The following is a 41,852-nucleotide window of genomic DNA, read 5'->3' as shown; positions in this document are numbered from 1 at the left end:
AGTAGCGAATCAGGTTGCTACAATCGAGGAGAGCAAACAACAAGCAGATGTTCTCGCTTGTAGTCAAGTGTTAGCGGGTTTGAGATTTGACAAAAAGTTAATCAAACAACTGTTGAGGAAAGAGACGATGCGCGAGTCAGTGATTTATCAGGAAATTCATGAAGAAGGTTTGCTCGAAGGAATTCAGCGAGGTGTACAACGGGAGGCATCTTTAGTCATTCGTCTCTTGACGCGACGAGTGGGGGAACTTTCTCCAGAATTGGAAGCACAGATTCAGTCTTTGTCTGTGGAAACTCTGGAAGATTTAGGGGAAGCGCTACTCGATTTTACGGGAGTTGAGGATTTAGTGTCTTGGTTGGCAGAGTGCCAATCTTAATCCCCCTGCCCTTAGACTTCTTCCATTAAAATAGAGAACGCAGTCCCCCTTGATACCCTAGCGTGCAAATTACTTTTCTTGGAACTAGCTCCGGTGTCCCCACCCGATCGCGAAATGTTTCGGCGATCGCCCTTCGTCTGACCCAAAAATCTGAACTCTGGCTCTTTGACTGCGGAGAAGCAACTCAGCACCAATTCCAACGCAGTGACCTCAAAGTGAGCCAACTTCGGCGCATCTTTATCACCCACATGCACGGCGATCACATCTTTGGCCTGATGGGTTTACTCGCCAGTTGTGGGTTAGCCGGAAGTATGGAACAAATCGATATTTATGGCCCCCCCAAACTCAATGAATACCTCCAAGGATGTATCCGCTATTCCCAAACCCACTTTTCCTACCCCGTTAAAGTCCATACCGTAGAACCCGGCCTAATCTATGAAGATGCCGAATATCGCGTCATCTGCAACCCCCTAAAACATCGAGTTCCCGCCTTTGGCTATCGCGTACAAGAAAAAGACCGTCCCGGACGCTTCGATGTCGATCGCGCTCAAGCCTTGGGTATTCCCCCCGGCCCCCTCTATGGCAAACTCAAAAAAGGAGAATGGATTACCCTAACCGACGGGCGCAAAATCCACGGCGCTAAACTCTGCGGCCCCACTCAAGTGGGTCGAAGTTTTGTCTATTGCACTGATACCATCTTTTGTGAAGGAGCAGTAGACCTAGCCCAAAGTGCCGACTTGCTCGTACATGAGTCTACCTTTGCCCATCAAGATGCCCAACTGGCCTACGATCGCCTCCATTCTACCTCCACCATGGCCGCTCAAGTCGCCCTAGCCGCCCAAGTCAAGCAACTGATGCTCACCCATTTTAGTCCCCGGTATGCCCCAGGTAACGCCCTACAACTGGAAGACTTATTAACTGAAGCAAGGGCAATTTTCCCCCAAACCGATATGGCCCACGATTTTCTCACCTATGAAATTGCTCGCCAGGCATCCAATCATTAAAAATAATAAAGATATCACAGAAAAAGTACAAATATCCCTCACAATAGGAGAATGAAGGAAAAAGCTAAAGTATTTATACTTAATCAACGTTATTACGACCCTGTACCGATAGGATAAAAGGTGTAGATTATGATGCCAACTCTGCAATACTCAATTACCATGATTAAAGATGAAGCCCGTCACTTAGTAGATGTGGGTTCTGTCGAGAGATTACAACCGATTTACAGTTTGTGCCGTTATATTCCCAGTCGAGAATGGGAATCTGTAGAATTAGAATTAGAGCGCCACGGATATTTACTGCGCGATCGCATCATTGATTTACTCGGCAGAGAAGACTGGAGAGAAGACTAACCTCCTCTGCTATTGAGCATATAACCCTCAGACTCTCCCGAATAACTCGAGAGAGTCTCTTCATACTCAAAAAACTATAAACTTGTACTGCCAGCAGAAGGCTTAGGCTCTTCTGCTGCTATTTTTGTTTCTTCCTCTAGTTTAGGTGCAGGAGGAGGGGGTGGGGGAGCATCCGGGAAAATTTCCTCGTAGACCTTGATATACTGATCTGCCGAAAGATCCCAACTATAATTTTGGCGCATCCCTCGCTGTTGTAATTTTTTCCAATATTCCTTATATCGGAACCCTTCTAGAGCCTTAATCATACAGCTAAACAGATCCAGAGGTTCATAGCGATCGAAGCAATACCCCGTTCCCAACTCTCTCATGGGATCGTGGAAGCTCACCGTATCCACCAAACCCCCAGTACGGCGCACAATGGGAACACAACCATAGCGCATAGCCAACATTTGGCTAATACCACAAGGCTCAAACCGAGAAGGCATCAAGAACGCATCACATCCCGCATAAATACGGCGAGCCAGAGCATCATTATAGAGCAACTGTACCGAAACCCGTCCCCGATAGCGGGAAGCCAACTCCCACATTTGCGTTTCATAATAGCGATCGCCCGTTCCCAACAACACAAACTGGGCATCCGTATACGCCATAAACCGATCCAGAATTTGCAGCGCCAGATCGATCCCCTTCTGTTCCACCAACCGGGTAACCATCCCCACCAAAAACGCGCCCTTATTCACCTCCAAACCAATTTCTTCCTGTAAAGAGACCTTATTGATTGGGCGTTTATCCAATGTCTCTGCATTAAAATTCTGATACAGATATCTGTCCGTTTGCGGATTATAACTCTCCGTATCAATACCATTCAAAATACCGATACTCTTACCACTCACATAAGAGAGTAAACCCTCTAAATTTTCCCCATATTCTGAGGTTTTAATCTGTTCTGCATAGGTCGGCGAAACCGTCGTCACCTTATTGGCAAATTGCACGGCTGCCGCCATAGTATTATGGCCTTCCATATACCAAGGACACCAAGTAATCTGGTCTAAATACCAACGCCAAGGCCCTTGATAGGCCAAATTATGAATCGTAAACACCGTATTAATATCCGGTGTTTCATTCAACCATACCGGTAGCATTCCTGAGTGCCAATCATGGCAATGGACAATACTTGGTCGCCAAAAATTCCAAGCAAACTCCGCCGCCGCATTTGCAAATAAAGTAAACCTCCATCCTTCATCGTCGCCAAAATAGACATTGCGCCCCGAAAAAGAAGGATGGCCAAACAAATAGAGCGGCACATCTGATTTCGGCAAAAAAGCCTGATAAATTTCAAAATCTTGGAACATTGCTGTTCCTTTCCAAATCGGTTCTTCCGGGATATCTATTTTATCCGGCAAAAAACCATAATAGGGCATGAAAACCCGCACATCATGACCCTTTTTTCGTAAGACTTTGGGCAGGGCACCAACGACATCACCCATACCACCCACTTTCGCCAATGGTGCTGCTTCTGCGGCAACAAATAAAATTTTCATGTTTGCGTTCACTTATGTAACATCTTGTCAAGGGGACGTGAAATAAGAGTAATTCTGAGATAGACTTACCCAATCTAGAGTACCGCAGGCTGTGACCAAAACCAATGGGGCATGGGCAATAGGGAATAGCTCTTTACCTTTTGCATGAGTACCTTTTGCCTTCCCCTCCCCACTATCCACAAATTTCCCTTACACTATTGACGATTGAGGGTCACTTAGGGAAAGATAAGTAACCAGAATCTATCCTTAAGTGGCTAGACCCTCATTTAACCAGGGTTTGCATACGGTTTATATTCATCAGTGTCTAAGGCGATCGCGTGAGGAGAGCAATGAAAAAGTATCATTTTGGACTAAGTGGGGCCCTGATCGGAAGTGCCGCCGTAATTCTATCGAACTCTGCGGCTTGGGCAGCTCCGACCCGAATCAACAACGTCTCCCTCAACCCCACCAGTGGAGGAATTGAAGTCGTATTAGACACAACTGAAGGCGATCGCCCCCAAGTCTTTGCCGTCCCTAGCGGCAACCAATGGGTCGCCAACATCTCCAACATGCAGCTCAACCTCCCTAGCGGCGAATTCATGCAAGCCAACCCCGCACCCGGCATTGCCTCCGTTAGCGTCAACTCCGTAGACAACAACAGCATCCGCGTCACCGTCACCGGCAACCAAGGCAGCCTCAGCGGCCGCATCAGCATTCAAGACGGCTCTAACTTCATTCTCTCCCTCAAGCAAGAAACCCCCCAACCCAGCGCCAATACCGCCCCCAACCCCCCCGCCCCCCGACCCATCGCCCAAAGCCCCCCTCAACAGATGGCCCAGGGCGCTCCCTACAACAACGTCCCCCTGCCCAGCCTGCAAAACGGCATCCCCAGCCTACCCCCCGGAACCGGTGTCGCCCCTCCCTTCCGGCAAAGAGCCATCGCCCCTCCCCTCGGCGACATCTCCGTATCCACCATCGACGCATCCGGGCGCACCATTAACCTCGGCTCCTCCGAAAACGTGCCCCGTCTCGTTCTCCGGGATGCCCCCGTGCGTGACGTTCTCGCCCTCCTAGCGCGAGTTGCGGGCATGAACCTCGCCTTCACCGACGGCGCGGGCGACATTCCCGAAGGGCAAGCGGGAGCAGCGACTTCCGTTGCCGGGCGGACGATTTCCCTAGACATCGAAAATGAACCCGTGCAAAACGTTTTTAATAGCGTCTTGCAACTGAGCGGAATGCAAGCCAACCGCGTCGGGCGCACCATCTTTGTGGGCACTAGCCTGCCCCTAGAATCCAGTCCCGTCATTACCCGCACCCTCCGCCTCAACCAAGCCGAAGCCGAAAGCTCCGCCACCCTCCTCGCCTCCCAAGGAGCAGACTATCAACGAGTCCTCACCGAAACCCGACGCATCGTTGAAGGCACAGGAGTAGACCGACGGGAAACAGAAGAAACCAATACCAGTATTCAAAACCTCACCGTCGAAGCAGCCAATGGCCCCCTCCTCCTGCGCGGTCTCTCCGTCATTGCCGATGAACGCCTTAACTCCATTACCCTGGTGGGTGACCCGCGCAAAGTAGAAATTGCTACTGGTCTGCTCTCCCAACAAGATCTCCGTCGCCGCCAAGTCTCCGTTAACGTCAAAGTGATTGACATTAACCTAAACGCTGAAGAATTTTCCAACAGTAGTTTTTCCTTCGGTTCTGGAGACTCCTTCTTCGTCGTTGATGGGGGGCGAGGCATCGCCAACTTTGGGCGCTTAACCCCACCTTCAGCCGATCAAGCCCGTAATAACCAGTTTGGTCGTCCCATTGCCGGTAACCCCCTTTCAGGCGTACAGCCCTTTGTTAACCCCAATGGAACCCAACTGGTGCGCGACCCGGCCACCGGCCAACTGGTTCCCGTGGGGCAAAACCAACCCGGTTCCGTCTTCTCCCCTGGTGGCTTACCCACCACTCCCGGAGTGGCTGGCTTTGACCCAACTGCCCCCGGTATTCCCGGTGCTGCGGGTCGTCAAGTTTCTCCCTCTTCTGGAACGCCTCCTCTGTATTATGACCGCAATGGCATTCCCCGCACCTTAAATGAACTCAGCCCCAATGGGGGGGCCTTCCAACCCCTATTGGATAGTGGCAATAACTTGATTGAGGCCGCTAGTCCCCCCCAAGCCGACCGGTATTTTGATGCCAATGGACAACCCAGACTATTAAGTGAGCTGCAACTGGGCGGGGGACAAATCCCAGCCCTGACGACTCCCAACGGGGCTTTGATTCAGGCTGGACCAGGAGCACCTCGATTCTTTGATGAAACAGGTCAACCGAGACTCTTTAATGAACTCACGGTTGGTGGGGGTCAGTTTAATCCTCTACGCAGTCCTGATGGAAATATTGTTACTGATGCTGGTACTGGAGCAGAATATTTCTTAGATTCTACAGGTACACCTCGCCTGCTGAGTGAATTAAATGTCCCTGGTGTTTCTAATGGAACATTTGAACCATTGCCAAATGCTGGCGGTGGACTAACTCCAGCAGGCAATTTATCTCCAGTGTTTTTTGATGTCAGTGGAGTTCCTAGAAACTTTAATGAATTGACTATTGGTGGAGGAGTCTTTCAACCTCTTCTGAATCCGGAAGGGCTAGTCGAAGTTACCCAAGGTGACGCAGCTCCTCGATTCTTCGATACCACAGGCACACCTCGTTTATTCACTGAATTAACTCCAGGTGGTGGACAATTTCAACCCCTAACCAATGGCCAAGATTTAATTGATGCTGATTTAGCCGTGGCTCCTCAATTCTTCGATGCCCAAGGTATCCCCCGGTTAATCACCGACCTGGTTCCAGGAGGTGGAACGATTCCCGCCCTCCGTAACCCTGTCGGTGAACTCATTTCCGCCGCTACCGGAGCAGCCGTTAATGGCTTACCTGCCATTGTGGGTCAAGCGGCGCAACTTGCCTACCAACTGCCGCAAGTCTTCCAATATCCCCGACAGTTCCTCGCTCAACTAGAAGCAAATATTGTTGAAGGCAACGCCAAGATACTCACTGACCCCACCCTCACTATTCAAGAGGGTGAAACCTCAACCATTAACCTCACAGACCGCATCCCCGTTAACGTGGAACAAGAAACCACCGTTAACGCCAATAGCACTACCACCACCATTAACACCGAGTTTGATGATGTGGGGTTATTGATGCCGATTACGGTCGATCGCATTGATGATAATGGGTTTATTACCATGACCCTTAATCCGCGTATATCGACTCCCACAGATACTTACAGCATCATTGTGGATGGTTTTGTACAAGAGGTGGCCCTAGTTTCTCAGCGTGAGCTAAGTTCCGGTAAAATCCGCCTGCGCGATGGTCAAACTCTCTTAATTGCTGGGGTTATCCAAGACCAAGAGCGGGAAATTGTTTCCAAACTTCCCATTCTTGGAGACCTGCCCATCATCGGTCGCATGTTCCGCCGTACTGATAGAGAATCGGAGCGTGCAGAAGTGGTGATTGTGGTTACCCCCAACATCATCCAAGATGTGGACGATGCTAACTGGGGATATGGCTACGCCCCCAGCCCCAATGTGCAGCAACAACTGCGGAACCGAGGCTTCCGCTATCCCAACCGGTAAAGCCCTCTCCCTAAATCCCTCTCCCAGAGGAGAGGGACTTGAACCCCCATCTCCCGTGGGAGAAGGGGGCAGGGGGAAGAGGGCACAATAACCGGATTTGCCCTCTCCCTAAATCCCTCTCCCAGAGGAGAGGGACTTGAACCCCCGTTTCCCGTGGGAGAAGGGGGCAGGGGGAAGAGGGCACAATCTCCCCCAGGTAAAGCCCTCTCCCTAAATCCCTCTCCCACGGGAGAGGGACTTGAACCCCCGTCTCCCCTGGGAGAAGGGGGCAGGGGGAAGAGGGCACAATCTCCCCCAGGTAAAGCCCTCTCCCTAAATCCCTCTCCCACAGGAGAGGGACTTGAACCCCCGTCTCCCGTGGGAGAAGGGGGCAGGGGGAAGAGGGCACAATCTCCCAATACCCAACCATGAACCAACCCACAGTCATCGGCATCGATATCGGCGGAACTGGCATCAAACTGGGCCGGTTTCGTAAGGATGGCAGTTGCCAAAATACCCTCACCCTCCCGACTCCCCAACCGGCAACCCCGGAAGCGGTTATTAGCGCCCTACTGCCTGCCCTGGCGGAACTTGACCCCGACGAGAGCGCCCTCGCCCTGGGAGTCGGTGTCCCTGGCCCCGTAGACCAAACGGGTAAAATTTCGCGCATCGCTATCAACCTCTCCAACTGGAAAGACGTGCCCCTAGCTGCCTGGTTAGAAGCGAAAACCGGCAAGCCTGTCATCCTGGCCAACGACGCAAACTGCGCTGGAATGGGGGAATCCTGGATCGGAGCCGGCCGCCATTTCCAAGATATGATCTTGCTCACCCTGGGAACGGGAGTCGGTGGAGCTATCATTATTAATGGTAAATTATTTACCGGTCGCCAGGGCACTGCCGGAGAACTGGGTCTGATCACGATTGACCTCTATGGCCATCCCTGCAACAGTGGTAACCGAGGCTCCCTGGAACAACAGGTTTCTATTCCCGCCGTTCGCCGCTTTGGCCATCTCGACCCGGAAGAACTCGGTCACCTAGCTGAAACCGGCAACCGACAAGCCCTAGAATTTTGGCAAAACTATGGTCATCGTTTAGGAGCAGGTTTGGCGAATTTAATCTATGTTTTAACCCCAGAAGCGATTATACTAGGCGGTGGCATTAGTCAAAGCGCCGCCTATTTCCTGCCAGCAACCCTAGAGGAAATCGAACAGCGCGTGTTACCCACTTCCCGCGAAGGACTCCAGGTTTTGGTGGCCGAGTTGGGCAATCAAGCGGGTATGGTGGGGGCGGCTAAGTTGGCGTGGGAATGTTTGAGTAATGAGTCATGGGTAATGGGTAATGGGTAATGGGTAATGGGTAATGAGTCATGAGTCATGAGTCATGAGTAATGGGTAATGGGTAATGGGTAATGAGTAATGGGTAATAATGGGTAATAATGGGTTAACAAGCGAGCAAGATGCTCGCACTCTCCCTATCTCCCTATCCTCCCTATCCCCCTATTCCCCTATCCCCCTATTCTCTTGCCTAAACAACGACTCGATCTTTTACTGGTAGAACGGTCTCTGTGTGACTCTCGACAACTGGCCCAGCGCTTGATTCGGGCGGGTGAGGTGATGGTGAATCAGGTGGTGATGGATAAACCGGGGACGTTGATTTCTACAGAGGCGACGATAACGGTAAAGGAGCGATCGCCTTTTGTCTCTAGAGGCGGTGAAAAATTAGCCCATGCTCTTGAGCATTTTGACTTAACTGTTGCGGGTCGAATTGCCCTAGATGGAGGCATTTCTACCGGAGGTTTTACGGATTGTTTGCTGCAAAATGGGGTAAAACAGGTTTATGGGGTGGATGTAGGTTATGGTCAAGTGGATTGGCGCATCCGCACGGATTCTAGGGTGATTTTAAGAGAACGAACGAATTTACGCTATTTGAGTGCTGAAGCGCTATATAATGGGGAGGAACCCGCAAATTTAGCGGTTGTTGATGTCTCGTTTATTTCATTAACCAAGGTCTTACCCGCACTATGGGCGCTATTAGCTCCTCCCAGGGAGTTAGTCGCGTTAGTGAAACCTCAGTTTGAGGTGGGGCGATCGCGGGTGGGTAAAAAGGGAGTCGTCCGCGATCCCAAAGACCATAGCCAGGCGATCGCTACGGTTTATGAAAGCGCGGATAGTCTAGGATGGTCTTATCGTGGCTTAAGCCATTCTCCCATTACCGGGCCAGCCGGTAATATTGAATATCTGCTGTGGTTAGAGATGCCTCTAGGCGATCGCGATCGCTGGGGGAGTCTCGATTTGTCTACAATCGATCAATGCACCCTAGCGGCAAAAGAGTCTTTCTGACTTCTAATATCAAATCCGGTAAATGGGTATACAGCAGTTTTCGCTGCTATGCGGTACATTTCGATCCCCCCAACCCCCCTTAAAAAGTGGGACTTTTACTGCCCCCCTTTTTAAGGGGGATTTTCCGCAAGCGGACATGAAAGGGGGATCTTTTCCGACTGTACCTCATTACCGCGCGAAGCGCTGTAACTAGCGGGCAAGATGCCCGCATTCCTAAAACCTTTAATATTAAGGAGTGGGAGCGTCTCGCTCCCTAGCTCCTTAATTAGGCTCCCTAGCTCCTTAATTAGGGATATAACATTTGAATTTTGGCTTTTAACTTTTGACTTTTGAACCCCACTCCCATGGATCGGTTGAAACTTATTTTTCGCATTGTCCTCTACATCCTGATCATTCCTTTAGTGGTCAGTTTAGTCGTCTTAAGCAAATTACTATTTATTTTTCTGGCCGATCACCATTTATATTCTTTACCGATTATTGGCGATATTTTTCGCATGTTAGACTTGAGCGAACTGTCTAACTTAATCTCGTTTGCCATTTTGGGCTTAGGGTTTGGACTCTCTACGGTGTTTTTGCCCCCTCGTATTCGCAAGCAAGTCAGCCTTGTCCTCCTCATTCCCACTGTTCCCTTTATTCTTAGCATTCCTACAGTAGTGCGCTATAATAACTGGCTGAATGATATTGCCGAAAATACCCAGTTGTCCTCTGGGGAAATTGTGCAAAAAACCGACGAATTTCTAGAAGAGAAAACCGGAAAGACTGGCAGGTTAGGCTTTTATCTCTATACCGCTAAATTCCCGATTCTCCCCACTCAATTGGATCGCCTGAATCAGTTAGAAGCCGAGGACAACCGCTTAAAATCCATGTTATCCACCTTCTTAAACGATGGCGGCAGCGATGCCCAGAATTATCGCGCCCAATGGCTCGATTGGGTATTTGCCTTTCAAGGCTGGTTGTTGCGAGTCGTCTATGGAGCGATCGCGATCGTCACTACCCTAATCCATTTCCAAGAAGGGACTCAGCAACTGGAACGGTTTTTTAGTCGTAAACCGTCAAAACAGCAAAAGAGTCGTGGGAAAGAATAGGCAGTAGGCAATAGGCAATAGGCAATGGTTTTACCCATTGTTCATTGTTCATTGTTCATTATTCATTCCCTCCCCTTCAGTCGAGCCAGGGTTGATGGACGGAAGGGCGATATACGCGGCGTTTCGGTGGGCGAGGAGGAACGGGAGTCGAGGGAGGGATCTGTTGTACGGTTTGATCTTGAATTTTGGGTTGATGGGGTTCTCCTTGCCAAACCTTGAGGGTTTTATCGGCACTCCCACTGACGATAAATTGACCATCAGCACTCCAAGCAACGCTATTGACGCAATTTTGATGACCGTCTAGGGTCGTTAATAGGGTAGCGGTTTCCACTTGCCAAAGTTTCAGGGTGCGATCGTCACTGCCACTAACCAAAAATTTCCCATCTGGACTAAAGGCGAGCGATCGCACATAATCTTGATGTCCTTCAAAAATTTGCATGGTTTTTCCCGTCTCGAAATCCCACAGTTTCACCAAATTATCCCAACCCCCACTGGCTAACCATTGTCCATCGGGACTAAAAGCCAAAGCATTGACAATATTTAACCGGGAAGCCAAATCCCCCAGAGTTGCAAACTCTACCTCTTTTCCTAAGTGCCACAGCTTAATACTATTATCATCGCTGCCACTGGCAATAATCCGCCCATTGGGGCTAAAACTGACGGCTCGCACGGAGGCTAAATGACCGGTTAGGGTATAGATCGCTTCTCCATAGCGAGCATCTTTAGGGTCGAGCTGCCAAATCTTTACCGTGCGGTCTTTACTGGCACTCGCTAACAGAGTAGCTTGGGGATTCCAGGCGATCGCATTAATCGCCTCTCCATAACGGCGATCGTCTCCTGTATGGCTCTCTCCCAATTGTGGCCCCCATTCCCCCCGTTGTAAATCCCACACATAGATCGCGCGATCGTCCCCCCCACTGGCTAAAAACCGACCATTGGGGCTAAACGCCACCGTATTCACATACAAAGCATGACGGTTGAGGCTTCCCTGATGCTCTCCCGTCACCACATCCCAGAAGCGAATCGTTTGGTCTTCCGAGCCACTGGCGATTACCCTAGAATTGGGATGTATATCAACAGCGCCCACCCATTGCCTATGACCACTGAGGGTATGCACGCAGCACCATTCAGATGATGAAGGGGTTGAAGGGAATTGAGACGCTAACGGGGAAACAGCCGGTTGTATGGTTGTTGTTGGGGGATTCACCGCCCGATCGAGAGTGGGTAAATCTTGCAAATCCTTGAGAACCTCTTGAGCAGAATGATAGCGGTGATTAATCGCATCGGCGATGAGGCGATCGATAATATCTGCTAGGGATTTACTAATCGGATTATCTGCCAAAGACTGCCGCCAAATCCAGGTATCCTCATGAATATCAAATAACTCAAAGGGCGACTTTCCCGTCAGCATATGCAGACAAGTCACCCCTAAACTATAGAGATCGCTAGAAAAAACCGCCCGTCCCCTTCCTTGTTCTGGGGCTAAATATTCCGGTGTGCCAATGGTGGTTCCGGTTTTCAGTAAAGCCGTTGAGGTGGCATATTTCGCCGCCCCAAAATCCACTAAAACCAGTTGCCCATTTTCGCGCAAAAGAATATTTTCCGGTTTAATATCTCGATGAATCACATGATGGTGATGGATAAAATCTAAAACCGGAAGCAGATTATAAAGTAACTCGCGGATTTGCTTCTCATTAAATCGCCCAGTTTGCTCCAGCACTTGGCTTAAATTTTGCCCATCAATAAATTCTTGTACCAGATATTGGCGAGAATCTTGGCTAAAGTGGGCGTATAAAGCCGGAATTTGGGCATGTTCTCCCAGATCGTCTAAGCGTACTGCCTCTTGTTCAAATAATTGGGTTGCCTTTTGCACATTATTGGTTCCCTGGGCTTGGGGAAAGAATTGCTTGATCACACAATAGGGGTGAGAGGGTTTATCGCGATCGATGCCCAAAAATGTGCGGCCAAACCCCCCTTGACCAATACATTTGAGTGCTTTATACCGGTCTTTGAGCAACAGGGTACTGCGACAGCTTTGACAAAAGGCATTGCCGTCAGAATTTTTGGGTTGCTTGCAGTCCGGGTTGAGGCAATATCTCATAGCATGGGTTGGGCAGGACACATTGATCTATCTTACGGTGAATAGGGGAATGGGGGAGTGGGGAAGTGGGGGACGCGGAGAATGGGATAATTTTATTGAAATTATATCTTTAGACATATGTTTTTTATTATTACTTATAGTTCACTGATTACCCATTACCCATTACCCATTACCAGCTTATGTATGATTTAGTGATTAAAGGGGGACGTTTTCCGGGGGGCGATCGCCTAGATCTGGCGATTTCCGGTAACCAGATCGCCGCGATCGCCCCAGAAATCAAGGCTCCCAGTCAAGAGGAACTCTGGGTTACTGATAAGCTTATCAGTCCTCCCTTTGTTGAGTCCCATATTCATCTAGATTCTGCCCTAACTGCGGGCGATCCCCGGTGGAATGAGAGCGGAACCCTGTTTGAAGGGATTGCCATTTGGGGCGATCGCAAGCAATCCTTACAGTATGAGGAAGTCCAGGAACGAGCCTTAAAAGCCCTCAAACAACAAGCAGCACAAGGAGTCCTTTGGGTACGCACCCATGTAGACGTAAGCGAACCCAATCTCATTGCCTTAAAAGCCTTATTAGACTTGCGAGAGCAGGTAAAAGACTCCATCGCGCTCCAAGTCGTCGCCTTTCCCCAAGACGGAATTTATGGGCAACCCCAAAACGAACAGCTTTTAGAAACCGCCTTGCAACTGGGTGCAGATGCGGTTGGAGGCATTCCCCACTACGAATTGACCCGCGAAGATGGGGTAAAATCAGTGCATCGCATCTTTGAACTCGCTCAACAATACCATAAATTAATCGACATTCACTGCGATGAAATCGACGACGATCAATCCCGATTTTTAGAAGTGGTGGCTGCTTGTGCCGTTCGTAGCGGACTCGGTTCCCAAGTGACAGCCAGTCATACGACAGCTTTCGGCTCCTATAATGATGCCTATGCTTTTAAGCTGATGGGCTTGCTCAAACGGGCAAACATTAACTTTATTGCCAATCCTTTAATCAATATTACCCTGCAAGGACGCACCGATACCTATCCCAAACGGCGCGGCATTACCCGTGTGAAAGAATTATGGCAAAATGGCTTAAATGTTTCCCTCGGCCATGACTGTATCCAAGACCCTTGGTATAGTCTGGGAACTGGCAATATGTTAGAAGTTGCTCATATGGCGGTTCATGTTTGTCAGATGACGGGGCTGGCAGAAATTAAGGCTTGCTACGATATGGTGACGACGGGAGGCGCAAAAACCCTAAATGTATCTGATTGGTATGGTCTAGAAGTGGGTAAACCCGCCAATATTATTATTCTTGATGCCGAGAGTCCCTATCATGCCATTCGCCGACGAGCAACGGTGGAGGTTGTAATTTCTCAGGGGAAAGTGTTGGTGCGGACGGATGTGCCCCAAGTCCATTGGCTATAAGCTACTTTCCAGTATTTGTAAACACTATAGAGCGCAGCGCTATAAAAATATAGGGAGCGAGACACTGCCGCTCCCCAGAATCTAAAGCACTAATTTAGCTCGAATCGTCCACGGCGATCGCTAGGAGGCGAAATAAGCGGCTAATTCTTCTGAACCGCCAATATATTTCCCATCAATAAACACTTGGGGAACGCTGGTTTTGCCCGTAATTGCTTTCAGGGAACGGGTGGTTATCGCATCGGCTAGGGTGATTTCTTCATATTCTAAGCCTTTGTCTTGGAGCAGAGATTTGGCTTTGGCGCAGAAGGGACAGCCGACTTTTGTAAATAGCGAAATCATTTTCGGTTTGACGGCGCTGGGGTTAATATGTTTGAGCATGGTTTCTGCATCGGAAACCTCGAAGGGATCGCCGGGTTTTTCCGGTTCGATGAACATTTTTTCGATGGTTTTATCTTTGACGAGCATGGAGTAGCGCCAAGAGCGTTGACCAAACCCTAGGTCTTGTTTGTCTACTAACATGCCCATGCCGTTGGTGAAGTCTCCGTTACCATCGGGAATGAAGGTGATTTTGTCGGCTTTTTGATCTTTCGCCCATGCTTCCATAACGAAGGTGTCGTTAACGGAAATGCAGATAATGTCATCGATGCCGTTGGCTTTGAAAACGTCGGCGAGTTCGTTGTATCCGGGAACGTGGGTGGAGGAGCAGGTGGGGGTGAATGCTCCGGGAAGGGAGAAGACGATCGCGGTTTTACCGGCAAAGAGTTCATCGCTGCTGATGTCTTTCCATTCGTTGTTGACACGAGCGCGGAAGTTGACGTTGGGTACGGTTTGACCTTCTTTATTCTGCAACATAAGGGTTTAATCTCCTGATAGGTGTCTAAAACGAACTCGTTATGAATTTGTATTGTTATAATCATACTCATAACGAGTACGGGTTGTCAAGGGGAAAATTTTGGATCGCCAGTACCGCCATTCTTGTTAGATAATGGGAAAGTTGTGTTAATAATGAACTCTACTGAACGCTAGGAACCACCATGCGAACCCACTACTGCGGAGAATTACAAGGAAAAAACATTGGCGAGACGGTAACCCTGTGTGGTTGGGTCGATCGCCGTCGCGATCATGGTGGTGTTATTTTTCTAGACTTGCGCGATCGCACCGGAATTGTGCAAATTGTCAGCGATCCAGACCGAACCCCCGACTCCTACGAGCTGGCAGAAAAGCTGCGGAATGAATACGTGGTAAAAATTGAGGGACGAGTCACCCAGAGACCCGAAGACTCACTCAACCCCAAAATTGCCACTGGAGAAATCGAAATTTACGCCGATAAAATTGAGCTACTCAACGGCATTAACCGGCAAATGCCCTTTCAGGTATCGAGCTACGAAGAAGAGGCAGTACGGGAAGATTTGCGGCTGAAATATCGCTATTTAGACTTAAGACGCGATCGCATGACTCGCAACTTGCAACTGCGCCACCAAGTCGTAAAAGCCATCCGCCGTTACCTAGAAGACGAACAACACTTCATAGAAGTTGAAACCCCCATCCTGACCCGCTCCACCCCAGAAGGAGCAAGGGATTACCTGGTTCCCAGTCGGGTAAATTCCGGGGAATGGTACGCCCTACCCCAATCACCGCAATTGTTTAAACAGTTACTCATGGTCTCCGGGTTTGACCGGTATTATCAGATTGCTCGCTGCTTCCGGGATGAAGACCTACGAGCCGATCGCCAGCCCGAATTCACCCAACTCGACATGGAAATGAGCTTCATGTCCGAAGAAGACATCATTAACCTCAACGAAGGCTTAGTCTGTCACATCTTCAAAACCATTAAAAACATTGACATTCCCCGACCCTTCCCCCGCATCACCTACAAAGAATCCATGGAGCGCTATGGATGCGATCGCCCCGACACCCGCTTTGGACTGGAATTAGCCGATGTATCCGATGTCGTCAAAGATTGTGGGTTTAAGGTCTTTTCCGGAGCCATTGCAGCCGGTGGCGCAGTAAAAATTTTACCCATACCCAACGGCAACGATCGCATCTCTAACGTTGCCATTAAACCCGGTGGAGAACTCTTCAAAGAAGCCACAGAAGCCGGAGCCAAAGGTCTCGCCTATATCCGCGTCCGGGAAAATGGGGAAATCGACACCATTGGCGCAATTAAAGATAACCTCAGCGCCGAACAAAAACAGGAAATCCTGCAACGCACCGGAGCCGAAGCCGGCCATTTACTCCTCTTTGGAGCCGGAGATACTGCCACAGTGAACAAAACCCTAGACCGGTTGCGGCAAGTCATTGGCAGACAAATGGGATTAATAGACGACAACCAAATCAACCTAATTTGGGTCACCGAATTCCCCATGTTTGAATGGAACCCTGACGAAAAGCGCCTCGAAGCCTTGCATCACCCCTTCACCTCCCCCAACCCCGAAGACCTAGACGACATCAAAACCGCCCGCGCTAGAGCCTACGATCTCGTCTACAACGGCAACGAAATTGGCGGGGGAAGCCTGCGGATCTACCAGCGAGAGATTCAGGAAAAAGTGTTTGAGGCGATCGGACTCTCCCCCGAAGAAGCCCACAATAAATTTGGTTTCCTCCTGGAAGCCTTTGAATATGGGACTCCTCCCCATGGCGGGATTGCCTATGGCTTAGACCGATTTGTAATGCTCCTCGCGGGTGAAGACTCTATCCGCGATGTGATTGCCTTCCCCAAAACTCAGCAAGCTCGATGTGTACTTACCGACGCTCCGGCAACGGTGGATAATCGCCAGTTGAAAGAACTGTCTGTGGCTTCTACCCACAAACCGAAGGCAAAAAATGGTTAATGGGCGATCGGCGATCGGTAATGGGTGATGGTCATCAATTAAAGCAGTGTGCCCTTCGACTCCGCTCAGGGCACACCCTAGAGCGCCTGGCGCTATTATGAGGTATGATATCGAGTCCGTTGGATCAGTTGTAATATCAAATCCGAATAATCAGTTACAGTATGTCATTGCGAATGGAGCGGAGCGGAATGAAGCAATCTCGATTACCCATTACCAACTTGAGGGGATTTAACTACCCCAGACATCAAGATCCACCAGGGAACATACAGACTAGGCAGCCAAGAAGAATAAGCGCGTAATTGCGGGAGCATCATCGGCAAAATAAACTGTAAAGATCGCAAAGACGCAGGTTGATTGCCGTCTCGGTCTACCACACCATAGCGTCGGGCTTGTTCGGCAACAATCTGCACTTTTCCCGTGCGTTGGATAATCTCAGAATCAGTCGCTAGACAGGCAATCACGCGACCGGTTAATAAGGGAGTTTCCCAGTTAAAACCATCGGCAAACGGATTGCCTCTTTCTGGTAGAGTAGCGCTCGATTCTTGCTCTTGAGCAAATTGGGTAAATTGTTCTGTACCCACAATTCCCGGCCAAATGGAGAGGGAGGTAATGTTATGGGGTTTAAGTTCTAAGGCTAATTCTAGGGCCAGGCGATCGCACGCCGTTTTGCCTACCCCATACAATACGCCAAATATCGGAAACAAGCCCCCCCAAGAGGACAGGGTACAAATCAGTCCCTGTTTGCGGGGAACCATCATCCGCGCAGCATAAACGCTGGCAATATAGTGCCCCCGCAATCCCACATGATTGACCCGATCCCATAAATTCGGCTCCAATTCCCAAAAAGGTTGACCATAGGTCTCTTTAAGCATGGAGACGGCAGCATAAGCATTATTCACCAATAGATCTAATTTTCCCTTTTGTTCATCAGCAATACGCTCAAATAACAAGCGCACCTGCTCATCATCAGCATGATCGACTTGTACCGGAATACCTACCCCACCTACTGCGTCGAGTTCCTTTTGGGTTTCTTCTAAACTTCCCATTCTTCCCTCAGCAGCGTGCAGGGTTCTGCCGGTAATATAAACCGTTGCCCCAGCTTCCGCTAACCCGGTGGCAATGCCTTTCCCTAATCCACGAGATGCTCCGGTAACTAGGGCAATTTTTCCTTTGAGTGGTAATGTCATTATTTTAGAGAGCCTCTCAAGAATTAACAATGAACAATTAACAATGAACAATTAACAATTAAATACTTTTGAGTACACTACAAATTTAGCATTTCTCTGATTTTACAACTGATAGAATAGGTCTGATGAGTCCGATCGCCGCTTTTGCCCAGAGGATCGGAACATGATAGGCTTAAGTATTGTGCCCTTACCCTACATTCGGTTCCCCAATCCATGTTGTGTGATTATCTGGTCCAAATTCTCACGGCTCGCGTCTATGATGTTGCCCAAGAAACGCCCCTAGAAGTGGCGAGCAACCTTTCGCGGCGACTGGGGAATCGGCTGCTGCTGAAACGGGAAGATATGCAATCGGTATTTTCGTTTAAGTTGCGGGGGGCGTATAATCGGATGGCGAAATTGCCTCCGGAACAGTTGGCGCAAGGGGTAATTGCTTCGTCTGCGGGGAATCATGCCCAAGGGGTTGCCCTGGCTGCGCGGCATTTGGGAACCCGTGCATTGATTGTGATGCCGGTGACGACACCGCAGGTGAAAGTGGATGCGGTGCGATCGCATGGTGGAGAGGCAATATTGTATGGTGAAACCTATGATGAAGCCTATGGCTATGCCCGCGAACTCGAAGCCGAGAAAGGGTTAACGTTTATTCATCCGTTTAACGATCCCGATGTGATTGCCGGACAGGGAACGATAGGGATGGAAATTTTACGCCAATATCAACAGCCCATTCATGGGATTTTTGTGGCGATCGGTGGAGGAGGTCTCATTTCTGGCATTGGTGCTTACGTGAAACGCCTGCATCCAGAGACGAAAATTATTGGGGTAGAGCCGGTGGATTCTGATGCCATGAATCAATCCCTGAAAGCCGGGAAACGGGTGAGATTGCCCCAAGTGGGCTTGTTTGCCGATGGGGTAGCGGTGCGGGAAGTGGGCGAGGAAACCTTCCGCCTCTGTCAAGAATATGTGGATGAAATTATTCTGGTAGAGACCGATGATACCTGTGCGGCGATCAAAGATGTGTTTGAAGATACGCGCTCCATTGTGGAACCGGCGGGAGCCTTGGCGATCGCCGGAGCCAAAGCCTATGTCGAGCGGGAAAACATCCAAGGACAAACCCTCGTCGCCGTTGCCTGTGGTGCAAATATGAACTTCGATCGCCTGCGGTTTGTCGCCGAGCGAGCCGAATTTGGGGAACGCAGAGAAGCCATTTTTGCCGTCACCATTCCCGAAAAACCCGGCAGTTTGCGCCGCTTCTGCGACTGTTTGGGGACGCGCAACCTCACCGAATTTAACTATCGCATCGCCTCTAGCACCTGCGCCCATATCTTTGTCGGCGTGCGAATTAAAGACCGAGAAGATGCCGCCAAAATCGCCAAAACCTTTGCAGAAACTGGCTTTGAAACCCTAGAATTAACCGATGATGAACTGACTAAACTGCATCTGCGCCACATGGTTGGGGGGCGATCGACCCTCGCAGAACACGAATTAATCTACCGCTTTGAATTTCCCGAACGTCCCGGCGCACTAATGAAATTTGTCGCCTCCATGAGTCCCAACTGGAATATCAGCCTCTTCCACTATCGCAACAACGGCGCAGACTACGGGCGCATCGTCGTCGGAATACAAGTTCCCCCCCAAGAAATGGCAGAATGGCAAGCCTTTTTAGACACTTTAGGCTATCGCTATTGGGACGAAAATAACAATCCTGCCTATAAATTATTCTTGGCTTGATGACAACAAGCCACCTCCAAGCCCGTCGGAAAACTGGGAAAACTTGAATCTTGGAAAAACTCCCATAAAGTAGTGTGTGGTACAGCTCAAATCCTGTATCCACAGCATAATTAAACCTTAACATCTACTCGGTAAGATTAAGACGATTATAACTCCTCCCTTGACATAGGAGACTGAGTATGAAATTCCATCTTCGTTTAGTTTTAATTGTACCCTTTGTCCTACAGATTTTTGCGGTAGTGGGATTGACGGGATGGCTATCGCTACGCAATGGACAGAAAACCGTAGAAAATTTAGTCACTCAGTTACAGCAAGAAACCGGCGATCGCATTCAACAACACCTGAAGAGTTATTTACGCACCCCTTATCTAGTCAATCAAAACATTGTCGATGCCATAGAATTAGGCTATCTGAATATAGACAATCTCCGCACCATGGAACCCTATTTCCTCAAACAAATCCGTAATTTTCCCAATATCGGATACATCCAAGCAGGCAATGAAGAGCGAGAATTTTATGGAGTAGAACAGAGGAATGATGGAGGGTTAAATATTGAAATTTCCGATGCTTTAACCAGTTATACAATTCACACTTATGCCACCGACGATCAAGGGAGGCGAACCGAAAAACTACTGCGAGTCAGTTCAGACTACGATCCCCGTCCTCGTCCTTGGTATGTTCCGGCTGCCACTCAAAACCACTCAGCCTGGAGTGAAATTTATACTTACGTCACCTATCCTCGTTTAGCCCTAACCATTGGAACCCCAATTTATGACCAAGACAATCAATTCAAGGGAGTCATTGGTACAGATTTAACCTTATTAGGGATTAATCAATTTCTCAGTCAGTTAAAAATTGGTCAGTCTGGACAAGCCTTTATTCTAGAGAAGCCTGGATTTTTAGTCGCCACTTCCACTGATGAGCAACCTTTTATTACGCCAACGGAACAGAAGCAGTTAACGCGACTCATGGCTACTGATAGCCAACAGTTTCTCACCCAACAAACCACCCAGTTCTTGATCCAACATTTTGGTGGTTTATCTAAAATTTCCCAAACCCAACAGATCGATTTCAAACTTCAGGGAGTCAGACATTTTCTAAATGTGATCAGCTATCAAGATGAATGGGGATTAGATTGGTTGATTGTGATTGTAGTTCCAGAGTCCGATTTCATGGCCCAAATCAATGCCAATACCCGTACAACAATTTTGCTCTGTCTTGGTGCATTAGTAATCGCCATACTCCTAGGAATTTGTACCTCTCGTTGGATTTCACAACCGATTTTAAGTTTAGTGGAATCATCCAAAGCTATGGCTCAAGGCAATTTATCCCAGCAAGTTAAGGGTGGAAACATTACGGAATTAAAATTTTTGGCTCAAACCTTTAATCAAATGGCCGTTCAATTAAAAGAATCCTTTGACACTCTAGAGCAGCGAGTACAAGAGCGGACGGAAGATTTGCGCTTAAGTCAAGAACGTTTACAATTAGTGAATGAAAGCGTCAATGATGGAATTTGGGATTGGAATATCACCTTAAATGAGGTCTATTTTTCTCCCCGTTGGAAAAAAATGTTAGGTTATGATGAATCCGAAATTACTAATGTTTTTTCCTCCTGGGAAACCTTAGTTCATCCAGAGGATTTACCGGGAGCAAAACAGGTCATTGAAGATCATTTACAGGGAAAAATAAAAACCTTTTATATGGAATTTCGGATGCGCCATAAACAGGGGCATGATGTTTGGATTTTATCCCGTGCTAAAGTCGTAGAACGAGATAGTAGGGGTCAACCTTTGCGGATGGTAGGGTCTCATACCGATATTAGCGATCGCAAACAAGCCGAACTCGAATTACAAGCGGCTAAAGAAATAGCCGATAGTGCCAACCGAGCCAAAAGTGAATTTCTAGCCAATATGAGCCACGAGCTTCGCACTCCCCTAAATGGCATCCTCGGTTATGCTCAGATTATGCATCGTGCGACGGATCTCAATCAACATCGTAAGGGCGTAGATGTGATTGAACAAGCCGGTTCCCATCTGTTAACCCTCATTAACGATATCCTCGACCTGGCTAAAATAGAAGCCCGAAAAATGGAACTCTTTCCCAAGGATTTACATTTACCTTCCTTTTTGGTGGGAGTGGCAGAAATAGCAAGAGTACGAGCCGAAAATAAAGGCATTACCCTCCAATTTTGGCCAGACGAAAGATTACCGACCGGTATTAAAGCCGATGAAAAACGGCTGCGGCAACTGTTACTCAATCTTTTGGGAAATGCGATTAAATTTACTGACCAAGGCAATGTAACCTTTTCCGTGACCAACCAACAGGTAACAGCAGAAAATCTGGCCAGAATTCGCTTTACCATCCAGGATACAGGGGTAGGGATGAGTCAAGAACAAATCGAAAAAATATTCTTACCTTTTGAGCAAGTTGGCTCGACATCACGGCGGTCAGAAGGAACCGGTTTAGGATTAACTATCTGTCGTCAAATTTCCCAAATGATGGACAGTGAAATTGAGGTTAACAGTACATTAGGAATGGGAACCATATTCAGGTTTGAAATCAATTTTCCCATTTCCTCAGAATGGGTTAGCTCTGCGGCTCATTTATCAGAAGGTCACATTCTCAGTTACCGTGGAGAACAAAAAACTATCCTCATTGTTGACGATCATGCCGTCAATCGAATCGTGATTTCGGAAGTATTAACGCCATTAGGGTTTAGGATACTCGAAGCCTGTAATGGACGGGAGGGATTAGAACAGGTCAAACAGGAGCAACCCGACTTGGTAATTACAGATATTGTCATGCCAGAAATGAACGGGTATGACTTTGCTCGTCAGGTTCGGGAGTCTTATTCCCAAGAGTTGCCGATCATCGCAGCTAGTGCCAGTGTATCGCTGGCCGATCAAAGTTTGGCGATCGCGGCTGGCTGTAAAGATTTTCTGGAAAAACCTGTGGATATGGAAAAATTGTTAATTGTGTTACAGAAGTATCTCAATCTGCAATGGGTTTATGAATCCCTAGAATCTGTAAGTGTTGCTACAGAACAAGAAATCGTTTTTCCAAAAAGTCATGAATTACTTAAAATGTATGAAATGGCAAAAATTGGAGATATTGTGGGAATTGAGCAAGAAGCCCAACGTTTAAAAGATGTCAATCCCAACTATTGCGGATTTTGCGATCGTATCCTGACCTTAGCTGCTGAATTTGAAGATAAAACCATTGTCGAGCTTATTAATTCTGCGCCGAGTTAGCTATCCACTCTATATGGAGGACTGATTATGAAAGTCAATTTGCGTTTTGTTTTAATCGTTCCCTTTGCCCTCCAAGTTTTTGCCGTTGTCGGATTAACAGGATGGCTCTCGTTACGCAATGGACAAAAAGCAGTCAATGATGTCGCAGCTCAATTACAGAGTGAACTGGCCAAACGGATTGAACAGCAGTTGGATACTTATTTAAGTATGCCCCATCTGGTGAATAAAATTAATCGGGAAGCGGTTAGCCTAGATCTGTTGAATCTGGAAGATATTCCCAGTTTAGAGCGCTACTTTTTTTCTCAGATGCAGCAGTTTGAGACCGTCAGTTATATTTCCTTGGGAACTGAGCAGGGAGAATATGTAGGGGTACAACGAAAAGCCGATCGGAGCTTTGTTCTAGAAGTGTCTGACCGGAGAACAGATTATCACTTTGAAACCTGGACGCTCGATGGGGAAGGTCAACGTTTAGAGCGGGTGAGCAGTGTACCAAACTACGATCCCCGAAAACGGGAATGGTACAAAACCGCTTATCGTGCCGGAAAAGGAGTCTGGACAGAGATTTACACTTTTTTTGCGACCCAAGAATTGGCCTTAACTGCCGATCTTCCGCTTTACAATCGACAAGGAGAGTTCATCGGAGTCACAGCGGCCGACCTCATATTAACCCACATTAGTGATTTTCTGGAAAGTTTAGAGATTGGTAAAACGGGACAAGCTTTTATTATCGAACGTTCAGGTCAATTGGTAGCCACATCTACCAACGAAAAGCTGTTTCGTCAAGAAGGGGAAGAAATTCAACGATTAAATGTTGTCGAAAGTACCGATCCTTTGACTCAGGAAACTGTCCAGTATCTTTTCAATCACTTTACAGATTTGAAACAAATTCAAAATCTGGAGCAATTAGACTTTGAGCGTGAAGACCAACGACAATTTTTACAGGTGTTTCCTTATCAAGATGAGTTTGGATTAGATTGGTTAATTGTAATTGTTGTGCCAGAAGCGGATTTTATGGCACAAATTGATGCCAGTAGACGAAACACCATTTTACTCTGTCTTGGAGCCTTGGGAATTGCCATCGTTTTGGGATGGTATACGTCTTATTGGATTGCTCAACCCATCTTAAAACTTGCACAATCTTCAGAAGAAATGTCAGAAGGAAATTTAGAGCAGCAAGTCTCTGGAGGATCTTTCGCCGAACTGAAAACCTTGGCTAGAGCATTCAACCGCATGGCTGCTGAACTGAGAACCTCCTTTTCTCAACTGGAACAGCGAGTGGAAGAACGTACCTTAGAACTCTCTCAGGCTAAAGAAGCAGCCGATAGTGCCAACGGAGCCAAAAGTGAATTTCTGGCGAATATGAGCCACGAACTTCGCACCCCTCTCAATGGTATCCTCGGTTATGCTCAGATTATGCATCGTGCGACGGATCTCAATCAACATCGTAAGGGCGTGGATGTGATTGAACAAGCCGGTTCTCATCTGTTAACCCTCATTAATGATATCCTCGACCTGGCTAAAATTGAAGCCCGAAAAATGGAACTGTTCCCCAAGGATTTACACTTACCGTCCTTTTTAGTTGGGGTAGCGGAAATAGCAAGAGTGCGAGCCGACAATAAAGGTATTACTCTCCAGTTTTTGCCAGACGAAAACTTACCGACAGGAGTCAAAACCGATGAGAAACGTCTACGTCAAGTTTTACTAAATCTTTTAGGCAATGCAATTAAATTTACTGACCAAGGCCAGGTAAGTTTTTCTGTAGTCTGTAGCCCCGAAGAGTCCTCTCAGATAACGACTACCCTACGCTTTGAAATTGAAGATACAGGAGTAGGAATGAGTCCAGAACAGGTGAATAAAATCTTCCTCCCCTTTGAGCAAGTGGGTTCTAGCTCTCGACGTTCGCAAGGTACGGGATTAGGGTTAACGATCTGTAGTCAAATTGTGGAGATGATGGGAAGTACCATTCAGGTGGAGAGTCGCTTAGGGATAGGGAGCAAATTCTGGTTTGAAGTCACATTACCCCGTTCAGAGGAATGGATTGCGAGTGCAGCGAATTTACAGCAGGGTAAGATTCTCGGTTACAGTGGAGAACCAAAAACTATCCTCATTGTTGACGATCATCAAGTGAATCGAATGGTGGTTGCGGAGGTGTTAACTCCACTCGGTTTTAGAATGCTGGAAGCTTCTAATGGACGAGAGGGCTTAGAACGGTTGCAACAGGAAAAACCTGACTTGGTGATTACGGATATTGTGATGCCAGAGATGGATGGCTATACTTTGGCTGGCTGTGTTCGAGAGTCTTATTCAAAAGAGTTGCCGATTATCGCGGCTAGTGCCAGTGTATCATTAGCCGATCGGAGTTTGGCGATCGCGGCTGGCTGTAATGAGTTCTTAGAAAAGCCGATTGATTTAGAGCAATTATTAATACGCTTACAACAGTATTTGCAATTAACCTGGATCTATGAAAAGAAAAGCGAGCCAGATTCTTCCATTCAGCAAGACCTCATTTTCCCCACAGAAGAGGAATTGAGCGCGTTATGGGACGCTACTAAAATTGGCGATATTGAAGCCATAGAGCAAGAGGCTCAACGACTGAACGCAAAAGACGCAAGGTATAGGGTTTTTTGCGATCGCATCCTCGCGTTAGCCGCAGAATTTGATGAAATCGGTATTAAGACTTTACTCGATACTAAAAGTCATACAACTCAGTGATTGATTGGCGTTAAGAGACTGGCGGATGTTCTGGCGATCGTCGATCCTGTCAACTTCATCAAGTTTTTCAAAAGATTGATGACGATCGTACCCATGGATTAAAGCATAAAAGCCTAAACTCTGTTTACGCAATCCCATTCTCCTCCATTATTCCCTATTCCCAGCATCTAGCGCTATATTTACCACGCCTTAATATTGGGGTCTTGCCAAGTGTAAAAATTGGGAAAAACAAAATTGGTAAACGATAAGGAAATGCTGGGATCGAGGGCTTTAACCTGATGCCACCAGCCCACGGGCACGAAAATCACGTCTCCCGGTTGCAAGACTTCTTCAACGATCTGCACATTTTTAAATAGGGGATATTTCTGATAATCGGGGTTTTCGCAATCCACCTTACTGAATACCCCTACATAGTTGTACAGTAGGGGAGTCTGCTGGGGAGAAATTAAGCGCCAACGTTTGCGTCCATAAACTTGAGCCATCATTAAGTTGACGGGATCGTGGTGCAAAGGGGTAATGGTTCCACTGGGGCCAAACCAGAAGAACACGCGATTCTGGGTTTCTTCGGGGTTGAGGAATTCGGGGAAAAAGATAATATCGTCGAGCAGTCCTTTTAATTCCTCACGCTCTAAGTTTTGGTTATTGGCCACCATATAATAATCATTATTCTCACCACCGTTCAAGACTTGATCGGCATAGTCCCCCAGGCGGATGGTTTTGCGGTGTTTTTCACATTCAACTTCGTATTCTGGGTTACTGTTGCGATTGGCTTGGATTTGGACTTCAACTCGGCCGTATTGTTCTTTGAGATATGCGGGTGACCAGGTTTTCATGGCTGGCCACTCTTGCATTAAATCGGTGAGAATGACTGGGGTATTGGTGGCATAATAGCGGTCTAGAAATTCTTGTCTAGAAAGGCCCGATCGCCGCTCAATTCGGTTCCCGTTCGATGAAAGGGCCGCCAGTTGCTGTTGAATGGCGAGGGTCGATTCTAATTTTCGCAGCAGTTGGGCCAGATTCTCGCCGATTTTATAGGAGGGTTCGGCCATCACTTGATTGATAGCCAGGCGAGCGATATTTGGATCGACTCCCTGTTTTTGCATGGCTTCAATCATCGACTGTTCCGGCTTATTATGCAGCTTATTTAAGGCGATCCACCGTTTCCAATTCTCTGGAATTTGGGGTTGACTCGGCGGCATCTGACCTTGAGCTTGGGGCATCCACTCTAGGTTAACCTGTTGTTGATTATTTACCGTAATCCGCAGGGGCGGCAAGGTAATGGTCATTGGTTGAGGTTCTGTCATGATCTTTAATCAAATTTTTTATCAATTTTCAGGTCGGCGACAGCCGAAACCATTTTAGAGAGCGAAGCCCAAAACCTTTCCTCTATCCCCCCATCTCCCCATCGTAACCGTTCAACCATGCTCTGGTTCCGAACTGTTGAACTGAAGCAGAAGCAATCTGGGCCGCTTGAGTTAGGGCTTCTACAAAGTCCAATTCTAGGGAATAATAACAGAATGCACCATGGAAAATATCTCCAGCGCCTAACGTATCCACTGCGGAAACTTGAGGAACCGGAATTTGTGCTTGTTTCCCTTGAGTATAGTAGGCGATCGCCCCTTCTCCCTGGGTAACGGCAATTTGGGGAACGCCCAATTCGACTAAATAGGCCATCACCTGTTCGTGAGTCTGGCATCCAGGGGGATAAAAATTAGCCGACGCGATCGCCGTATCAGCCAATGCCAGAACCCGCTCAAATCCAGCTTTCCAACTGCCCCCATCAATAATAATCGGAATCTGCTGCGCCTTGGCCACCTGAGCTAGTTCTTGACTGATGGCCATTTGATGGCCGTCAATTAATACCACCTGCACGTCGTCTAAGAGAGCGCTAAAACTGGGCTTCCAGGCCCCTTGTGCATGGGTGGCATTAATGGAAATCACGGCGCGATCGCCCCTTGGTGGAGTCACTAGAATAGAAGAAACTGGGGGCGGATCGGGTCGTTGCGGGTCAAGATCGATGCAGTGGACTCCATAAACCTCCAAATCTGCCCGAATGAGAGTGCTTAAGGGATGAGTCCCCACACTTGCCAGGAGTTGGGTTGAGCCGCTCTTTTCATGTAACCGTCGCAAATACTCAAAGGCGATCGCCCCATTCGTCGCCGGGCCACCCGCCGCCACGGTATAATCAACTGCCACCCGTTTCTCATTCACCTGGGGAATTTGGGGAGTCAGATAGAGGAAATCCAACGTCGCCAAGCCCACAAACAAACCGGATTTATGCATAAAATCAATTCATTGTTCATTGTTCATTGTTCATTGTTCATTGTTCATTATCTCTCCCCACCGCATCTGTCAAGGAGTCTAATCCTTCCTCATCCAACTTATCTAACAACCCCTGTAAAATGCGCTTGACCATCCAGGGGCCTTGATAGACCCAACCGGTATAGACTTGAATCAAACTGGCTCCGGCGGTAATTTTCTCCCAAGCATCTTCTGGAGTGAAAATCCCCCCCACACCAATGATCGGTAACTGACCTTGGGTTTGTCGCCAAATGAGGCGGATCACCTCCGTCGATCGCCTGGCCAAGGGAACCCCACTAATTCCCCCCTGCTCCTCCTGGATAGGAGTGCCCGTTTTGGGATTGAGTTGGGTTTTGAGAGGGCGTTTATCAATGGTGGTGTTGGTGGCAATAATCCCGGATAACTGATAACTCTGGGCTGAATTCACCACTTCCGCGATCGCCCGATCCTCCAGATCCGGGGCAATTTTCACCAATAAGGGTTTGTGCCCTTGGTTTTCCTGTTGAATAGCCTCTAAAATAGGACTCAATTGGCTGGCATCTTGGAGCGATCGCAAGCCAGGGGTATTGGGTGACGAGACATTGACCACAAAATAATCTCCCCAATCCTTGAGTAAACGGAAGCTCTGGCCATAATCGGCCGCCGCATTTTCTAGGGGTGTTATCTTGGACTTACCCAGATTAATTCCAATTGGAATTCGATGGGGGGTAGGGCAATGCTGGCCATTTTTCAACCGTTGTGCCATGGCCTCAGCGCCCTCGTTATTAAACCCCATACGGTTTAAAACCGCTCGGTCTTGAGTTAAGCGAAACAAACGGGGACGGGGATTACCCGGTTGCGGATGGAAGGTAACTGTACCGAGTTCCATCGATCCAAAGCCTAAACGATCCCACATCCCCACCGCTAGGCCGTCCTTATCATATCCGGCTGCTAATCCCACCGGATTGGGGAACGTTAATCCCCAGAGGGTTTGCCGGAGGCGATCGTCCGTTAACCCAAATGTCCGATCGATTGAGCTGGCATAACGGATCGTCGGTTGGTGACTTAACCAGCTTAAAGCGCCCATAACTAAGTGATGAAGATCCTCTGGATCGACTTTAAGTCCTGCAAAGATAAATTGCTCAAGCATGGGAGACGGTTCCAATTGAAAGAGTCGATAATGGATATTTAATCGTTTTTCGCGTTTTTCGCCCAGATTCAAGTTACCCATTATTGATGATCGACACTCAGCTTGTCTATTATTAATTCGTCATTCGCCCTTATTCACTATCCCTAGAACCCTCGGTCTATGCCTCAGCAGTCCATACCGAAACAAAGCGAAAAACAACTGGTTACCCTAGGTCGGACTCTCCAAACCTTGAGGGAAGAGGAGAATCTTGATGTGTTGGTTGACACAACTCTTGAGTATATTGAAACGGAATTTGAATATGACTTAATCTGGATTGGTTTGTACGATCGCCGAGAGCATCGCTTATTTGGCAAAGGGGGAAATCTGCCATCGGGAGGCGATCGCGCCATCCTTAAACAAACCTTTGCCTTAAGTCCTGGAGACCTGTTCGAGCAAGTGGTAATCCAGCAAAAACCGGCCGGGGTTCCCGACTTGCGGGAAGAGCGGCGAGCGGGAGAATGGCGGAAGTTAGCGGAAAAACTCAATATTCAAGGCACAATTATCTTTCCCCTGCGCTATCGGGCCCTGTGTTTTGGGGTGGTGATTTTGGGATCGACCCTGTGGGGAATTTCACCGCGCTCGGATGAAAAGGCTCGCCTATCGATGATTTTTGGGGAGTTGGCGGCTACGTTAAATGAAATGGAAGCCAATTGGCGTAGGCAGTTGGCTAAACGGCCGGATAAACCCTTATTAGAATTATTGGATCAGTTGCGATCGCTCTCCGATTTCCGCCAGAGGTTAGATGTGGTGGTGGCCAAAACCCATGAGTTTTTAACCCCGGATCGCACCAATATTTATTGGTTTGAGCGCGAACGCCGCTATTTTTGGCGCAGAACTACAAATGTGCAAAAAACCCCGGCCCAAGGGGTGGGGAAACAAGCCTCTTCGGGGATTACGGTACAGGAGGTGATTGGCTTTTATAAAGCGTTGGTAGCCGATCAAGTGGTGTCTGTGGGAGAAGCTCGCAGTTCTTTGAAGGCGGATACTACCAGTCGGTTAATGCAGCAAATAAAGGCCCGGTCGCTGTTGGCCGCTCCAATTATCTATCAAAATGAGTTATTGGGATTTTTGGCGATCGAGGGCAATGAGCCTCGAATTTGGGAGGATGCCGAACGAAATTATGTGCGTGGAGTGGCTCAGTTAATTGCTCTGATGGCTCCCCTAGAAGCGATGGAAGCAGCCGTAGAGCGCACCAAACAAGACCAGGCACTGACGGCTGAGTTGGTGCGATCGATCTATTCTGAGGAGGATTGGCGACAGACTCTAGATCATTGTGCCCATTTGGTGTGCGATCGCCTAGGGGTAGAGCGGTTTTTGGTCTTGCTCTACGATCGCGATAAGAATCATTTTGAGGTGGTCTGTCAAAGTCAACCGGGTAACCGTCGCCCCCTACCTTCCCCTTTACCAGTTCCTGATGCCCAGGAATGGCAGCAGCTTGAACAGTCGAGAGCAGCGATCCCGATTGAAAATTGGGAGGAAGATCGGCAACTGATGACTTGGCGACCCCTATTTACCCAAGTGGGGATTAAGAGTGTTTTACTGTGTAATACGGCGATCGGCCATGAGATGGAAGGGGTGCTGATGGTTGGCCATGATGTGGCTCGCACCTGGGAAGGAACAGAACTGGAATTGGTGCGGGTGGTGGCTCAACAGTTGGGGCTGATCCTCCATCAATGGCAACTCCATAGCCGTCAACAACAACAGGAAAAACTACAATCTTTGATTCAATGGGGACAAACGGCGATTCAATCAACGGGGGATGAGTCCTCGGAAAGTCTAGAGGAGGAGGCTCTACGAAAAATCACCCAGGTGTTTAAGATTCCCCTGGCGCTGAAAATGAGTTGGTCTTTGGATAAGCCCCAGTTGGGTTATATTACGATCGCTCAGGTCAGTGCCCCAGAGTTTAGTATACAGACTCAAGGCAAAATTGATATTGCCCACGATCCCTTTCTGCAAGAGGTTTTAGCCAGCTCAGGCCTGTATCAGGTGTCTGCTGGAGATCTGTCGGCTGTGACTCGTCAGTGGTTGAGTGGATCGGGAATTGGGGAGATTGTGGCGATCGCCTTTCGGGGAGATGAACAGGAGGTTGCCAGGGGCATTATTGTATTAGCGGATGCTCCCGGCCGTTTGTGGTCCGATCGCTATCTGAGTGTGTTGGTGATTATGGTACGACAACTGGCTTGGTCTGAGCGGAGGATGGCACTACAAACTCACTTTGAAGTCCAGCAGGATCGGGCGCAAAAGTTGACTTGGTATAAGCAACGTCGCAGCGAGATTATTTATCGTAAACTCAGTACGGAGTTGAAAAAACTCCATAGTTTGGGTACGCCCAAGGATGCTCTAACTCTAACCCGTTATCAGCAAGGATTGCGATCGCTCAACACCACGTTGGGTCATCTGGCGCAAATGCTCAGAGATGAGCAATGGGAATTAGAGTGGTATCACATGGCTATGCCGTTAGTGAGTTTAATTAAACGGGCGATCGAACGGGTGGATACCTTGGTGAAAAAGCGGGAATTATTTATCCGCGTGCAGGGACAACCTGGAGCCGTGAATTTAACCGGAGATGTGGTGAAGTTAGAGTTGATTTTCCATGAAATTTTAGGGATTACCTGCAAAATGGCCCAGCCGAAAGGACAAGTGGATATTTGGTGTAATGGGATTTCTGAGACGGAATTGCCACCTGCTCAAGGGAGAATGCGAGAGCGTTTGCGCCAGAATTCGCATCAGTCGGGTGAAGGGCATGTTTCATTGTTTGATGTGTCCATTGTTTGTGCCACGTTATTAGAACCGAGCTTAATTGCTGAACTCGAGCAGGGGCGATCGCCCGATTTACTCAGTCCATCTTTACTCGATCAGCCCCCTGGTCTATATTTGCTCATTTGCCAATCTCTGATGCAAAGTTTAGGCGGTTATTTTAATACCTACCCCTTAGACAATAAATCTGTGATGTTTCAGTTATTGCTACCGGTTGAATTGGCTCAGGATTGAGCCTTGAGCCAGTCTGGCCGATATTTCCAGAGTAAACGCAGCAGGCGAAAAGGATAATAGAGGAAAAACAACCCGGAGGGCAAGGGGAGGATTTCCCACTCTAGGGGGGTAGGGGTTGCTACATAGTCCAACCAGTACCAGAGGCGATCGCGCCCTGAATCCATCGTTTGTACATAAATTTGCCCCATTAATCTCAGTCTACTCTCATCAGATTGACGTTTAAACCATTGCCCTTCTATTAATTCTCCTAACTCCTGAATCTTAGGATTATTCTCTAATCTCTTCAGCCAATCTTCAGGAATTGGCGCATCTAAATAAGTGTGAGCTAACCCTAACCCCAACTCTAACATCGTTTGCGTGCCTAAATGACCCACTTGCCCCTCAATCCATTGCCAATCTAAATCTTGATGTCGATTCAACAGTTCCCCAATATCACACACCCAAGATAAATGAGACCAATCATGTTTCGCCCCATGAACACATAAAAATAATAACAACGCTTCTGGCGATAACGTAAGAATCGTTTGATTAGCTAATTTTACTCGATCTTGATAGTTCCTATCCTCCCAAATCAATTGGGGATTTTCGTGAAACGAGAGCGCCGAAGAAATTAACGACCAATGCAAATCAATACTGAGATCTTTTTCTGAAGAATAGAAATTATGCTCCGGGCGAATTTGGGCATAGCGATTTTCTTGCCATCCCTTAAACTCAAATTGAGGCAGATAACCCTGTTGAGTTAAAATCTTTGAGGCTTGACTCACAGACCCTTGAGGAATTAAAATATCTAAATCAATAAACTGCCTCAATCCCAGATTTTGATAAGCAACTTGGGCTAAAACCGGCCCCTTAAACGCCAAAACCGGAATTGTTTCTGCCTCAAAAAGTTGAATAAGTTTAATCAGTTCTTGGGTTAGGGATAAGTTGCGATAGGCATTTTGTTTAAACTCGTGATCGATAACTTGAAAAAAATCGAGATCGACAGGATCTTTAAACTCTTTGATTGTCCAGTAAAATAGAGGGATCAACCCATGATAGTTAATCCAATCGAAGATATAATTCCAATCCAAATCTCTGGAAAGTAATTCTAGAATTTTGTCTTGATTTGCGCCCGAATGGTACGTGCGAGCGCAATTTAAAATTAATTGATGTTCAAGACGCATGGTTAATTCCCTCTCCCTATATCCCTCTACCCAGTAGGGTGGGCACTGCCCACCCTACCTCTGTAAGGAGAAAAAGAGTTATAATATTTATCGATAATAGTGAGCTTGCGTATTAAAGAGTGTGGCATAAATCCCCGATTTCTCCATTAACTGTCTGTGATTTCCAGTTTCCACCATTTTCCCCTCTTTTAAAACTAAAATTCGGTCAGCAAATTTCACCGTAGAAAGACGATGACTAATGATGATAGACGTTCGCTTTTGCGTCAATTGATTCAACTGTTCTAAGATTTCTGCTTCCGCTTGCGGATCTAAGGCGCTGGTGGGTTCATCTAAGATTAAAATGGGGTGATTTTGGCGCAGAAAAGATCGGGCGATCGCCACTTTCTGCCATTCCCCAATACTCAGTTCTTCTCCATTAATAAATTGTTTCCCTAAAATGGTATCATATCCTTGGGGAAGTTTCAAAATTGTCGGCTCAATTTTGGCCCATTGAGCCGCCTGCTGAATTGGGGCTAAATTATCCCAGTTCTGAATATCTCCGACACCAATATTCTCTTGCACCGTTAAATGATAATGGGCATAATCTTGAAAGACAATACTAATATTTGTTCTGATTTCACTGGGAGATAAATCTCGCAGATCGATCCCATCTAAGCGAATTGCACCAGCCGTCGGATCGTAGAGGCGACATAATAGTTTAATTAAGGTGGTTTTTCCGGCTCCATTTTCCCCCACAATGGCGATGGTTTCTCCGGGTTCAATGGTAAACTTAAGCTGTTCGAGAACCGAGCGTTCACTTCGGGGATAGGAAAAACTGACGCGATCGAATTCGATTCTGCCTTCAAGAGTTGCCGGAAGTCGAGCTGGTTTTATGGGTTCAACAATCATCGGCTTGAGGTCGAGAAATTGGTAAAAGTTGGCGATAAATAAACTATTTTCATACAAAGAAGCCAAGTAACTTAAACTTTCTCGCAGTAAGGTTTGTCCCCGTTGAAAGGCTTGATAGTACATCACTAAAGAGCCAATGGTAATTGCACCCATTAATGCCCGATCTGCCATCAGTGCAAAGGCGGTAAAAACGGCTAGGGTGGCACTACTTTGGGTAATACTTTCGGCAAAGGAACGACGAGCAGATAGGGATATTCTTTGCTGACGAATGGCTTGACGCAGGGTATTAAACCGTCGCCCAAATAGTTCGCCTAAGTCAAATAAGCGGATTTCTTTGGCATGATCGACTTGGGTGATTAAGGTACTATAATAATGGGCCATGCGCTCTTGGGGAGTCCATTGTTGCCATTGCCGATAAAGCTGTTGGGAAAATCGGAGCCGGACGAGAAAAACGGGGATAGCGGCGATAATGAGGATGAGGGCGATCGCCCAATCAAAGGAAAACAGAAGCAGTCCTATCCCAATTAAGGATAAACTACTATTGCCTAATTGGATAAATCGATTTACAATGACAGTAGGACGATAAGATGCCTCAGTTTGTGCCTGATGGAGAAAATCATAGTATTGAGCGTTTTCGTAGTATTCTAAATCCACTTCAATGGACTTGCTATGAAGCAGATTCTGCACGTAGTCGGTGACGATTTGAGATTGCGCTTCGCTTACCCATCCGGCTAAGGATCGCAGTCCATCACCAATAATCGCCACCAATGCAGCAATGGCAATTAGCAGGAGTACCGGTTGTAGGGAGGTTTGGGGAGTGGAAATGCCTTCAGTGATGCGATCGATAATCAGTTTGGTGAGGTAGAGGGAAGCTAGGGGTAGCACCGATTGCAGAAAGACGAGGACAATATTCGCCAGGGTTAATTTGGGGGTACTCCGCCAAACTAACTGTGCCGCTTTTCTCAGATAGAGCAAGCGCTGCAACCGAGAGGCGATCGCCGCCATCATCCTATTCACTGTACACTGTTGAGAATTGCCCCACCCGTGTTAGAGCCTCTTTCGGAGTAGAAAACGCCTCTGGAAATTGCTCCATTAACACTCCTGCAATCTCGCTCACCGATTTTCCTTGCCCCATAGACGCTAAAACCACTTGCGCAATCTTACCATCTTGATTCAACTTGGGTACAAAATTCCCTGCCTGCTTCCGCAACTGCTGAGGAGAAAGAGATTCGGCAAAAAACGTAGACTGCTTAAATTGAGCTTTACACTGGCTTTCCTTCCCTTGCTCTAACACCTGAGTATCCCAACGGAAGATATAGCTACTATTTACCAAATTAGCTTGTAAATTTACAGAAATCGTATCGCCCAAACCTATCTCAACCGGCTCTAAAAAGGGGAAAAACGCCGTCCCATACACCAATTCCGGCATTCCTGGAGCCGTGGAGAAGCCAACGCCATCAATCAGGGTGGCATCAAACCATACACTCAACCCATGGGCAGTGCCACTGCGCGACGGTTTAAAGAGCATTTGATTTCCCACATTCGGATTCTCAATAGTTTGATAATCCAATGTTGCCCAAAGTTGCGGTTGTGCCAATAATTGAGACGGTGTTACCCAACCTTTTCCCCAAACATTATTGACGATCTTTTTCGCCCCATCCATGTTAAAGCCATAACAATATTTATCCCAAGGATCGTTAATTCTATTCCACCAATTGGGCGCTTCTACTACACTCACCCAGATGTTATCCTGTTGAGGAATTAACACGCCTCCAGGACGTAATAATCGCGTTCTAGCGTCAGCTAAAGAGCCAATATGTTGCTGAAATAAAGGTAAAATTCCCCGCAAGTCGGAGATGATGACATCGGCTAATTCGGGTAATTCTACTTTAGTGGATAAATCTTGGATAAATTCAATTTTATCGCTATAGCCATTCGCAACTGCCGCCTGTTTTGCCACTTCGATCGCCGGATTTGTTTCAATGGCGTAGACTTTCTTGGCTCCGAATTGACAGGCAAGCAGGGCAAATATACCGGTTCCCGTGCCAATATCGAGGACAACACAACCGGGGGTAATGGATTGTTTCAGAGCTTGCGTATAGGCTTCCATGCGGCCGCGATCGCCGATCATGGAGCCATAACCCGATACACTATACATAATTTTAATTAAACCAACTTACAATCGTATATCTTGTTCCTTGAACAACCGGTTCTACTTCATGGATTAATTCAGAAGAAAATGCTAATAGTAAGCCAGGCTTCCCATCCACTGGAAAGCCATAACTTTTCCAGTTATTTTTTTGAATTAACCCATAGAACGTTAAAGCACCGCCTTGATATAAATTGTTGAGAAAAATCACTACAGATGTTTTTCTTTTTTTTATGTGAAAAGGTTGATGATCCCCATGATTAGTATCTACATGAGGTAAATAAAAATCTCCCTCTTTATATCTTAAAACTTGAAGAGACTCATTGCTGTCTAGTTGTAGACTGAAATAGTCTTCTAATTTATCTTTGACGGTCAATATTTTTTTTTGTACCAGTTGAATTGATGATTGCGAAGCATCTATTTGATGAACTTTACGCACTTCCTGATTTATTTGATACAGTCCGTCTTCTCCTACTACTCCTACTGGAGTAACTTCTAATTTTTCTAATTCAGATACTATGTTGATACATTGATCTACACTTAAAAAATCTTCTTGAACAAAAACACCGAGATGATGAATTAACTTTAAATTAGACATACACAATTATCTAGCTTTGCTAAAATTATTAAGAATTACCTCACAAAGCTTTTGTATTTGCTTAGGATTTGAGCTAGGGACTATTTCTGAGCAGGACACGGCTCTTACTAACTGACTTAATAGAGAAAATTCATTTGCTCGCATCTTAGAGTCCAATAAGACATTAGCATAGGTATGCTTTATCAATTTTATGAGAGATGAAGCAGGAGAAATTTTTTGTAGATACGGGGATTCTATCTGAGGATCTCTTGGACTTAGAAAATAAATTTGGGTTAGAGGTAGAGGCTGATTTTGAAAGTGATACTCTCTACCATTGAGATGCAGATATCGTTTATCCCACGTTGGATTAGTAGGAACAAGTCTAGGTAAGGCATCAGGAGATTCAAACAATATCTTGACTGAAGAAGACCACAAACGAATACGGGGGTACGCAGGTTGAATAAAAAAATGATTGTCTTGGGGAACGAGAGCTACAATATCATCTGATAAGATCGGATAACCTAGCTTGGCAAAAGCTGCGGCAGTTGTTGATTTACCAGCACCAGAGTCACCCACAAATGCGATCGCTTCTTGCCCAACAGCAATAGCACTCGCATGGAGACAAGTTATTCCTCGTAAACGGAGAACGAACCCAAGAACAGGGCCTAAAAGGTAGGTAGCTGTATCTTCTATACTCAAATGATCTGGACAAGTTGTCCAAACTTGAGTTCCATCTGGGTTAATAAAAAATTGACTCCCATCAGTATAACTGAGTTGAAAATAACCGGTTTCTTGAGCTTTATAGACTTGTAAGCAAGGTTTTCCTTGTTCATCTCTTTCGTCACTCTCATAAATCGGTACTATAGGACGTTGGAATAACTCTTCTTTTTCAGATAAACTGATATTGAGTGCAACCGTTAAATCTATGGATGACAAGACAGATGAAGGAATTAAGCCAGGAATTGCCTGGCTTGATTGTATGTGAAGACCAAAGACTAGGTAACTGAATAGCAAGAACTGATGGATTTAATAGAGTTGAGTGTAGGAGGAAACATCAGTATTGAGCTGACTGAGACTCGATCCTTGGAGAAGGTTGATACAAAAACACTAAAAAGATTACATCCCAATAGCAGTTTTCAGTCCAGGACTAAAGTTATCTGGAATTTGGTTACTGTTTCCAGCTTGAGTTAAACAGCGAATATCACCGTAAACTGAGAGTTGGGGTTTTTGGTAAGTTTTCTTCACTGAGTTTTGATTATTAGATAAGGGCATAGCTTTTCTCCTTGTCAGGTTCAAGTTTAGGGGATTGTGAATGGTCTAACCAGTAGTTTAAGCTCAAAGGGTGTAAGTTAATCCATACTTCACTACTGCTTGTTTTCATTCCGCATAGTTGGGGAATGGCTTTAGGGTTAACATAGTTATATAATTGTGGATTAACTTGAAAGTTATCAATCCATTTCATGACCGGTTGCTGAACCCGCAAGCTGAGTGGATCGCCACATAATGGAGACTTCGGTCTTCGCCTTACTGCTTCTGGTAATATTTCCTTCATAGCTGTACGGAGTATGTTCTTATGGAGAAACCAAGGGATGGGGGGAATTGCCAGTAGATAATGAATTAAACGGATATCAAAATAGGGATATCTCTGTTCTACAAGACAACCACTGATTCCAGAATCATACTGCTCAAATAAATCAGGCCAGCAAGAGTTTCTAAGACTACTATAGGCTTCAGGACGAGAAGGATGCTCCAATTGACCCTCCATGTACTTCTGTTTCCACCGGTCTTCTAAATTGAGATTGACTGTGAAATCAGGTTGAATCCAAGAAGGATAATTAGGCTGATTCGATGGTAGTTTGAGCCATTGCTTAACTCTAGAACGAATACCCGGTTGGGGGAATTTACCTTGGTCGATTGCATACTTAGTTAAAGTTTTAAGCAAACATGGAAGTTGCCGGGTTGTCAATAAGTGTTTAACATAAAAATAGGCTCCTTGGGAATAAAAAGCTGGATCTCCTCCTTGGCCGCTTAAAACAATTTGACTATGAGAAGCAATGAGCTTTTTTTGCTCTTGAGGTGGATGCGCTAAAGGAATTAAGGTGGGTTCAGGTGTACACCCTTCTATCTCTTCAATCCCTTTGTATACCTCAAAGTCGTCGGCGACTTGGTAGTGGATGGGAATATCCAAATGTTCGGCGACTAAACCGGAGTAGTAGCGCTCTTCATCGGGAAGGAGACGGTCGAAGACGGTGGTGTAGGCTCTGAGGTCGTAGGTGGGGTAAGATTTGGTGAGGAGTTCTTTGGCGATCGCCGTTACACTGGTAGAATCTAATCCTCCACTCATGTAAACTGCGACTTTATTGGTTCTCAGTCGATCGCCGACTGCTAACCGCATTAGTTCCAAAAAATGCTCTACATACTCTTCATCCCGTTTATACCGGATATAGCCATCCGTGGGCAATGTCCAGTATCTCTCCACCTTAAAGCTCTCTGGAGTCCAGATTAACCGATGGGCAGCAGGCAGGCGTTGAATATCAGCAAAGGCGCTGGTATCCACTTCCTGATTATAGCCGAATAGCAAAAAGTCGGCGATCGCCAAATCGTTAAGTTTATCCGATACAGACGGATGCAATCTCACACAATTGAGCGTATTACTCAGCACCAACTCCTTGCCCAAATTAGCGTAGAAAAACGGTTTTACCCCAAAATGGTCTCTCGCGCAAAACAAACGCTGTTCTGGCTCATCCCAGATGGCGAAGGCAAAATCCCCAATCAAGCGATCCAGACAATCGATACCCCAAACCAGATAGGCATGGAGGATCAGATTCGGATCGGGAGTATTGAAGTCAACCGCTTCTCCTCGGTCTTGAAGACTTTGGATTAACTCCCTGCGACCATCTACCCGTGCATCCGCTACAATCCATACCCGTCGATCTACCGTTAGAGGCTGGGTTTCGTTCGCCGATTCATCAGTCGTCCGCAACAGGGTATGGCCAAACCCGACAGAACCCTCCGCCCAAATTCTCTGGACATCCGGCCCCCGGAACGTCATATATCCTGTCATCCGTGCCAACAGTTCCCGGTCAACCGGGGCCCGATCGGCATTGACGATTCCTACGATTCCGCTCACTCTCTTCACCTCAAATCTGGTGTTTAGACGGAGTAATGGGTAAATTACCCTGGTCGCTTAAAACGAGCTGATTATACTCTACCTTAAGCTCGACTGTAAACTGATTTTACTTATTTTTTTCCACAGTGTACTTATAGCACAACTGAAAGGTTTACCTGACTCATTTTTATTCAGCGTTGAAAAGAAATTTGCCGATCGCCCCCGATCCCTGAAGCCGCTTTTAGGCAGAACTCACAGTAACCAAGCCCTGATCGACCATCTTTTCAATCAATTCCATTAAATCCTGGTGCAGTTTTTCCGGTTCTACCTCATACTCCTCTAAGAGGCGATCGCTCGCCTCTTGAATCGAAGCAGAACCCGTCAACACGGATAACATCCGCGAACCCACCTCATCCAAACCGAAGTATTCCTCACTGTTTAAATTGAGCAATACCGACTCTCCAGAGAGTTCCTGAACCAGGACATCTGGAGCTAATGTGATGTTTTGTTGATTAGAAATAGAAATGTTCACCTCAGCTTTGGGGTAAGTCATTCGTCGTGATGGGCTAGAGATGGTCTAAGTGTATTGGCCCATCCCCTCCCTAGGATTCAGCTCATAGTATAGCCATTCCGCACAACTTAGCAAGGCCAGTTTTTGAGTCCCTTCCCGTGGGGGAAGCGGCTGGGGGGTGAGACCAGCGTTACCCTCTCTGACTGCTGCTACAAATTCTCAAGCGTCTAGCTAGTTTATATCAGTTGACATACTCCCCACTCTAAAGAGATGGGGATTCTCCGGCTAATCAAACAGACTAAGCCGCTTAACTGACGGTTGGTTTGACAAAGCTATCGGATTGCCAGAAACCCTGGTCTTATGCCCGTTCTTTATCCATTTAGAGTCGTGGGTATGCCCTACCCCGACTTTTTCTATGTTTTTGGCAGCATTCTCATCTCTATCATGTTCAGTTCCGCAATTAAGACAAACAACGGAACGAATAGATAAGTCTATTTTGCCCCATTTATAGCCGCACTCTGAACAAGCCTGAGATGTTGGTTCCCAACGACTGATAACATTAACTTCTCTATCGTTGATCGTTTGAGCCTTAGCTTCACAAAAAGTTCGGAAGTTACCCCAACCTTGCTCACTAATAACTCTAGCTAACTTCCGGTTCTTGACCATTCCTGACACATTCAAGTCTTCTAGGCAGACCACTTGGTTTTCGTGAATCAACCGAGTCGTTATTTTGTGTAGGAAATCTTTGCGAGTGCTTGCTAGTTTCAGGTGAAGTTTAGCTAGATTGAGTCTAGTCTGGTGTCGTCTATTAGACCCTTTGATTTGGCGAGATAACTTTCGCTGCATTCGCCTGATTTTGCGGGTAATCTTACTGTAGTCTGGTGATTCTATCTTTTCCCCGGTACTGAGGTGAGCAAAGGTTCTTATCCCTAAGTCAACCCCGACTGATGGATAAATCGACTCAATGTCTATTGAATCTATCTCAATAACAAAACTGGCATGATATTGACCAGAAGTGTTTTTGGTGATTGTGACAGAACTCGGTGTAGAAGGGAGAGGTCTTGACCACTTCACCTTAAATCGACCTAACTTAGCTAACTCAAGTTTGTTGCCTTTGAGTGAGAATCCAGTCTTGACAAACCGAGCTGATTGGCTACTAGAACGTTTCTTGAGTCTAGGGAACCCCACTCTTTTGCCTTTCCTTTTACCTGAGCGGCTATTGAAAAAATTAGAGAAGGCTACGCCTAAATCTCGCACAGACTGCTGTAAAGGAACACTTGAAACATCAGATAGCCAATGCCGTTCAGGAGTCTTTTTAGCTTGAGTGATTACCTGTTTTTGTAGTTCTGAGTTACTCAGCCACTTTTCTCCTGATGGGGTTGATTTAACTCTAGTCAAAGCATCATTCCACACAACGCGACAACAGCCAAACAACTGGGCAAGTTTTTGTGTCTGGCGCTGGGTTGGATAGATTCGATATTGGTATCGCGCTCTCATCT

General features: G+C 47.0%; 30 protein-coding genes. 13 read left to right on the top strand and 17 right to left on the bottom strand.

What is annotated here, in order from left to right:
- The 3 genes from PJF56_RS18690 to PJF56_RS18680 form a co-directional block, all read left to right on the top strand.
- Nucleotides 1-376: DUF4351 domain-containing protein (locus PJF56_RS18690; RefSeq protein WP_283764222.1), on the top strand; the 376-nt coding region annotated here is incomplete at its 5' end.
- Nucleotides 377-438: 62 nt separating this feature from the next.
- The gene (locus tag PJF56_RS18685) at nt 439-1,380 is read left to right on the top strand and encodes a ribonuclease Z (protein ID WP_283764221.1); all 942 of its coding nucleotides are present in this window, start codon (nt 439-441) and stop codon (nt 1,378-1,380) included.
- Between the two features lie 129 nt (nt 1,381-1,509).
- Nucleotides 1,510-1,731, top strand: coding sequence for a DUF4327 family protein (locus tag PJF56_RS18680; RefSeq protein ID WP_283764220.1), 222 nt, complete (start codon nt 1,510-1,512; stop codon nt 1,729-1,731).
- A 74-nt stretch (nt 1,732-1,805) separates the two neighbouring features.
- Here the strand turns inward: PJF56_RS18680 and glgA are convergent, their stop codons facing one another.
- A complete protein-coding gene (glgA, locus tag PJF56_RS18675; protein ID WP_283764219.1) occupies nt 1,806-3,272 on the bottom strand; it encodes a glycogen synthase GlgA in 1,467 nt (488 codons plus the stop codon).
- A gap of 329 nt (nt 3,273-3,601) precedes the next feature.
- Here glgA and PJF56_RS18670 point away from each other — a divergent pair, with 329 nt between their 5' ends.
- The 4 genes from PJF56_RS18670 to PJF56_RS18655 all read left to right on the top strand — a co-directional run bounded on the left by PJF56_RS18670 (nt 3,602) and on the right by PJF56_RS18655 (nt 10,274).
- Nucleotides 3,602-6,871 (top strand): AMIN domain-containing protein, encoded by a 3,270-nt coding sequence (locus tag PJF56_RS18670; RefSeq protein WP_283764218.1) that lies wholly within the window; start codon nt 3,602-3,604, stop codon nt 6,869-6,871.
- A 407-nt stretch (nt 6,872-7,278) separates the two neighbouring features.
- Nucleotides 7,279-8,196, top strand: a complete 918-nt coding sequence (locus PJF56_RS18665; protein WP_283764217.1) for an ROK family protein — start codon at nt 7,279-7,281, stop codon at nt 8,194-8,196.
- A 174-nt stretch (nt 8,197-8,370) separates the two neighbouring features.
- Nucleotides 8,371-9,189, top strand: a complete 819-nt coding sequence (locus PJF56_RS18660) for a TlyA family RNA methyltransferase (RefSeq protein ID WP_283764216.1) — start codon at nt 8,371-8,373, stop codon at nt 9,187-9,189.
- A gap of 344 nt (nt 9,190-9,533) precedes the next feature.
- A complete protein-coding gene (locus PJF56_RS18655) occupies nt 9,534-10,274 on the top strand; it encodes a hypothetical protein (RefSeq protein WP_283764215.1) in 741 nt (246 codons plus the stop codon).
- A 76-nt stretch (nt 10,275-10,350) separates the two neighbouring features.
- On the opposite strand, the gene PJF56_RS18650 is transcribed toward PJF56_RS18655, so the two are convergent.
- The gene (locus PJF56_RS18650; protein ID WP_283764214.1) at nt 10,351-12,375 is read right to left on the bottom strand and encodes a serine/threonine-protein kinase; all 2,025 of its coding nucleotides are present in this window, start codon (nt 12,373-12,375) and stop codon (nt 10,351-10,353) included.
- 179 nt (nt 12,376-12,554) lie between these two features.
- On the opposite strand from PJF56_RS18650, the gene codA reads away from it, so the two are divergent.
- On the top strand, nt 12,555-13,790 hold the full coding sequence (codA, locus tag PJF56_RS18645) for a cytosine deaminase (protein WP_283764213.1): 1,236 nt from the start codon (nt 12,555-12,557) through the stop codon (nt 13,788-13,790).
- Between the two features lie 120 nt (nt 13,791-13,910).
- Here the strand turns inward: codA and PJF56_RS18640 are convergent, their stop codons facing one another.
- Nucleotides 13,911-14,642, bottom strand: a complete 732-nt coding sequence (locus PJF56_RS18640; protein WP_283764212.1) for a glutathione peroxidase — start codon at nt 14,640-14,642, stop codon at nt 13,911-13,913.
- Between the two features lie 182 nt (nt 14,643-14,824).
- Here PJF56_RS18640 and aspS point away from each other — a divergent pair, with 182 nt between their 5' ends.
- Nucleotides 14,825-16,621, top strand: a complete 1,797-nt coding sequence (gene aspS, locus PJF56_RS18635) for an aspartate--tRNA ligase (protein ID WP_283764211.1) — start codon at nt 14,825-14,827, stop codon at nt 16,619-16,621.
- A gap of 203 nt (nt 16,622-16,824) precedes the next feature.
- Here the strand turns inward: aspS and PJF56_RS18630 are convergent, their stop codons facing one another.
- Nucleotides 16,825-17,808: an SDR family NAD(P)-dependent oxidoreductase gene (locus PJF56_RS18630; protein ID WP_283764210.1), complete on the bottom strand. Its 984-nt coding sequence runs from the start codon at nt 17,806-17,808 to the stop codon at nt 16,825-16,827.
- A 144-nt stretch (nt 17,809-17,952) separates the two neighbouring features.
- Between PJF56_RS18630 and ilvA the strand changes: the two genes are divergently transcribed.
- From ilvA to PJF56_RS18615, 3 genes are all read left to right on the top strand, one after another.
- Nucleotides 17,953-19,533, top strand: a complete 1,581-nt coding sequence (gene ilvA, locus PJF56_RS18625; protein ID WP_283764209.1) for a threonine ammonia-lyase, biosynthetic — start codon at nt 17,953-17,955, stop codon at nt 19,531-19,533.
- Nucleotides 19,534-19,712: 179 nt separating this feature from the next.
- A complete protein-coding gene (locus PJF56_RS18620) occupies nt 19,713-22,784 on the top strand; it encodes an ATP-binding protein (RefSeq protein ID WP_283764208.1) in 3,072 nt (1,023 codons plus the stop codon).
- Between the two features lie 27 nt (nt 22,785-22,811).
- Nucleotides 22,812-25,496 carry a hybrid sensor histidine kinase/response regulator gene (locus PJF56_RS18615; RefSeq protein ID WP_283764207.1) on the top strand — a complete coding sequence of 895 codons (2,685 nt, stop codon included), beginning with the start codon at nt 22,812-22,814 and terminating at the stop codon, nt 25,494-25,496.
- Here PJF56_RS18615 and PJF56_RS18610 read toward each other — a convergent pair.
- The 4 genes from PJF56_RS18610 to PJF56_RS18595 all read right to left on the bottom strand — a co-directional run bounded on the left by PJF56_RS18610 (nt 25,464) and on the right by PJF56_RS18595 (nt 28,926).
- Nucleotides 25,464-25,634, bottom strand: coding sequence for a hypothetical protein (locus PJF56_RS18610; protein WP_283764206.1), 171 nt, complete (start codon nt 25,632-25,634; stop codon nt 25,464-25,466). The two genes, PJF56_RS18615 and PJF56_RS18610, sit on opposite strands and share 33 nt — an antisense overlap.
- Before the next feature lie 41 nt (nt 25,635-25,675).
- Entirely contained in the window at nt 25,676-26,800 is a 1,125-nt protein-coding gene (locus tag PJF56_RS18605; protein WP_283764205.1) for a cupin-like domain-containing protein, read from the bottom strand.
- An 82-nt stretch (nt 26,801-26,882) separates the two neighbouring features.
- Nucleotides 26,883-27,779 carry a PfkB family carbohydrate kinase gene (locus PJF56_RS18600; protein ID WP_283764204.1) on the bottom strand — a complete coding sequence of 299 codons (897 nt, stop codon included), beginning with the start codon at nt 27,777-27,779 and terminating at the stop codon, nt 26,883-26,885.
- 37 nt (nt 27,780-27,816) lie between these two features.
- On the bottom strand, nt 27,817-28,926 hold the full coding sequence (locus tag PJF56_RS18595) for a quinone-dependent dihydroorotate dehydrogenase (protein ID WP_347179586.1): 1,110 nt from the start codon (nt 28,924-28,926) through the stop codon (nt 27,817-27,819).
- 159 nt (nt 28,927-29,085) lie between these two features.
- On the opposite strand from PJF56_RS18595, the gene PJF56_RS18590 reads away from it, so the two are divergent.
- Nucleotides 29,086-31,956, top strand: coding sequence for a GAF domain-containing protein (locus PJF56_RS18590; protein ID WP_283764202.1), 2,871 nt, complete (start codon nt 29,086-29,088; stop codon nt 31,954-31,956).
- On the opposite strand, the gene PJF56_RS18585 is transcribed toward PJF56_RS18590, so the two are convergent.
- From PJF56_RS18585 to PJF56_RS18545, 9 genes are all read right to left on the bottom strand, one after another.
- Nucleotides 31,947-33,119, bottom strand: a complete 1,173-nt coding sequence (locus PJF56_RS18585; RefSeq protein ID WP_283764201.1) for a nucleotidyltransferase domain-containing protein — start codon at nt 33,117-33,119, stop codon at nt 31,947-31,949. The two genes, PJF56_RS18590 and PJF56_RS18585, sit on opposite strands and share 10 nt — an antisense overlap.
- 87 nt (nt 33,120-33,206) lie before the next feature.
- Complete coding sequence (locus PJF56_RS18580) at nt 33,207-35,015, bottom strand: ABC transporter ATP-binding protein (RefSeq protein ID WP_283764223.1); 1,809 nt, start codon at nt 35,013-35,015, stop codon at nt 33,207-33,209.
- A 1-nt stretch (nt 35,016) separates the two neighbouring features.
- A complete protein-coding gene (locus PJF56_RS18575; protein WP_283764200.1) occupies nt 35,017-36,165 on the bottom strand; it encodes a 50S ribosomal protein L11 methyltransferase in 1,149 nt (382 codons plus the stop codon).
- A gap of 4 nt (nt 36,166-36,169) precedes the next feature.
- The gene (locus PJF56_RS18570; RefSeq protein WP_283764199.1) at nt 36,170-36,754 is read right to left on the bottom strand and encodes a prolyl hydroxylase family protein; all 585 of its coding nucleotides are present in this window, start codon (nt 36,752-36,754) and stop codon (nt 36,170-36,172) included.
- Nucleotides 36,755-36,760: 6 nt separating this feature from the next.
- The gene (locus PJF56_RS18565; protein WP_283764198.1) at nt 36,761-37,669 is read right to left on the bottom strand and encodes a hypothetical protein; all 909 of its coding nucleotides are present in this window, start codon (nt 37,667-37,669) and stop codon (nt 36,761-36,763) included.
- Between the two features lie 180 nt (nt 37,670-37,849).
- Nucleotides 37,850-38,005, bottom strand: a complete 156-nt coding sequence (locus tag PJF56_RS18560; protein ID WP_283764197.1) for a hypothetical protein — start codon at nt 38,003-38,005, stop codon at nt 37,850-37,852.
- The gene (locus tag PJF56_RS18555) at nt 37,992-39,863 is read right to left on the bottom strand and encodes an asparagine synthetase B family protein (protein ID WP_283764196.1); all 1,872 of its coding nucleotides are present in this window, start codon (nt 39,861-39,863) and stop codon (nt 37,992-37,994) included. The genes PJF56_RS18560 and PJF56_RS18555 overlap by 14 nt, the downstream gene beginning before the upstream one ends.
- Before the next feature lie 220 nt (nt 39,864-40,083).
- Nucleotides 40,084-40,395 (bottom strand): PqqD family protein, encoded by a 312-nt coding sequence (locus tag PJF56_RS18550; RefSeq protein WP_283764195.1) that lies wholly within the window; start codon nt 40,393-40,395, stop codon nt 40,084-40,086.
- A gap of 243 nt (nt 40,396-40,638) precedes the next feature.
- Nucleotides 40,639-41,850 carry an RNA-guided endonuclease InsQ/TnpB family protein gene (locus PJF56_RS18545; RefSeq protein ID WP_283764194.1) on the bottom strand — a complete coding sequence of 404 codons (1,212 nt, stop codon included), beginning with the start codon at nt 41,848-41,850 and terminating at the stop codon, nt 40,639-40,641.
- Nucleotides 41,851-41,852: the final 2 nt, after the last annotated feature.

Source organism: Roseofilum halophilum BLCC-M91 (assembly GCF_030068445.1).
Classification (GTDB): domain Bacteria; phylum Cyanobacteriota; class Cyanobacteriia; order Cyanobacteriales; family Desertifilaceae; genus Roseofilum; species Roseofilum halophilum.
The sequence above is the reverse complement of the archived record's forward strand: the minus strand, read 5'-3'. Positions and strand labels throughout refer to the sequence as shown.

Excerpts from the sequence above, each read along its gene's own strand:
- PJF56_RS18630 (WP_283764210.1), bottom strand. The coding sequence starts at position 17,808 with ATGACATTACCACTCAAAGGAAAAATTGCCCTAGTTACCGGAGCATCT.
- PJF56_RS18680 (WP_283764220.1), top strand. The coding sequence starts at position 1,510 with ATGATGCCAACTCTGCAATACTCAATTACCATGATTAAAGATGAAGCC.
- PJF56_RS18595 (WP_347179586.1), bottom strand. The coding sequence starts at position 28,926 with ATGCTTGAGCAATTTATCTTTGCAGGACTTAAAGTCGATCCAGAGGAT.
- PJF56_RS18640 (WP_283764212.1), bottom strand. The coding sequence starts at position 14,642 with ATGTTGCAGAATAAAGAAGGTCAAACCGTACCCAACGTCAACTTCCGC.
- PJF56_RS18655 (WP_283764215.1), top strand. The coding sequence starts at position 9,534 with ATGGATCGGTTGAAACTTATTTTTCGCATTGTCCTCTACATCCTGATC.
- PJF56_RS18560 (WP_283764197.1), bottom strand. The coding sequence starts at position 38,005 with ATGCCCTTATCTAATAATCAAAACTCAGTGAAGAAAACTTACCAAAAA.
- PJF56_RS18610 (WP_283764206.1), bottom strand. The coding sequence starts at position 25,634 with ATGGGATTGCGTAAACAGAGTTTAGGCTTTTATGCTTTAATCCATGGG.
- PJF56_RS18590 (WP_283764202.1), top strand. The coding sequence starts at position 29,086 with ATGCCTCAGCAGTCCATACCGAAACAAAGCGAAAAACAACTGGTTACC.
- PJF56_RS18570 (WP_283764199.1), bottom strand. The coding sequence starts at position 36,754 with ATGTCTAATTTAAAGTTAATTCATCATCTCGGTGTTTTTGTTCAAGAA.
- codA (WP_283764213.1), top strand. The coding sequence starts at position 12,555 with ATGTATGATTTAGTGATTAAAGGGGGACGTTTTCCGGGGGGCGATCGC.
- PJF56_RS18580 (WP_283764223.1), bottom strand. The coding sequence starts at position 35,015 with ATGATGGCGGCGATCGCCTCTCGGTTGCAGCGCTTGCTCTATCTGAGA.
- PJF56_RS18600 (WP_283764204.1), bottom strand. The coding sequence starts at position 27,779 with ATGCATAAATCCGGTTTGTTTGTGGGCTTGGCGACGTTGGATTTCCTC.
- PJF56_RS18650 (WP_283764214.1), bottom strand. The coding sequence starts at position 12,375 with ATGAGATATTGCCTCAACCCGGACTGCAAGCAACCCAAAAATTCTGAC.
- PJF56_RS18665 (WP_283764217.1), top strand. The coding sequence starts at position 7,279 with ATGAACCAACCCACAGTCATCGGCATCGATATCGGCGGAACTGGCATC.
- PJF56_RS18585 (WP_283764201.1), bottom strand. The coding sequence starts at position 33,119 with ATGCGTCTTGAACATCAATTAATTTTAAATTGCGCTCGCACGTACCAT.
- PJF56_RS18605 (WP_283764205.1), bottom strand. The coding sequence starts at position 26,800 with ATGACAGAACCTCAACCAATGACCATTACCTTGCCGCCCCTGCGGATT.
- PJF56_RS18575 (WP_283764200.1), bottom strand. The coding sequence starts at position 36,165 with ATGTATAGTGTATCGGGTTATGGCTCCATGATCGGCGATCGCGGCCGC.
- PJF56_RS18615 (WP_283764207.1), top strand. The coding sequence starts at position 22,812 with ATGAAAGTCAATTTGCGTTTTGTTTTAATCGTTCCCTTTGCCCTCCAA.
- PJF56_RS18620 (WP_283764208.1), top strand. The coding sequence starts at position 19,713 with ATGAAATTCCATCTTCGTTTAGTTTTAATTGTACCCTTTGTCCTACAG.
- glgA (WP_283764219.1), bottom strand. The coding sequence starts at position 3,272 with ATGAAAATTTTATTTGTTGCCGCAGAAGCAGCACCATTGGCGAAAGTG.
- PJF56_RS18545 (WP_283764194.1), bottom strand. The coding sequence starts at position 41,850 with ATGAGAGCGCGATACCAATATCGAATCTATCCAACCCAGCGCCAGACA.
- PJF56_RS18550 (WP_283764195.1), bottom strand. The coding sequence starts at position 40,395 with ATGACTTACCCCAAAGCTGAGGTGAACATTTCTATTTCTAATCAACAA.
- aspS (WP_283764211.1), top strand. The coding sequence starts at position 14,825 with ATGCGAACCCACTACTGCGGAGAATTACAAGGAAAAAACATTGGCGAG.
- PJF56_RS18670 (WP_283764218.1), top strand. The coding sequence starts at position 3,602 with ATGAAAAAGTATCATTTTGGACTAAGTGGGGCCCTGATCGGAAGTGCC.